The organism is Novosphingobium jiangmenense (assembly GCF_015694345.1).
In the GTDB taxonomy this organism is placed as follows: Bacteria; Pseudomonadota; Alphaproteobacteria; order Sphingomonadales; family Sphingomonadaceae; genus Novosphingobium; species Novosphingobium jiangmenense.
The window spans coordinates 1-54,808 of the sequence record NZ_JADQDC010000014.1 but is presented as its reverse complement, the minus strand read 5'-3'; the positions used below and the strand labels follow the sequence as shown (position 1 = coordinate 54,808).

58 protein-coding genes, 2 tRNA genes and 1 pseudogene (1 of these 61 cut by a window edge) are annotated in these 54,808 nt (G+C 64.0%); 33 read left to right on the top strand and 28 right to left on the bottom strand.

What is annotated here, in order from left to right:
• The 3 genes from mce to I2488_RS16915 form a co-directional block, all read left to right on the top strand.
• On the top strand, window positions 1–44 hold the final stretch of the coding sequence (gene mce, locus I2488_RS16925) for a methylmalonyl-CoA epimerase (protein WP_196276983.1). Its footprint begins 394 nt before the window's first position; only the last 44 of its 438 coding nucleotides appear in the window; its start codon lies beyond the left edge, outside the window; it ends in the stop codon at window positions 42–44.
• Window positions 45–195: 151 nt separating this feature from the next.
• Window positions 196–2,337: a methylmalonyl-CoA mutase gene (scpA, locus tag I2488_RS16920; protein ID WP_196276982.1), complete on the top strand. Its 2,142-nt coding sequence runs from the start codon at window positions 196–198 to the stop codon at window positions 2,335–2,337.
• A 32-nt stretch (window positions 2,338–2,369) separates the two neighbouring features.
• On the top strand, window positions 2,370–3,653 hold the full coding sequence (locus tag I2488_RS16915; RefSeq protein ID WP_196276981.1) for an O-acetylhomoserine aminocarboxypropyltransferase: 1,284 nt from the start codon (window positions 2,370–2,372) through the stop codon (window positions 3,651–3,653).
• Window positions 3,654–3,703: 50 nt separating this feature from the next.
• Here I2488_RS16915 and I2488_RS16910 read toward each other — a convergent pair whose 3' ends face one another.
• The gene (locus I2488_RS16910; protein ID WP_196276980.1) at window positions 3,704–4,039 is read right to left on the bottom strand and encodes a GIY-YIG nuclease family protein; all 336 of its coding nucleotides are present in this window, start codon (window positions 4,037–4,039) and stop codon (window positions 3,704–3,706) included.
• Window positions 4,040–4,242: 203 nt separating this feature from the next.
• On the opposite strand from I2488_RS16910, the gene I2488_RS16905 reads away from it, so the two are divergent.
• On the top strand, window positions 4,243–4,464 hold the full coding sequence (locus I2488_RS16905) for a hypothetical protein (RefSeq protein ID WP_196276979.1): 222 nt from the start codon (window positions 4,243–4,245) through the stop codon (window positions 4,462–4,464).
• Window positions 4,464–6,485 (top strand): ATP-binding protein, encoded by a 2,022-nt coding sequence (locus tag I2488_RS16900; RefSeq protein WP_196276978.1) that lies wholly within the window; start codon window positions 4,464–4,466, stop codon window positions 6,483–6,485. The genes I2488_RS16905 and I2488_RS16900 overlap by 1 nt, the downstream gene beginning before the upstream one ends.
• Window positions 6,486–6,552: 67 nt before the next feature.
• Here I2488_RS16900 and I2488_RS16895 read toward each other — a convergent pair whose 3' ends face one another.
• Window positions 6,553–7,953, bottom strand: a complete 1,401-nt coding sequence (locus tag I2488_RS16895) for an FAD-binding oxidoreductase (RefSeq protein ID WP_196276977.1) — start codon at window positions 7,951–7,953, stop codon at window positions 6,553–6,555.
• A 153-nt stretch (window positions 7,954–8,106) separates the two neighbouring features.
• Between I2488_RS16895 and I2488_RS16890 the strand changes: the two genes are divergently transcribed.
• Entirely contained in the window at window positions 8,107–8,496 is a 390-nt protein-coding gene (locus I2488_RS16890) for a c-type cytochrome (RefSeq protein ID WP_196276976.1), read from the top strand.
• Here the strand turns inward: I2488_RS16890 and I2488_RS16885 are convergent.
• The 3 genes from I2488_RS16885 to I2488_RS16875 form a co-directional block, all read right to left on the bottom strand.
• Entirely contained in the window at window positions 8,493–10,430 is a 1,938-nt protein-coding gene (locus I2488_RS16885) for an alkyl/aryl-sulfatase (protein ID WP_214652431.1), read from the bottom strand. The two genes, I2488_RS16890 and I2488_RS16885, sit on opposite strands and share 4 nt — an antisense overlap.
• Before the next feature lie 82 nt (window positions 10,431–10,512).
• Complete coding sequence (locus tag I2488_RS16880) at window positions 10,513–10,779, bottom strand: hypothetical protein (RefSeq protein WP_196276975.1); 267 nt, start codon at window positions 10,777–10,779, stop codon at window positions 10,513–10,515.
• 92 nt (window positions 10,780–10,871) lie between these two features.
• Entirely contained in the window at window positions 10,872–12,629 is a 1,758-nt protein-coding gene (locus I2488_RS16875; RefSeq protein WP_196276974.1) for a fatty acyl-AMP ligase, read from the bottom strand.
• Between the two features lie 230 nt (window positions 12,630–12,859).
• Between I2488_RS16875 and I2488_RS16870 the strand changes: the two genes are divergently transcribed.
• The 4 genes and pseudogenes from I2488_RS16870 to I2488_RS16855 form a co-directional block, all read left to right on the top strand.
• Window positions 12,860–13,348: a regulatory protein RecX gene (locus I2488_RS16870; protein WP_343071103.1), complete on the top strand. Its 489-nt coding sequence runs from the start codon at window positions 12,860–12,862 to the stop codon at window positions 13,346–13,348.
• On the top strand, window positions 13,332–13,829 hold the full coding sequence (locus tag I2488_RS16865) for a DUF192 domain-containing protein (protein ID WP_196276972.1): 498 nt from the start codon (window positions 13,332–13,334) through the stop codon (window positions 13,827–13,829). Before I2488_RS16870 ends, I2488_RS16865 begins: the two co-directional genes overlap by 17 nt.
• A gap of 94 nt (window positions 13,830–13,923) precedes the next feature.
• Window positions 13,924–14,337: an NADH:ubiquinone oxidoreductase subunit NDUFA12 gene (locus I2488_RS16860; RefSeq protein WP_196276971.1), complete on the top strand. Its 414-nt coding sequence runs from the start codon at window positions 13,924–13,926 to the stop codon at window positions 14,335–14,337.
• Window positions 14,337–14,753: pseudogene (locus tag I2488_RS16855) on the top strand (DUF2155 domain-containing protein); the annotation flags it as partial. The gene I2488_RS16860 and the pseudogene I2488_RS16855, both read left to right, overlap by 1 nt.
• Window positions 14,754–14,788: 35 nt before the next feature.
• On the opposite strand, the gene aat reads toward I2488_RS16855, so the two are convergent.
• On the bottom strand, window positions 14,789–15,565 hold the full coding sequence (gene aat, locus I2488_RS16850; RefSeq protein WP_196277004.1) for a leucyl/phenylalanyl-tRNA--protein transferase: 777 nt from the start codon (window positions 15,563–15,565) through the stop codon (window positions 14,789–14,791).
• A 69-nt stretch (window positions 15,566–15,634) separates the two neighbouring features.
• Here aat and I2488_RS16845 point away from each other — a divergent pair.
• A tRNA-Trp gene (locus I2488_RS16845) sits at window positions 15,635–15,710 on the top strand.
• A 152-nt stretch (window positions 15,711–15,862) separates the two neighbouring features.
• Here the strand turns inward: I2488_RS16845 and I2488_RS16840 are convergent.
• The 3 genes from I2488_RS16840 to I2488_RS16830 all read right to left on the bottom strand — a co-directional run bounded on the left by I2488_RS16840 (window position 15,863) and on the right by I2488_RS16830 (window position 18,320).
• Window positions 15,863–16,429, bottom strand: coding sequence for an outer membrane beta-barrel protein (locus I2488_RS16840; protein WP_196276970.1), 567 nt, complete (start codon window positions 16,427–16,429; stop codon window positions 15,863–15,865).
• Between the two features lie 328 nt (window positions 16,430–16,757).
• A complete protein-coding gene (locus I2488_RS16835) occupies window positions 16,758–17,573 on the bottom strand; it encodes a transporter (protein WP_196276969.1) in 816 nt (271 codons plus the stop codon).
• A gap of 69 nt (window positions 17,574–17,642) precedes the next feature.
• Window positions 17,643–18,320 (bottom strand): hypothetical protein, encoded by a 678-nt coding sequence (locus I2488_RS16830; protein WP_196276968.1) that lies wholly within the window; start codon window positions 18,318–18,320, stop codon window positions 17,643–17,645.
• Between the two features lie 321 nt (window positions 18,321–18,641).
• Here I2488_RS16830 and secE point away from each other — a divergent pair, with 321 nt between their 5' ends.
• Together secE and nusG are read left to right on the top strand one after the other, a co-directional pair.
• The gene (secE, locus tag I2488_RS16825) at window positions 18,642–18,836 is read left to right on the top strand and encodes a preprotein translocase subunit SecE (protein WP_039331848.1); all 195 of its coding nucleotides are present in this window, start codon (window positions 18,642–18,644) and stop codon (window positions 18,834–18,836) included.
• 26 nt (window positions 18,837–18,862) lie between these two features.
• A complete protein-coding gene (nusG, locus tag I2488_RS16820; protein WP_039331850.1) occupies window positions 18,863–19,402 on the top strand; it encodes a transcription termination/antitermination protein NusG in 540 nt (179 codons plus the stop codon).
• A 29-nt stretch (window positions 19,403–19,431) separates the two neighbouring features.
• Here the strand turns inward: nusG and I2488_RS19825 are convergent, their stop codons facing one another.
• Entirely contained in the window at window positions 19,432–20,895 is a 1,464-nt protein-coding gene (locus tag I2488_RS19825; RefSeq protein WP_196276967.1) for a S41 family peptidase, read from the bottom strand.
• Between the two features lie 215 nt (window positions 20,896–21,110).
• On the opposite strand from I2488_RS19825, the gene rplK reads away from it, so the two are divergent.
• The 3 genes from rplK to I2488_RS16800 all read left to right on the top strand — a co-directional run bounded on the left by rplK (window position 21,111) and on the right by I2488_RS16800 (window position 22,532).
• Window positions 21,111–21,542 (top strand): 50S ribosomal protein L11, encoded by a 432-nt coding sequence (rplK, locus tag I2488_RS16810; RefSeq protein ID WP_084280282.1) that lies wholly within the window; start codon window positions 21,111–21,113, stop codon window positions 21,540–21,542.
• 4 nt (window positions 21,543–21,546) lie between these two features.
• Window positions 21,547–22,248 carry a 50S ribosomal protein L1 gene (gene rplA, locus I2488_RS16805; protein ID WP_196276966.1) on the top strand — a complete coding sequence of 234 codons (702 nt, stop codon included), beginning with the start codon at window positions 21,547–21,549 and terminating at the stop codon, window positions 22,246–22,248.
• Window positions 22,249–22,337: 89 nt separating this feature from the next.
• The gene (locus I2488_RS16800) at window positions 22,338–22,532 is read left to right on the top strand and encodes a hypothetical protein (protein WP_196276965.1); all 195 of its coding nucleotides are present in this window, start codon (window positions 22,338–22,340) and stop codon (window positions 22,530–22,532) included.
• Here the strand turns inward: I2488_RS16800 and I2488_RS16795 are convergent.
• The 7 genes from I2488_RS16795 to I2488_RS16765 all read right to left on the bottom strand — a co-directional run bounded on the left by I2488_RS16795 (window position 22,507) and on the right by I2488_RS16765 (window position 29,078).
• Window positions 22,507–23,547 (bottom strand): sensor histidine kinase, encoded by a 1,041-nt coding sequence (locus tag I2488_RS16795; protein WP_196276964.1) that lies wholly within the window; start codon window positions 23,545–23,547, stop codon window positions 22,507–22,509. The genes I2488_RS16800 and I2488_RS16795 overlap by 26 nt on opposite strands.
• The gene (locus I2488_RS16790) at window positions 23,544–23,990 is read right to left on the bottom strand and encodes a response regulator (RefSeq protein WP_196276963.1); all 447 of its coding nucleotides are present in this window, start codon (window positions 23,988–23,990) and stop codon (window positions 23,544–23,546) included. Before I2488_RS16790 ends, I2488_RS16795 begins: the two co-directional genes overlap by 4 nt.
• Window positions 23,983–25,473 (bottom strand): sensor histidine kinase, encoded by a 1,491-nt coding sequence (locus I2488_RS16785; RefSeq protein WP_196276962.1) that lies wholly within the window; start codon window positions 25,471–25,473, stop codon window positions 23,983–23,985. The genes I2488_RS16790 and I2488_RS16785 overlap by 8 nt, the downstream gene beginning before the upstream one ends.
• An 83-nt stretch (window positions 25,474–25,556) precedes the next feature.
• Window positions 25,557–26,111 (bottom strand): chorismate--pyruvate lyase family protein, encoded by a 555-nt coding sequence (locus I2488_RS16780; protein ID WP_196276961.1) that lies wholly within the window; start codon window positions 26,109–26,111, stop codon window positions 25,557–25,559.
• Entirely contained in the window at window positions 26,092–26,796 is a 705-nt protein-coding gene (locus I2488_RS16775; RefSeq protein ID WP_196276960.1) for a peptidylprolyl isomerase, read from the bottom strand. The genes I2488_RS16780 and I2488_RS16775 overlap by 20 nt, the downstream gene beginning before the upstream one ends.
• A gap of 4 nt (window positions 26,797–26,800) precedes the next feature.
• Complete coding sequence (locus I2488_RS16770; protein ID WP_196276959.1) at window positions 26,801–27,562, bottom strand: competence/damage-inducible protein A; 762 nt, start codon at window positions 27,560–27,562, stop codon at window positions 26,801–26,803.
• Between the two features lie 40 nt (window positions 27,563–27,602).
• Window positions 27,603–29,078, bottom strand: coding sequence for a flavin-containing monooxygenase (locus I2488_RS16765; protein WP_343071102.1), 1,476 nt, complete (start codon window positions 29,076–29,078; stop codon window positions 27,603–27,605).
• 135 nt (window positions 29,079–29,213) lie between these two features.
• Between I2488_RS16765 and I2488_RS16760 the strand changes: the two genes are divergently transcribed.
• From I2488_RS16760 to I2488_RS16750, 3 genes are all read left to right on the top strand, one after another.
• Window positions 29,214–30,188 carry a magnesium and cobalt transport protein CorA gene (locus tag I2488_RS16760; protein ID WP_196276957.1) on the top strand — a complete coding sequence of 325 codons (975 nt, stop codon included), beginning with the start codon at window positions 29,214–29,216 and terminating at the stop codon, window positions 30,186–30,188.
• 130 nt (window positions 30,189–30,318) lie between these two features.
• Complete coding sequence (locus I2488_RS16755) at window positions 30,319–30,966, top strand: DUF47 domain-containing protein (RefSeq protein ID WP_196276956.1); 648 nt, start codon at window positions 30,319–30,321, stop codon at window positions 30,964–30,966.
• A gap of 24 nt (window positions 30,967–30,990) precedes the next feature.
• Complete coding sequence (locus I2488_RS16750) at window positions 30,991–31,989, top strand: inorganic phosphate transporter (RefSeq protein ID WP_196276955.1); 999 nt, start codon at window positions 30,991–30,993, stop codon at window positions 31,987–31,989.
• Here I2488_RS16750 and I2488_RS16745 read toward each other — a convergent pair whose 3' ends face one another.
• Together I2488_RS16745 and I2488_RS16740 are read right to left on the bottom strand one after the other, a co-directional pair.
• Window positions 31,990–32,751 carry a DUF1365 domain-containing protein gene (locus tag I2488_RS16745; RefSeq protein ID WP_196276954.1) on the bottom strand — a complete coding sequence of 254 codons (762 nt, stop codon included), beginning with the start codon at window positions 32,749–32,751 and terminating at the stop codon, window positions 31,990–31,992.
• Window positions 32,748–34,076 (bottom strand): NAD(P)/FAD-dependent oxidoreductase, encoded by a 1,329-nt coding sequence (locus I2488_RS16740; protein WP_196276953.1) that lies wholly within the window; start codon window positions 34,074–34,076, stop codon window positions 32,748–32,750. Before I2488_RS16740 ends, I2488_RS16745 begins: the two co-directional genes overlap by 4 nt.
• Before the next feature lie 127 nt (window positions 34,077–34,203).
• Between I2488_RS16740 and I2488_RS16735 the strand changes: the two genes are divergently transcribed.
• The 3 genes from I2488_RS16735 to I2488_RS16725 all read left to right on the top strand — a co-directional run bounded on the left by I2488_RS16735 (window position 34,204) and on the right by I2488_RS16725 (window position 38,287).
• Window positions 34,204–35,226 carry a class I SAM-dependent methyltransferase gene (locus I2488_RS16735; RefSeq protein ID WP_196276952.1) on the top strand — a complete coding sequence of 341 codons (1,023 nt, stop codon included), beginning with the start codon at window positions 34,204–34,206 and terminating at the stop codon, window positions 35,224–35,226.
• A 73-nt stretch (window positions 35,227–35,299) separates the two neighbouring features.
• Complete coding sequence (locus I2488_RS16730) at window positions 35,300–36,919, top strand: M20/M25/M40 family metallo-hydrolase (protein WP_196276951.1); 1,620 nt, start codon at window positions 35,300–35,302, stop codon at window positions 36,917–36,919.
• A 96-nt stretch (window positions 36,920–37,015) separates the two neighbouring features.
• Window positions 37,016–38,287 carry an HD-GYP domain-containing protein gene (locus I2488_RS16725; RefSeq protein ID WP_196276950.1) on the top strand — a complete coding sequence of 424 codons (1,272 nt, stop codon included), beginning with the start codon at window positions 37,016–37,018 and terminating at the stop codon, window positions 38,285–38,287.
• Between the two features lie 7 nt (window positions 38,288–38,294).
• Here I2488_RS16725 and rimO read toward each other — a convergent pair whose 3' ends face one another.
• The gene (gene rimO, locus I2488_RS16720) at window positions 38,295–39,701 is read right to left on the bottom strand and encodes a 30S ribosomal protein S12 methylthiotransferase RimO (protein ID WP_196276949.1); all 1,407 of its coding nucleotides are present in this window, start codon (window positions 39,699–39,701) and stop codon (window positions 38,295–38,297) included.
• 86 nt (window positions 39,702–39,787) lie between these two features.
• Between rimO and I2488_RS16715 the strand changes: the two genes are divergently transcribed.
• Entirely contained in the window at window positions 39,788–40,216 is a 429-nt protein-coding gene (locus I2488_RS16715) for a DUF1761 domain-containing protein (RefSeq protein ID WP_246465732.1), read from the top strand.
• Here I2488_RS16715 and I2488_RS16710 read toward each other — a convergent pair.
• The 6 genes from I2488_RS16710 to I2488_RS16685 form a co-directional block, all read right to left on the bottom strand.
• Entirely contained in the window at window positions 40,200–41,243 is a 1,044-nt protein-coding gene (locus I2488_RS16710; RefSeq protein WP_196276948.1) for a potassium channel family protein, read from the bottom strand. The genes I2488_RS16715 and I2488_RS16710 overlap by 17 nt on opposite strands.
• 5 nt (window positions 41,244–41,248) lie before the next feature.
• The gene (locus I2488_RS16705) at window positions 41,249–42,004 is read right to left on the bottom strand and encodes a peptidoglycan DD-metalloendopeptidase family protein (RefSeq protein ID WP_196276947.1); all 756 of its coding nucleotides are present in this window, start codon (window positions 42,002–42,004) and stop codon (window positions 41,249–41,251) included.
• Window positions 42,001–43,428 (bottom strand): serine--tRNA ligase, encoded by a 1,428-nt coding sequence (serS, locus tag I2488_RS19650; protein ID WP_196276946.1) that lies wholly within the window; start codon window positions 43,426–43,428, stop codon window positions 42,001–42,003. The genes I2488_RS16705 and serS overlap by 4 nt, the downstream gene beginning before the upstream one ends.
• A gap of 53 nt (window positions 43,429–43,481) precedes the next feature.
• The gene (locus I2488_RS16695; protein WP_196276945.1) at window positions 43,482–43,673 is read right to left on the bottom strand and encodes a YgaP family membrane protein; all 192 of its coding nucleotides are present in this window, start codon (window positions 43,671–43,673) and stop codon (window positions 43,482–43,484) included.
• Window positions 43,674–43,749: 76 nt separating this feature from the next.
• Window positions 43,750–44,001: a hypothetical protein gene (locus tag I2488_RS16690; protein WP_196276944.1), complete on the bottom strand. Its 252-nt coding sequence runs from the start codon at window positions 43,999–44,001 to the stop codon at window positions 43,750–43,752.
• Window positions 44,002–44,097: 96 nt separating this feature from the next.
• Window positions 44,098–44,172: transfer RNA gene (locus I2488_RS16685), tRNA-Val, on the bottom strand.
• Window positions 44,173–44,271: 99 nt separating this feature from the next.
• Here I2488_RS16685 and I2488_RS16680 point away from each other — a divergent pair.
• Complete coding sequence (locus tag I2488_RS16680) at window positions 44,272–44,571, top strand: DUF3297 family protein (protein ID WP_196276943.1); 300 nt, start codon at window positions 44,272–44,274, stop codon at window positions 44,569–44,571.
• A gap of 17 nt (window positions 44,572–44,588) precedes the next feature.
• Here I2488_RS16680 and I2488_RS16675 read toward each other — a convergent pair whose 3' ends face one another.
• The gene (locus tag I2488_RS16675) at window positions 44,589–45,485 is read right to left on the bottom strand and encodes a LysR family transcriptional regulator (protein ID WP_196276942.1); all 897 of its coding nucleotides are present in this window, start codon (window positions 45,483–45,485) and stop codon (window positions 44,589–44,591) included.
• Window positions 45,486–45,590: 105 nt separating this feature from the next.
• On the opposite strand from I2488_RS16675, the gene I2488_RS16670 reads away from it, so the two are divergent.
• The 7 genes from I2488_RS16670 to mmsB all read left to right on the top strand — a co-directional run bounded on the left by I2488_RS16670 (window position 45,591) and on the right by mmsB (window position 51,910).
• A complete protein-coding gene (locus I2488_RS16670; RefSeq protein WP_084280332.1) occupies window positions 45,591–47,087 on the top strand; it encodes a CoA-acylating methylmalonate-semialdehyde dehydrogenase in 1,497 nt (498 codons plus the stop codon).
• A 71-nt stretch (window positions 47,088–47,158) separates the two neighbouring features.
• Window positions 47,159–47,650, top strand: a complete 492-nt coding sequence (locus I2488_RS16665) for a hypothetical protein (RefSeq protein WP_196276941.1) — start codon at window positions 47,159–47,161, stop codon at window positions 47,648–47,650.
• Between the two features lie 11 nt (window positions 47,651–47,661).
• A complete protein-coding gene (locus I2488_RS16660) occupies window positions 47,662–47,961 on the top strand; it encodes an I78 family peptidase inhibitor (protein ID WP_196276940.1) in 300 nt (99 codons plus the stop codon).
• Window positions 47,962–48,048: 87 nt separating this feature from the next.
• On the top strand, window positions 48,049–49,191 hold the full coding sequence (locus I2488_RS16655; protein ID WP_196276939.1) for an acyl-CoA dehydrogenase family protein: 1,143 nt from the start codon (window positions 48,049–48,051) through the stop codon (window positions 49,189–49,191).
• Complete coding sequence (locus I2488_RS16650) at window positions 49,188–50,258, top strand: 3-hydroxyisobutyryl-CoA hydrolase (protein ID WP_196276938.1); 1,071 nt, start codon at window positions 49,188–49,190, stop codon at window positions 50,256–50,258. Before I2488_RS16655 ends, I2488_RS16650 begins: the two co-directional genes overlap by 4 nt.
• On the top strand, window positions 50,255–51,037 hold the full coding sequence (locus tag I2488_RS16645; RefSeq protein WP_196276937.1) for an enoyl-CoA hydratase-related protein: 783 nt from the start codon (window positions 50,255–50,257) through the stop codon (window positions 51,035–51,037). Before I2488_RS16650 ends, I2488_RS16645 begins: the two co-directional genes overlap by 4 nt.
• 3 nt (window positions 51,038–51,040) lie before the next feature.
• Window positions 51,041–51,910, top strand: a complete 870-nt coding sequence (mmsB, locus tag I2488_RS16640) for a 3-hydroxyisobutyrate dehydrogenase (protein ID WP_196276936.1) — start codon at window positions 51,041–51,043, stop codon at window positions 51,908–51,910.
• 3 nt (window positions 51,911–51,913) lie between these two features.
• Here mmsB and I2488_RS16635 read toward each other — a convergent pair whose 3' ends face one another.
• On the bottom strand, window positions 51,914–52,717 hold the full coding sequence (locus I2488_RS16635; protein WP_343071101.1) for a CHAP domain-containing protein: 804 nt from the start codon (window positions 52,715–52,717) through the stop codon (window positions 51,914–51,916).
• A 125-nt stretch (window positions 52,718–52,842) separates the two neighbouring features.
• On the opposite strand from I2488_RS16635, the gene der reads away from it, so the two are divergent.
• The gene (der, locus tag I2488_RS16630) at window positions 52,843–54,225 is read left to right on the top strand and encodes a ribosome biogenesis GTPase Der (protein WP_196276935.1); all 1,383 of its coding nucleotides are present in this window, start codon (window positions 52,843–52,845) and stop codon (window positions 54,223–54,225) included.
• A 6-nt stretch (window positions 54,226–54,231) separates the two neighbouring features.
• On the top strand, window positions 54,232–54,660 hold the full coding sequence (locus tag I2488_RS16625; protein WP_196276934.1) for a DUF983 domain-containing protein: 429 nt from the start codon (window positions 54,232–54,234) through the stop codon (window positions 54,658–54,660).
• The last annotated feature ends 148 nt before the right edge of the window (window positions 54,661–54,808 follow it).

The following is a 54,808-nucleotide window of genomic DNA, read 5'->3' as shown; positions in this document are numbered from 1 at the left end:
GGCAGCTTACCGAGATCATGGAGACGCCCAAGGGCGGGCATTGAATCATTAGCCCTCTCCCCGGCGGGGAGAGGGTTGGGTGAGGGGGTGCAGCGTCCGCGAGGACACAAGCCCCTCTCCAACTTCGGCTAGGCAGCAAGCTGCCAAGCCTTCGTATCCTCTCCCCGATCGGGGAGAGGGCATGGGGAACGGGATATGAGCGAGAAGACACTGGCCGACTGGCAGGCCGCCGCCGCCAAGGAAGTCAAAGGAAAGGACCTTACGTGGCAGACGCCGGAAGGCATTGCCGTCAAGCCGCTCTACACCGCCGAGGACGTGACTGCCGATCCCGGCCTTCCCGGTTTCGCGCCCTTCACGCGCGGCGTGCGCGCCTCGATGTATGCGGGCCGCCCCTGGACGATCCGTCAGTACGCCGGTTTCTCGACCGCCGAGGAATCGAACGCCTTCTATCGTCGCAACCTTGCCGCCGGGCAGAAGGGCCTCTCGGTCGCCTTCGACCTTGCGACGCACCGTGGCTATGACTCCGACCATCCGCGCGTGGTGGGCGATGTCGGCAAGGCGGGCGTGGCTATCGACAGCGTCGAGGACATGAAGATCCTGTTCGACGGCATTCCGCTCGACCAGATGTCGGTCTCGATGACCATGAACGGCGCGGTGATCCCGATCCTCGCGTTCTTCATCGTGGCGGGCGAGGAGCAGGGCGTCGATCGCAAGCTGCTCGACGGGACCATCCAGAACGACATCCTCAAGGAGTTCATGGTCCGCAACACCTATATCTACCCGCCCGAGCCCTCGATGCGGATCATCTCGGACATCTTCGGCTACACCAGCCGCGAGATGCCGAAGTTCAACTCGATCTCGATTTCCGGCTACCACATGCAGGAAGCCGGTGCGACGCAGGTGCAGGAACTGGCCTTCACCATTGCCGACGGCATGGAATACGTGAAGTACGGCGTGGCCTCGGGCCTCGACATCGACAAGTTCGCCGGGCGCCTCTCGTTCTTCTTCGCCATCGGCATGAACTTCTTCATGGAAGTCGCCAAGCTGCGCGCCGCACGCGTGCTGTGGCACCGCGTGATGACCAAGCTCGGCGCACAGGACGAACGTTCGAAGATGCTGCGCACGCACTGCCAGACTTCGGGTGTGTCGCTGCAGGAGCAGGACCCCTACAACAACGTCATCCGCACCACGATCGAGGCAATGGCGGCGATGCTGGGTGGCACGCAGTCGCTCCACACCAACGCGCTCGACGAAGCCATAGCGCTGCCGACCGACTTTTCCGCACGTATCGCGCGCAACACGCAGATCGTGATCCAGGAAGAGACCGGCATGTGCAACGTGGTCGATCCGCTCGGCGGGTCGTACTACATCGAGGCGCTGACGCAGGAACTGGTCGACAAGGCGTGGGAGATCATCGAGCGCGTCGAGGCCGATGGCGGCATGGCCAAGGCGGTTGCGGCTGGCTGGCCCAAGGCGATGATCGAGGAAGCCGCCGCCGGTCGTCAGGCCCGCGTCGACCGGGGCGAGGACGTGATCGTCGGCGTCAACAAGTACCGCCTTGCCAACGAAGACCAGATCGAGACGCTTGAAGTCGACAACCACGCGGTGCGCGAGGCGCAGATCGCCCGCCTCAAGCGTGTGCGTGAGACCCGCGACGAGACCAAGTGCCGCGCGGCTCTGAACGCGCTGACCGAAGGCGCCAAGACTGGCGGCAACCTGCTCGAACTCGCGGTGGAAGCCGCGCGCCACCGCGCGACGCTGGGCGAGATTTCGGACGCGATGGAAGTCGTGTTCGGCCGCCACGGCACCTTCCCGACCCCGGTGAAGGGCGTCTACGGTTCGGCCTATGCCGGGGACTCGCGCTACCAGCAGGTGCTCGACGGCGTCGAAGCCGTGACGCGCCGGCTGGGCCGCAAGCCGCGCATGCTCGTCGCCAAGATGGGCCAGGACGGGCACGATCGCGGCGCCAACGTGATCGCCTCCGCCTTTGGCGACATGGGCTTCGAGGTGACGTCCGGCCCGCTGTTCCAGACGCCCGAGGAAGCCGCGGCGCTGGCGCTTGAGAAGGACGTCGACGCGGTCGGCGCATCGTCGCTTGCCGCCGGGCACAAGACGCTGATCCCCGAACTGATCGGGCATCTCAAGGCTGCTGGCCGCGCGGACATCAAGGTCGTGGCCGGCGGCGTGATCCCGCCGCAGGACTACGATTACCTGCGCGAGGCGGGGGTGCAGGGCATCTATGGTCCCGGCTCGAACGTGGTCGAATGCGCCGCCGACATGCTGCGCCTGCTTGGCCACAACATGCCGCCGCTGGGTAGCGAGATCGACGCCGCCTGATAGTATCCGCGCCGTACAACGGGAGAGATGCGATGACACAGAAGCTTGAGACGCTGTCGGTCCACGCGGGTTGCGAGCCCGATCCGACCACCAAGGCGCGGATCACGCCGATCTACCAGACGGCCAGCTACGTGTTCGACAGTGCCGAGCATGCCGCGAACCTGTTCGCGCTCGCCGAGTTCGGCAACATCTACACGCGCATCATGAACCCGACCAACGCCGCGCTCGAAGCGAAGATCGCGGCGCTGGAAGGGGGCGTTGGCGCGCTGGGCGTGGCGTCGGGCCATGCCGCGCAGTTCATCGTGTTCCACACCCTGATGGAGCCGGGCTGCGAGATCGTCGCGGCCAAGAAGCTCTATGGCGGCACGCTCAACCAGTTCGCGCACAGCTTTGCCAAGTTCGGCTGGAAGGCCGTGTTCGTCGATGCCGATGATCCCGCTGCCGTTGCCGCCGCGATCACCGACAAGACGCGCGGCGTGTTCATCGAAAGCCTCGCCAACCCCGGTGGCGTGGTGCAGGACATCGCGGCGATTGCCGAGGTTGCCCATGCCGCTGGCGTGCCGCTGATCGTCGACAACACGATGGCCAGCCCCGCGCTTTGCCGCCCGATCGAACATGGCGCGGACATCGTCGTCCATTCCTGCACCAAGTTCCTCAACGGCCACGGCAATTCCATCGGTGGCCTGATCGTGGATTCGGGCAAGTTCGACTGGGCGGCGAGCGACAAGTTCCCTTCGCTTACCCAGCCCAACTCCAGCTATCACGGCGCGGTGCTGACCGAGGCGCTGAAGCCGGTCGGCCCGATTGCCTTCATCATCGGCTGCCGCGTGCTCGGCCTGCGCGACCTTGGGCCTGCCATGGCGCCGATGAACGCATTCCTGACGCTGACCGGCATGGAAACGCTGGCGCTGCGCATGGAGCGGCACTGCAGCAATGCGCTGCACCTGGCGCAGTGGTTGCAGAACCATCCCAAGGTGGCGTGGGTGTCCTACGCCGGCCTGCCCGAGGACCCCTACCACCAGCTGGCGAAGCAGTATCTCGGCGGCAAGGGCGGCGCGGTGTTCACCTTCGGCGTGAAGGGCGGCTACGAGGCTGGCGTGAAGCTGGTCCAGTCGGTCAAGCTGTTCAGCCACCTCGCCAACATCGGCGACACCCGCTCGCTGATCATCCACCCGGCCTCGACCACGCACAGCCAGCTTGGCGAAGAGGAACTGCAGGCCGCTGGCGCAGGCGCGGACACGGTGCGCGTGTCGGTCGGCATCGAACACATCGACGACATCGTGGCCGATCTGGCGCAGGCGCTGGAGCTGTTGTGATCCTGGCAGCCGCTCCTCGCCCAAAGGATGATCGTCACCCTGAACTTGGTTCAGGGTCCATCCTTCGGCGTGCGCGGAGCTATCGGGCCAAGGCCCAGCCCCGGGGCAAGGTCGTGCCAGTCAGGGTTTGTGCCCTCGATCAGGTTGATCTTCCACTGTCGGTGCCAGCGCTTGAGTTGCTTTTCGCGAGTGATGGCGGGGATCATCTCGTCGAACTGCTCGAAGTAAACGAGGTGGTGGACGGCGTATTGGCTGGTGAAGCCGGGAATCACGCTTTCGCGGTGCTGCCACAGCCTGCCGATGAGGTTGGAAGTGACGCCGATGTAGAGCGTGCCGCGCGGCTGGCTGGCGAGGATGTAGACACAAGGTTGCCGCTTATCGCGCATGGCTCCGTGTTTGCGGAAGGGTGGACCCTGAAACAAGTTCAGGGTGACGGAGATGGGGCCGTTGCGGAAGCATTTCTCACGAACCCAGAACCTCGTCATGCTGAACTTGTTTCAGCATCCATGTGTGGTCGGGCGATGTCCGTGCGGGCGGAGAGATGGACGCTGAAACAAGTTCAGCGTGACGCCATTTGCGAGGGGGAGCGATGAGCCTGCCCGCAAGGATTTTGTTTGTCGGGCTCGCCAGCATCGTCTGGTGGGGAGTGGCCCTTCTGATTCTCATCGACGTGCTTGTTGGCCCCTGTGGGATGGGGCCCGAAGCTACCTGCGCATCTGAATCCGCAATTCCTATCGTTGTGCCGATTGTCGCCGCCGTTGTCGGCTACATCGCGCTTTTGTTCCTGATTATTCGTCGCTGGAGCCGCTAGTGTTCAAGAAAATCCTCATCGCCAACCGTGGTGAAATTGCCTGCCGTGTGATCAAGACGGCGCGTCGGATGGGTATCCAGACGGTGGCGGTCTATTCCGATGCCGATGCGCGGGCGCCGTTCGTGCAGATGGCCGATGAAGCCGTGCATATCGGGCCGGCGCCGGCAGCGCAGTCGTACCTGATTGCCGACAAGATCATCGCGGCGTGCAAGCAGACGGGTGCCGAAGCGGTGCATCCGGGTTACGGCTTCCTGTCCGAGCGTACGTCGTTTGCCGAGGCGCTGGCGGCAGAGGGGATTGAGTTCATCGGCCCACCTGTCGGCGCGATTGCCGCGATGGGCGACAAGATCGAATCCAAGAAGCTGGCCAAGCAGGCAGGCGTCAATGTCGTCCCCGGCTTCGTCGGCGAGATCGAGGATACCGAACATGCCGTGCGCATCTCTGACGAGATCGGCTATCCGGTGATGATGAAGGCCTCGGCCGGCGGTGGCGGCAAGGGTATGCGCCTTGCCTACAACGAAAAGGACGTGCGCGAGGGCTTCGAAGCGGTGAAGCGCGAGGGCCTGAACTCGTTCGGCGATGACCGCGTGTTCATCGAGAAGTTCATTCTCAACCCGCGCCACATCGAGATCCAGATCCTCGGCGACAAGCACGGCAACATTCTCTACCTGAACGAACGTGAATGCTCGATCCAGCGCCGCCACCAGAAGGTGGTCGAAGAAGCGCCTTCGCCGTTCGTCACCCCGAAGATGCGCAAGGCGATGGGCGAACAGTGCGTCGCGCTGGCCCGCGCGGTGGGCTACTATTCGGCAGGCACGGTGGAACTGATCGTCTCGGGCGCGGACCCGAGCGGCGAGAGCTTCTACTTCCTCGAGATGAACACCCGCCTGCAGGTGGAGCACCCGGTGACCGAGTGCATCACCGGCGTCGACCTGGTCGAGCAGATGATCCGCGTTGCCTATGGCGAGAAGCTGGCGATGACGCAGGACGACGTGAAAATCGACGGCTGGGCCATCGAGAACCGCGTCTATGCCGAAGACCCCTATCGCGGCTTCTTGCCCTCCACCGGTCGCCTGATCCGCTACAACCCGCCGGTCGATGGCTGGACTGATGACGGTGCCGAGAACGGGCGTCGCGGCATCGATGGCGTGCGCGTCGACGACGGCGTCTATGAAGGCGGCGAAGTTTCGATGTTCTATGACCCGATGATCGCCAAGCTGATCACCTGGGGCAAGACTCGCGACGAGGCGGCGGACAAGCAGATCGAGGCGCTCGATGCGTTCGAGATCGAGGGGCTTGGCCACAACATCGACTTCGTCAACGCGATCATGCAGCACCCGCGCTTCCGCTCGGGCGAACTGACCACTGGCTTCATCGCCGAGGAATACCCCGACGGCTTCACCGGCGCGGCGACCTCGGACGAGCTGAAGCAGACGCTGGCGGCACTGGCGGCATTCCTCGCCACGGCCCGGTCCGACCGTGCGCGGCAGGTCGACAACCAGCTTGGCCATGAGCTCGATCCGCCGTCGGAATGGGCGGTCAAGATCGGCGGTTCGACCTATTCGGTGGAGCTTACCGAGGACGAGATCAGCGTTGACGGCAAGGCCATCGACATCGCGCTGGAATACACACCGGGCGACCGGATGGTTCACTGCGAGGTTGATGACAAGCCGCTGTCGGTAAAGGTCGAAACCACGCGCGCCGGCTTCAAGCTGACGACGCGGGGCGCGATCCATGACGTGCAGGTGCTTCCGGCGCGCATTGCGCACCTGACCAAGCACATGATCGAAAAGATTCCGCCCGATCTTTCGAAGTTCCTGATCTGCCCTATGCCGGGTCTGCTCGTTTCGCTCAACGTGGGTGAGGGCGATACGGTGGAGGCGGGCCAGCCGCTTGCCGTGGTGGAAGCGATGAAGATGGAAAACATCCTGCGCGCCGAAAAGGCGGGCAAGGTGAAGTCGGTCAACGCCAAGGCAGGCGACAGCCTCGCGGTGGACGCGATCATCCTCGAGATGGAGTGAGGCTTGGCGCGGTTGCGCCTTGTCTTCACCACCCCCAACCCCCTCCTCTGAAGAGGAGGGGGCTTTTTTACACCCTGAAGATTTTCCCCGGATTGAACAGGTTGTCCGGGTCCAGCGCCTGCTTGAGTGTGCGCATCACGTCCACCGCGTCTTCGCCAAGTTCATCGATCAGGCACTGCTGCTTGCCGATGCCAACGCCGTGTTCTCCGGTGCAGGTGCCATCCATGGCGAGCGCGCGGGCGACCATGCGGTGGTTGATTGCTTCCACTTCGGCCATCTCGTACGGGGCGTTGGGGTCGATCGAGAAGATCAGGTGGAAGTTGCCATCGCCGACGTGGCCGACAATCGTGGCAGGCACTGAGCACTCGTCCAGCTCGGCGCGGGTGGCGAGGATGCATTCGGCAAGGCGGCTCATCGGCACGCAGACGTCTGTTGTGAAACCGATGGCGTTCGGCCTCAGGTTGACCGCAGCATAATAGGCCTCATGCCGCGCGCGCCACAGGCGGTTGCGGTCTTCGGCCAGGGTGGCCCACCGGAATTCGCCGCCGCCATTTGCCGCCGCGAGCGCCTTTACCGTCTCGACCTGTTCGGCAACGCTGGAGGGCGTACCGTGGAATTCGAAGAACAGCGTGGGCACTTCGGCAAGGCCAAGCTTGCTGCGCAAGTTGACCGCGCGGACCTGCATGGCATCGAGCAGTTCGATCCGCGCCATCGGCACGCCGCAGTGGAAGGCCTGCACCACGGTCTCGACTGCGCCTGCCAGCGTTTCGAACGCGCACGTGGCCGCCATGATTGCCTCGGGGACGGGGTGCAGGCGCAGCGTTATCCCGGTGATGACGCCAAGCGTGCCTTCGGAGCCGATGTAGAGGCGCGTAAGATCGTATCCCGCTGCGGACTTTTTTGCGCGCTTGCCGGTGCGGATGACCTTGCCCTGCGGCGTCACCACCTCCAGCCCCAGAACCGCCTCGCGCATCGTGCCGTAGCGCACGGCATTGGTGCCTGACGCGCGGGTCGAAGCCATGCCGCCAATCGTCGCATTCGCGCCGGGATCGATCGGGAAAAACAATCCGCTGTCGCGCAAGTGGGCGTTCAAGGCCTCGCGCCTGATACCGGGCTGGACGGTGCAGTCGAAATCAGCGTGGTTGACGGATAGCACCGCGTCCATTCGGGACAGGTCGAGGCTGATGCCGCCTTCAAGCGGGAGCGTGTGCCCCTCCAGTGAGGTTCCTGCGCCATAGGGGACGATGGCTGTCTTCGCCTCGCGGCACAGGTTCACGCAATCGACCACGTCCTGCGTCGAGGATGCGAAGATGACGGCGTCCGGCAGGACGGTGGGGTATTGCGATTCGCTGGCGCCGTGCTGTTGGCGGATAGCGTCGCCCGTCTGGCAGGCGGTGCCGAAGCGGGTGGCGAGGCATTCCATGAAGCCTGCGGGCAGAGGACGGGCATTGAGGGCAAGGGATTCCATCCGCCGACCCTAGCCCATCGCCACCTTTTTTGAAGCATTGCGCAAATGATATGGCCATTGCGTGTTCAGGCAGGATAAAGCGCCGGTGCGAAATTCTCTCCGTGCGTTCGGGCGTGGGGCTCTGGCGGCATTTGAACAGGACAGGGTGAACTGATGAAGAAGATTACGGGTGCGTTGATCGTGGCAGGTCTGGCGGCTTCGGCAGTGGCGGGTGGAACTGCCTTCGCCCAGGCCAAGGGAGATCCGGTCGCCGGGAAGAAGGTTTTCATGCGTTGCATCGCCTGCCACGCTGTCCAGCCGGGCGCGGGTGCCAAGATGGGGCCGAACCTTGCCGGCGTCGTCGGCCGCAAGTCGGGCTCGGCAGCGGGCTTCAAGTATTCGGCTGCCATGCAGAAGGCCAAGCTGACCTGGAACGAAGCGACGCTCGACAAGTGGCTGACCAAGCCTTCGGCCGTGGTTCCGGGCACCTCGATGGCGTTCCCCGGCCTGCCGAACCCGGCAGACCGTGCGAACGTGATCGCTTACCTCAAGAAGCCCAACTAAGGCGTCACGATATTGAAGGCGGGATCCGGCTTGTCGAGCCAGCTGACAAGGCGGGCGAAGGCAGCCGGGTCCCCCTCGATTTTCGCCTCGCCCGAGGCGACTTTGGCTGAGAGCGGTTGGCCTGCGAACAAGGCCGACAGCAGGTCGGTATAGCGCACCGTCAGTGTAGCCTGCCGCCCGTCGCGCAGTCCCTTGCGGTGCACGAGCACGCCGTTGGCGATCGTTACAGTCCAGTCCTGAGCCTTGTCGGGGAAGACAAACCCTAGCGAGGCTGACCCGTCTCCAGCCTTGGCGGGATCGAGCCGCACGGCAAGCACTTCGAACAGATCTGAGGGCGGCAACTGGCTGATCAGGCCTGCGCCGCCCGTGGGGTCGGTCGCGGCGACGCCCTTTTCCAGCTCTCCTGCTCCAGTCAGGTACATGTTGCGCCAAAGGGCGTTCTCGCTCTGGTAGGCGAGCTGGCGGTAGGTTCGCGCCAGCAGCCCCTTGGCGGCGGTATCGGTCGTGTCGGCAAAGATCGCCTTGTCGAGCAGTTCCGCAGCCCAGGTATAGTCGCCCTTTGCAAAGGCTTCCTCGGCCAGCGCCCGTACCCGCGCCGCGCCGCCGAGTGCTTCGACATAGCGCGCTGCGCCCTGTTCCGGCGGCAGGGGCGCAAGGTGCACCGGGTTGCCATCGTACCAGCCCATGTAGAACTGATAGACCGCGCGAGAATTGAAGCTGTACGAGCCGTAGTAGGGGCGGTCGTACCACTTCGCCGCAAGCGTCGGGGGCAGGGTGAGCTTTGCAGCGATCTCCGGGCCGGTCAGGCCTTTGTTCATCAGTCGCACCGTCTGGTCATGCAGGTAGGCATAGGCGTCGCGGTGCTTGGCGAGGTAGTCGGTGATCTCGCCAGCGCCGAAGCGGGGCCAGCCGTGGCTGGTGATCAGCACTTCTGAGCCCGCGAAGAAGTCCATCGCCTCGGTCAGGCCCTGTGCCCATGCCTTGGCATCGCGGATTACCGCGCCGCGCGGGGTGAGGATATTGTGCTGGCTTACGTTGGCGTTCTCGGCGAGGTCCGCGACCTTCCAGTCGGGGAAGCCGAAGTTCATCTCGGCGGGTGCTTCGGTCCCCGGGGTGATCTGGAAGCGTACGCGTACGCCATCGAGCACGAGTTCGGTGCCGGTTTCGCCGATCTCGCGCGTCGGCGGGATCAGGCTGCGGCCGCCTGCTGCCACGCCCATGCCGATCCCGGATCCCATCGAGCCTTCAGGGCCCTTGGGCAGGGTGAGGCCGAACTGGTACCCTGCCCGACGCCCCATGGCGGGGCCGGCGATCACGTTTTCACTGACGGCAGCGCGGGTGAAGCCAGCCGGTGCGAGGATCGGCGCGTCCTTGACCATCACCGAGGTGAGGGCGCCTGCACCGCCGAAATGGTCCACGTGGCTGTGGGTGTAGATCATCGCGGTAACCGGAAGCTTCGCCACCTTTTCCGAGATCAGCGCATAAGCAGCGGCGGCTGTTTCGGTAGCGGTCAGCGGATCAATGACGATCCAGCCTTTGTCCCCGCGCACGAAGGTGATGTTGGAGACGTCAAATCCGCGCACTTGCCAGATGCGGTCGGTGACCTTGAACAGGCCGGCCTTCCCGAGGACTTGCGCATGGCGCCAAAGGCTGGGGTTGACCGTCGCCGGGGCAGGCCCGGTTGCAAAGGCAAAGGCGGCCGTGTCCCACACCGGCTTGCCCGCCGCATCGCGGATAACCGGGTCCTTGAGAGTGGCAACGAACCCGCGTGTGGCGAAATCGAAGTCCTGCCGGTCGGCCATCGGCAGGTCGGCAAGGGCAGCGGCGTTCGCTTCGCGGGTGGCTGCGGTAGGCGCATCGGCCATGGCTGGAGTGGCAACAAGCAGCAAGGATGCGCCAGTGGCAAGCGCCTGGCGGAAGGTGGTGAAACGCATGTCCTCTCCCGGCTCCGTTCTGTGTGGAGTTCCGGAAGCGAGAGTGACCTTAATCGTGCGATTAGGGAAGCGGCAAAATCCCTCAGCCGAACAGCCGCTGCCAGAATGTGCGCTTGCGCGGCGGCAGTTCCTGACCGGTCGCCCGCATCAGGTAGTTGGCAAGGAGCATCGCCTGGTTTCGCGTCATCAGCAGGTGATGCGTATCGACCGCTTCCGGAGTGGGGCGCGATTTGCTGGTTGATTGCACCGTCAAATGGATGTTGCGGGCAAACGCACGATGTTTCCAGCCGATCACCACGCCGGAAAGCTCGTGCGGTGCTTCTTCGCCCGGCAGGTTTGCCCTTGCCATGCGCTCTCTCCCAATTCCCCGGTGGCCTAGGAATCGGAATATTAAGAATTCGTCAACCTATTTGACGGGCCGCGCGTGCCGTTCCGGAACGGCTACGCCGCCAGCTGGTAGGGTGCGATCTCTCCGGCGAGGTAGAGCTTCTTGGCCTTGGCGCGGCTGAGCTTGCCCGAGCTCGTGCGCGGCAGGGTGCGCGGCGGGACCAGTTCGACGACGCAATTCATGCCGGTGATAGAGCGGACCTTGTCGCGGATCTGGTCGCGCAGCTTCACGCGTTCGACCGGGTCGGAGACGCGGCAATGGACCAGCACGGCAGGGGCTTCCTCGCCGTTCTCGGTTTCTACCGAGAAGGCGGCGATATCGCCCTGGTGGAAGCCGGGGAGCTGTTCCACGGCCCATTCGATGTCCTGCGGCCAGTGGTTCTTGCCGTTGATGATAATCATGTCCTTGGCGCGGCCGACGATGAACAGGTAACCGTTCTCGTCGACGTAACCCATGTCGCCGGTGTCGAGCCAGCCGTCGACCATGCAGGCGTCGGTCGCTTCCGCATCACGGAAATAGGAGTGCATGACCGACGAACCACGGCACCAGACCTTGCCGATGTGGTGGTGAGCCAGAACGTTGCCGTTCTCTCCACGGATTGCCACTTCCATGCCGAGCACAGGTACGCCGCAGTTTACCATCGCACGGTAGCGGGCGGGGCGGGACAGGTCGCGCGGAGTTCCGGACAGGCGTTCTTCCTCGACCAGTTCGACGCGGATGCCTTCGCCCGGAGGCATGATGGTGACGGCGAGCGTCGCTTCGGCAAGGCCGTAGCTGGGTAGGAAGGCTTCGGCCTTGAAGCCGGCTTCGGCGAAGGCGTTGACGAAGTTCTGCATCACGTCGGGGCGGATCATGTCGGCGCCGTTGCCGGCGACGCGCCAGCGCGACAGGTCGAACCGGTCCGAGACGTGGGTCTGGCTCGAAATGCGGCGCGCGCAGATGTCGTAGCCGAAAGTGGGCGAGTAGGAGAGCGTCGTGCCCTTGTTGCGGCTGATCAGATCAAGCCAGGCGAGCGGGCGGCGGGCAAAGTCCTCGGTCTTAAGGTAGTCGACCGAGACGCCGTTGGCGATCGGCGAGAGGAAGCAGCCGACCAGACCCATATCGTGATACCACGGCAGCCATGAAATCGCGCGGTCAGGATCGGCGATCTTCATGCCGTGCGAATGGCCGGCGAGATTGGCCAGCAACGCGCGGTGCGTGACCGCCACGCCATGCGGGAAGCGCGTCGAGCCGCTGGAATACTGCAGGTAGCTGATCGCCTCGGGATCGGGCTTGGGCAGCGGCGCGTCAGACACTTCGCCCGCGTGGAATTCATCCCACGAAAGGCCCGAGCAGCGCTGACGCGCGGCGGCAGCGCCTGCCATCTCGGCGATTTCGCCCGGATAGACCAGCATCTTCGGGTCCGAGCTGGAAAGCTGGACGGCGAGCTGGTCGATATAGCTTTCCTTGCCGCCGAAGCTGGTCGGTAGAGGCAGCGGGACAGGCCATGCGCCGGCGTACATGGCGCCGCAGAAGATAGCTGCGAAATCTGGGCCTGTTTCGGCCACCAGAGCAACGCGATCGCCGGGCATGACGCCCATTGCCATCAGGCGGCGAGCGGCGACCAGCGCGTCTTCACGCAGTTCGGAATAGGGATAGACCCGCGAGAGCGTGCCGCGGGGATCATGGAAATTGAAGCCGAGAGCGCCCTTGGCGGCATAGTCCAGCGCATCGCAGAAGGTGTCGAAGTCCGCATACCGACGTGGCTGCACGTCGAGATTGGGTGTGGGAACGAGAGCCGCCTTGTCAGCGACAGCGTCCGAAACAGTCATGCGATACCCCGATGTTCTCTTCATTCGTCCTGCGGGCCAATGTCAGCCCACTCGTGAACGGCCCATTACTGGTCCGTGACGCGAAAACAACGCCACCACGGTACGGACGTTCTCATTTAGCGGGGACTGTGGCACGAATGTGGCGCATGGACCGCAATTCCCCTGATGATCGTGGCAAGCGCCGCGAAAGGAAGCCGCCTCGGCCACTTGATGGCGCTCGGCTCGAGGAGATGGCACTGGCTTACGTGGCGCGCTTTGCGACGAGCGCGGGCAAGCTGTCCGATTACCTGCGGCGCAAGCTGCGCGAGCGGGGATGGGAAGGGGAAGGCGAGGCGGATACGGGCGCGATTGTCGCGCGCTTTGTCGAGCTTGGCTACGTTGACGATGCGGGCTTTGCCCGGGGCAAGGCGCAGAGCCTGCTGCGGCGGGGCTATGGAGCGCGGCGCATCGATCAGGCGCTGGGCGCGGCGGGTATCGCCGAATCGCTGCGCGAGGATGTGCGTGGCAGCGAGGTCGAGCGGCGGCGCGCTGCTCTGGTCATGGCACGCAAGCGCCGCTTCGGCCCGTTCGGTGGCGGGGGCAGGCTTGACCCGGCGGTGCGGGAAAAGCAGGTCGCAGCCATGCTCAGGGCAGGACACCCCCTTGCACATGCGCGCGAGGTGGTGAATGCCATGAGTGCCGAGGCTCTGGATGAGTGGATCGATGAAGCAGCTGACTAGACTTGTTGCAATTTCTGCCCTTGCGCTGGTCGCAGGCTGTTCTCCGGGGGCTGCCGATGCTGGTGCGAAGACCGCGACGCAGGCGGCAGTACCTGCGGTTCATCCCGTCTCGGGGCTGCAGATCACGCCCGTGACCGTGACGAGCGGCAGCACGCCGCACGTGTTCAAGTCGGAAGTTGCGCGCACTTCGGCAGAACAGGCCAAGGGCCTGATGTTCCGCACCGAGATCGGCGACGATGAAGGCATGATCTTCCTGCGCAATCCGCCAGACGTTGCCACTTTCTGGATGCGCAACACGGTGATCCCGCTCGACATCATCTTCGTCGGGCTTGACCGGCGAATCATCAACATTGCCGCCAATGCCAAGCCCTATGACGAGACGCCGCTGCCTGCGGCGGGACCGACGCTTGCCGTGCTCGAGATCAACGGCGGTTTGGCGGCAAAGCTCGGGATCAAGCCCGGCGACAAGCTCGACTGGTAGGGCGATCGGCAATCCGGGGAGGGCAGGGGCATCAACGCGCTTGCCGACTCCCCCCATCAGCGGCTAAGCGCGCCCAATATCCAAGGCAGGTACCATGAGCATCCTCGGCAAGATCTTCACCTGGTGGAATGGCGCCACCGTCACGACTATGCTGTTCAGCGCGCTGAACGGCGAGCAGGTGGGCACGGACGCGCAAGGAAACAAGTATTTCCGCGCGAAGAAGCCCTATCCCAAGGGGCACCCCTTTGCTGGACGTGAGCGTCGCTGGGTGATCTACAACGGCGCCAACGATGCCAGTCGTGTACCTTCTGAGTGGCATGGCTGGTTGCACGGCTCGTTCGATGGTGTGCCTGAAAGCAACCTGCCGCCGCCGCGCATATGGGAAGCCGAGTACACCCCTAACGCTACGGGTACGGTCACCGCGTATCGTCCGCAGGGTGCGCTGGAGCGTGGTGGCAAGCGCGCCGCTGCCACTGGCGACTACGAAGCCTGGGTTCCGGAAGCCTGATGCCATCTGTCGCATCGCCGGCAATGCGCGCACTCGCAATGGCGGGTTTGCTGGCGCTTGCCGGATGTGGCGACAAGGCTGCCCCGCCGCCGCCTGAGGCGACAGAGACCGGAGCGGCAATCGCCAGCGCATCGGGTGCGGCGGTGGAAAGCGAGTTCGGCACGCCGATCAAGGATCGCGTGGCGACGATCGGTTTCCTCAACAAGCGCAACAACATCACGCAGGATGTCGTGCTCAGAAGCGGCGAATCGCGTCGCATCGGCAATGCCATCGTCAAGCTCGCGACGTGCGAGAAGACCGCGCCTTGGGAAGACCCGCCCGAAACCGGTGCCTTCGTGCAGCTTTTCGTCGAGGAACGCGCGAGCACCGATCAGCCGCTGGCGTGGCGCAAGGTGTTCTCGGGCTGGCTGTTCAAGAACGCGCCGTCGCTAAACGTGGTCGAGCACGCGGTCTACGACGTGTGGATCAAGGACTGCGCGATGACGTTCCCCGGCGAGGAAGAGCCGCTCGCCTCTGCCCGCAGCGAGGCAAAGCCCAAGGGCAGTGCCAGCGAGGCGGCCTCTGCCGCTCCGGCGCCAAGCCCGTCGCCGACAGCTTCGGCGAGCGCGCGGCCGGCTGCCGCTTCTGCCGGAGAGTAGGGGCGCTGCGCCTGTGACAGCAGTTGCAGGTATTGGCTTTGCGGAATCTCGACGGCGCCCAGCGAGGTGAGATGCGTGGTGCTGAACTGGCAATCGAGCAGTTCGACACCGACACGGCGAAGCGCGGCAACGAGCCAGGCCAGCGCTACTTTCGAGGCGTCGGTCTGGCGGCTGAACATCGATTCGCCGCAGAAGACCCGGGCGAATCCAACCCCGTAAAGCCCGCCGACCAACCGGCCCTCGCTCCAGCATTCGATCGAATGAGCATGGCCATGTTCGTGAAGACCGATGTAGCTTTCGCGAATCCGGGCACTGATCCAGCTTTCCTCGGCGCCGGGGCGGGGAGCGGCGCAGGCATCGATCACGGCTTCGAACGCAGCATTGCAAGTGACTGTGAACTTGCCCCGGCGCAGTGTGCGGGCGAGAGATTTCGAGAGATGGAAGCCATCGAGGGGGAGAATCGCCCGCATTCGGGGCTCGACCCAGAACACTTCCGGATCGTCGCGACTATCCGCCATCGGGAAGATCCCGGCGCGATAGGCCTTGAGCAGAAGCTCCGGCGGAATGGCGTGTGGATCGTTGCGGGCCATAATCTTCAATAATGTGTTTCGGTCGGTTGCGCTCCCGCCGTCAAGTCTTTAAGGGGCCGCTCAGAGCACAGGAGTGTAGCTCAGTTGGTAGAGCATCGGTCTCCAAAACCGAGGGCCGTGGGTTCGAGTCCCTCCACTCCTGCCACTCGCCACAGGGCGAGGTTTGGCGCTGCTTCCGGCCCGAAGGCCAATTCCCCGCATCCGCACTTCGCACCGCTCGTCGCCCGATTCGGGTTCGCGAACAAAAAAGGGGAGGGCAGCCGAGGCCACCCTCCCCGAGGCGTCACCTAGGAGTGATCAGAAGCGCAGGCCGAGCCCTGCGAGAACCTGATTGCGCGAGAAGCCGGCTTCGTAGTTCGAGTAGCGGTATTCGACGAGGCCATAGGAGTTGCCGCCGAGGCCGAGCTGCGCACCGAGGCCGAGGCGCACGCCATCGCCGTTCGCCGCATCCTTGAAGCCGTTGAGTTCGCCCTTGATCCGCGCGTTGGTGTAACCGACCTTGCCGTAGAGGTTCAGCTTCGGGTTGACAGCGGCGGTGACGCGCGCACCGACGTAAAGGTCGCGGCCGGTTGAGATCACGGCGCGATCCACGCCATCATCATAAACGGTCTTGGTCGACGAATCGGAGATCTCGGCATCGACACCGAAGGCGACAGAGCCGGTGGTGGGAATGTCGTAACCGACAGCCAGGCCGAAACCGACGCCATCTTCGCTGTAGGTTCCCAGGCCGTAGTCATTGAGGTCGAGCGAGGCGCGGTCCCAGCCGACCAGCACTTCGGTGCGGACGCCCGAGGGCGCTTCGGCGAAGGCGGGCGTGGCGGACGCAGCGGCGAGGACCGCAAAAGCGGTCCAAAGCTTCTTCATGTGGTGTTCCCCTTGTTACCAGATTGCGGTTTTCATTGAGTTTTTCTGAAACCGCAGGCCGCCCAAATGCTGGTCGCCGCAACAAGCTGCAATTCATAACTTACGTTTACTGTTTCAAGCTTTTCAACGTGTTGCATCGCTGCCACAGAATTCGCGTGATTGCGGGGTTCGCCAGACAACCGTGCAATAAAAGTGCTTCGAGAATGGTGAGATGTGTCGCACGTCACTTGACCCAAACCCGGCGCAAGATGGCAGCATAAAAAATGGGGCAGCGAGACTTGCCCGCCGCCCCAAGTTCCGTCCCATGCGTCTGGTTCGCGTGAGAACGTCAGAACCTTACGGTGATCATGCCGCCAACGCCATAGTCCGGTGCGCCATCGCTGAGGCCGGCTGACCCGTAAAAGGTGAAGTTCAGCGCATCGCTCACCGGCGTGCTGAACGCGCCGAACAGTTCATGGCTGTCGTCGGCCAACCGGCTCGTGGCCTGACGGTAATCATACGAGGCGATCAGGGCCGACTTGCCCATGCCGACACTTGCCCCGGCGGAAGCGGTCCAGGCATTGCGCAGGTCAATGCCGTCAGGATCGCCGGGCATGCGATAACCCACGCTGGCGAACGGGGTGACGGTCCCGAACGTTTTCGAAAGTTCCGCGCCCACCGTAACGTCGGTCTTGCCGGTTCCGAGACCCTTGCTGCGCGAGGCGGTGGGCAGTTTGACCCGGGCCGAGAGGTCCAGCACGAAGCCCAGCTTGTCCTCCGGGATCATGTAGGCCGCGCCCAGCGTCAGATCGCCCAGTCCGCTGCGGGTGGTGCGGGGCGCATTGGGATCGATGATCACGCCGCCAGGGCCGTTGCCGACAATCGCCGACGAGCCATCGATTCGCAGCCACGGCTGGGTGACAGAAATGCGCAGGTTCCCGGTCTTGTAGCGTAGAGCCAGCGGCACCACGAGAATGTTGGTGTCCGAACCTGTGCCATAGTCGCCGCTTGACCAGTCGACGCCGGTGGTAACGGAAAGGCTGGTGTCATTGCTGGCGCGCTCCTCGCTGCCGCGCGTGTCCTGCGCCATAGCCGGACCTGCGATTGCGGCACCTGCCAGCAGCGCGCCGAACCAGATGGCGCGTGTCTTCCCCGAGATAGTCATCTTCGCACCCCTTATGCGAACAAGGGCGGATCCTCGCGGATCCGCCCTCGCGTTGGTCATCACGTTGCGTCAGTTCCGGGTCGGCATTGCCGATTTGACGGTGTCCTTTACCGCCGTGGCTGTGTCGCGAACCGATGTGGCATTCGCACGAGCGTCCTGGGCCGCCGCACGTACATCCGTGGCAGACGAGCGTGCCGCGCTTGCGGTCACGCGCGCATCGGTTGCCGTGTCACGTGCGGCACTCCCGGTCGCGCGCAGATCACCCGCAGCCGAAACGCTGTCACGCAAACTGGCTACCGCACCGGTGCCATCCTTGATGGCGCTGTTGGTCCCGCGGGCGGCTGCCACGGCTGCGGCATCGACTGCTGCCGATCCGGCTGCCGCATGGTCACGGCCGGTCACGCTGCCGCTCACCGCACCGTCGGCGCGGGTTGCGCTGCTGATCGCGCCTGAGGTTGCCACCTTGTCGAGATCGGTTTGGTCGCCGTCATCGTCGCTCGCATCGGTGCGGGTCTGGGCCTTGGTGGCGTTGCGCGCGTGGGCCCTGGCCGAAACGTCGGCGCCGATGCCCTTGTCCTCGCTGTCCTTCTGCGCCTTGGCCATCACGCGCACGTCGGCGCCGATACCGTTGGATGACGTCGTCTTGGTGGTGGTGGTGCTGGTGCTTGTGCTTGCGCTCTGCGCCTGTGCCGGGGCTACCAGCGCGACCGCGGCGATCGAAGCTAGCGGAATCATATACTTGTTCATGGCATTTGACCTTTCTTTTCCCATCCGGTCCCCCTGTTTGTTGCCAAACTGTTGCCGAGGGATAACCGGCGGGAAGCGAGGGCGTTCCACCTGCAAGTCACCTCTGGACGAAGAGCCGGGGCGGCTGGGCGCAGCACCGGCTATCCCGCCACACCTTGCGCGCGCCCTTGCCAATTGGCTGGCGGCAGACTAAATGAGCGGAACTTCCGACATCGGAAAATCGCCAGCCCCTCCCGGACCTGTCCGGGGCGGCGATGACCCCTAGGCGGAAGAGACGAGTTTTCCCGCGGCCCCGGCCGCAGCAAGCAAGGCACCAGAGCAATGGCCAAGACCAGCCCCGGCGAGTTCTTCAACCAGGTGAAGGCGGAAGCGCGCAAGGTCGTCTGGCCGACGCGTCAGGAAACCACCACCACCGCGATCTTCGTCGGCATCATGATGTTGATCCTGGCAGTGTTCTTCCTTGGCATCGACTCGCTGTTCAGCGCGGTCGTCCGCTTCCTGCTCTCGCTCGCCTGATCACCTAAAGGACCAAGAGAAAACATATGGCCCGCTGGTACATCATTCACGCCTATTCCGGTTTCGAGAACAAGGTGAAGGAAGCGATCATTTCCGAAGCCGAGCGCATCGGCCTTTCGCAGCTGGTCGAAGCGGTCGAAGTGCCGACCGAGACCGTAACCGAAGTGAAGCGCGGCAAGAAGGTCCAGGTCGAGCGCAAGTTCATGCCGGGCTACGTGCTCGCCAAGCTGGCGATGAACGACGACATCTACCACCTCGTCAAGAACACCCCGAAGGTGACGGGCTTCCTCGGCACCAACAACAAGCCGCAGCCGATTTCCGACAAGGAAGCCGCCCGCTACTTCGGCGCGCGCGAGCAGGCCGCTGCCGAACCGCGCAAGAACGTCTCGGTCGATTACGAGATCGGCGATCAGGTCAAGGTCAACGCCGGCCCGTTCGCTTCGTTCAACGGCGTGGTCGAGGAACTGGACTTCGACAAGAGCCGCGTGAAGGTCTCGGTCTCGATCTTCGGCCGCGCAACGCCGGTGGAACTGGGCTTCGAGGAAGTCGAACTGGTTCGGGGCTGATCGTTCCGCACATCATGAAGGAAGGCGCGTCAGTTCACCAACTGGCGCGCCTTTTTCATTGCGGGGTCGCGGCCTGATGCAATGTCTTCAGCGCTGGTCCTGACCGGTACGTCGGGAGTAACTCCGGCGTCTGGCTGAGGCGATGACGGGAAAAAGCCAATCAGCGGCAAATCCACTTCTAGCCCGGTCTCGGGCAGTCGAAGGAAATAGAAGGCGCCGCCGTTGATGCCGCGCAGGCTTCCCCCGGTCGGATCGCCCACCAGCGTGGCAACACCACTGCGTTTGACCGTCTCGGCGAACTGGAATGTGGCTGACGAGCAGGTCGGCCCGATCAGTACGGCAACCTTTCCGGCAAAGCGTCGGCCCGATGGATCAATCCGGGCACCGGGCAGGTCGAAGTCTCCGCGCACCAGCCGGAGCATGTCGCTGCGGGAGGACGGTTTTGCTGCGTCGTCCCAATCGTCGAAGCTGCGGTCCCATGTGTCGAGCACCGGCCGCAAGGCATCGGGAATGCGCCTGTAGCGCACATATCGCTCCATCACCGCCTGCGGGAGCGGGCGCTCGATCAGGCGGGCAAGCACCGCGTCTCCGCAATCGATCCCGCCTTCATTGGCGCGGATGTCGATGACCAGACCGCGGGCCTTCTCCTCGATCATCCGGTCGAACGCAGCATCGAGCCAGGCCTTCCAGTCCCATGGGCTGTCGTACAATCCCCAGTTGTCCATGCGCAGCGTTGCCACGCCATCGCTGATCGCGAAGCTCCAGCCGTTGCTTGTTGCATCGGCGCGCTCTTCGCCGCGAGCACGTGGGGGGCGGGAGAACGTCGGCAGATCGAGCGTTCGGCCGTCGGCCATGGTCAAACCGACGCGGTCGGCCGGGCCGTGCGGAGCAACCAGCGGCCGGTAGATGTCGAAAGGATTGGGCGAGTTCTGGTCCTCGACGCCGAGCAACGCGAGCCGCTTGGCGTCGTTGCTGCCGTCCGCGCGGGCAAGTGGCATGAGCCGGCGCAACAAGGTCGCTGTCGGAACGCCGTCTACCGCCATGATCACCGCGCCGGGCCTGAGCGGTATTTCCGGACGCAATGTCCCGGTGACGACCATCTGACCGCCGATCCAGCGGAACGAGAAAGGCACAGCAGCGCTGCCGCCCACGATCTGCGTCATCACCGTTTTCGACTGGTTCGCCGGGTTGGGGTAACTGTGGCCGCAACACACGGCCGCGGTCAGGCGAGCCAGCGACAGGAACTGGTCGCCCAACGCCCTCGGCCCAGAGGCGAGCCGCCGCGATTCTTCCGCCACGATCGCCCGGAACCGATCGCGCCCGAGATAACGGTCCAGTCCCGGGTGCAGGCGATCGTACGCCTCCAACAGCACCGCGAAATCACGCCGTACGGCAGCGGCTGTCGTATTGCCGACAGCCGCAGATGCCGCCCAAGTGCGTGTGACAAAGGCTGCGGGTGCAGCGGCGAGCAGTGTACGGCGGTCGATCCTCACCCAAGCGAGGCTATCATGAAAGTGCCCGATTGCAGTGCGCTTTCGAGGCTGGGCAACTGCTGGGGCTTGGCTTTCCGGTCCGCTGCCGCTAAGGGCGCGCACTCTTGCGGACGAATCTTCCGGGATTCGTGCGGGAGTCTCGTTTTCGGGACGTTTGACCGCTCACTCTGAGGCTTGCTGCAAGCGGCGGGCCGACAGGAAGAAAGGAGGCCATCGTGGCCAAGAAGATTGAAGGCTATATCAAGCTGCAGGTATCGGCTGGTGAAGCCAAGCCTGCTCCGCCGATCGGTCCGGCGCTGGGTCAGCGCGGCGTCAACATCATGGAATTCTGCAAGCAGTTCAACGCTGCCACGCAGGAAGTCGAAAAGGGCACCCCGCTGCCGACCGTGATCACGGTTTATGCGGACCGCTCGTTCACCTTCGTGACCAAGACCCCGCCCGCCACCTTCTTCATCAAGAAGGCCGCCGGCATCAAGTCGGGTTCGAAGACCCCGGGCAAGGCTTCGGCCGGTTCGATCAAGCGTTCGCAGCTGGCGGAAATCGCCCAGGCCAAGATGAAGGACCTGAACGCGAACGACATCGACGCCGCAACGAAGATCATCGAAGGCTCCGCTCGCGCGATGGGCCTCACCGTGGTGGAGGGCTGATTCCATGGCCAAGCAGACCAAGAAGCAGAAGGCCCTCGTCTCGAAGCTGGGCGACAACCAGAAGCTCTATGCAGTCGATGAAGCCATCGCGCTGCTCAAGGACCTCAAGTCCGCCAAGTTCGACGAGAGCCTCGAAGTTTCGCTGAACCTCGGCGTCGATCCGCGTCACGCCGACCAGATGGTACGTGGCATGGTCGTGCTGCCCTCGGGCACCGGCAAGGATGTCAAGGTTGCCGTGTTCGCCCGTGGCGACAAGGCTGAAGCCGCGCTCGCCGCCGGTGCCGATAAGGTTGGCGCCGAAGACCTGCTTGAGGACATGCAGAACGGCAACCTCGACTATGGCCGCGTGATCGCGACGCCCGACATGATGGGCATCGTCGGTCGCCTCGGCAAGGTGCTGGGTCCCAAGGGCCTGATGCCGAACCCGAAGCTCGGCACCGTCACCCCGAACGTCGCCGAAGCGGTCAAGGCTGCAAAGGGCGGTCAGATCGAATTCCGCGTCGAAAAGGCCGGCATCATCCACGGCGGCATCGGCAAGCTTTCGTTCTCGGACGAAGCGCTGCGCGCCAACTTCGACGCTTTCGTCGATGCGATCGTCAAGGCCAAGCCGTCGGGCGCCAAGGGCAAGTACCTGCGCAAGGTCGGCCTGTCCTCGTCGATGGGCCCCGGCCTCAAGATCGACGTTGCCCAGGTTCACGGCGGCTAAGGCCACCGGTTCAAGGAAAACGAAAAGGGCCGGGGAGGGAAACCTCTCCGGCCCTTTTTCTGTCCGCGTCGCTCGTATAGGAGCGGGGAATGTCAGATCCCCAGACTTCGAAAAACCCGGTGACCGTCGCCCGCCTGCAGGTCGAGGCGGTCATTCCGCCCGAAAAGCGCGGCCCGGGCTGGGATCGGCACTGGCGTGAACTCGAAGCCTATGCCGATGCCGCGCTGGAAGGTGCGGTCGGCGACTGGACGGTGAACCTTACCTCGGGTCGAACTCAAGGGTGACGCGAAACCCGGGGCTGGTGCTCTGCGCGCAGATCGAGGCACCAAGGCCGCGCGCCATGGCCTTGACCAGCCGCTGGCCTAGCCCGGTGCCTTTGGCCTCGGCGCTGTCGCCGATCCCCACGCCGTCGTCCTCGACTGTCAGGCGCATGTGATTCTCGCGGCTGGATGACAGGACGATCCGGACTTCGCCGGCGCAATCGCCGGCATAGGCATACTTGCAGGCGTTGGCGACAAGCTCGCAGATGACGATGCCGAGCGTCACGGCCTTGTCCGTCGGCAGTTCCACCGCCTCTGCCGTGGAAACCACCGAGCGCGGCCCGTGGGGCGAAGTCCAGGTCTCGGTGAGGTCGCGGGCGAGGTTGGCGAGATACTCGTCCATGGCCACGCTTTCGACGTTGCCGGTGGCATAGAGGTGGCGGTTTACGTGAGCGATTGCGCCGATGCGCTGCTGTGATGCGAGCAGGGCGTTGCGTGCTTCTCCTTCCGGCAGGACCGAGGCCTGCATGTTGATGAAGCTCATCGTCATCTGCAGGTTGTTGGCAACGCGGTGGTTCACCTCGCGCAGAAGGGCACCCAGCCTTTCATTGCTGGCAATCAGTTCGCGTTCGGCCTGCTCCTTTGCCCGCCGAAGCCGCACGCGTTCGAGCGATTGGGAGAATGCCGAGCGCAGCAGTTCGATGAAGTCCTCGCCGATGGTCTTGACGACATAGTCGTCTGCGCCCGCGCGCAATGCCGCTGCCGCAAGGCGACCGTCGTCGGCCCCGGTCACATAGACCACTGGCGGACAGGCAGGCAGCGCCAGCAGTTGTTCCAGTGTCTGCAGCCCGTCCATGCCGGGCATATGGTGGTCCACGGCAATGACATCGAATTCGCTTTCCCGTGCGAGCGCACAGCCCTCATGCCCGTCTGCAGCCAGCGTGATGGCAAACTCCGGTCCGCCGAGGCGGCGCTGAACCAGCCGTCTCAGCCCGGGGTCGTCGTCGATGTAGAGAAGGCGGACCGGTTCTTCAGTCAAGGTGCCCCCTCGGCGTCCGGCACCTGGATGACCGACAGGAACAGGCCCAACTGGCGGATCGCCTCGGCGAAGTTCTCGTAGTTGACGGGCTTGGTGATGTAGACGTTGCAGCCCATGTCGTAGCAACGCTGTATCTCCACCTTGTCGTCGGTGGTCGTCAGGACCACCACCGGCGTACGCCGCAGATGCGCGTCGCCCTTGATCTTCGAAAGAATGTCGAGCCCGCTCATGTCCGGCAGGTTGAGATCGAGCAGTACGAGGGCCGGGCCGTTGTGTGCGGGGCCGTGCGGATCGTTCCACAGATAGTCGAGCGCGCTAGTCCCGTCGGTGAAATGATGGATCGCGTTCGATATACCCGCGCGCCGGATGTTCTTCTCGATCAGCCGGGCATGGCCTTCGTCATCCTCGACCATGACGATGTTAACGGCGAGTTGATCAGGCATCGGCTACTCCGGATTGAAACTTGAGCGGGAGGCTGACCGTGAAGGTCGAACCCTGCCCCTCCTCTGACGAGACTTCGACGAGACCGCCGAGGCGATAGGCAAGTGCGCGAACATGGGCGAGGCCGATCCCTTCGCCGGGCTGGTCCTGCATCCCCGAGCGGCGGAACAGGTCGAAGATGCGCTCGTGATCGCGCGGGGAAATGCCGCGTCCGTTGTCGCGGACGGTGATGTTGACGCGGCCGTGTGCGACTTTGCTAGCGATACGGATCTCTCCGGGCCGCCCGGGGTGCAGGTACTTCAGAGCGTTCTCGATGAGGTTCGAAAGGATCTGTTCGATTGCCAGCCTGTCGGTTTCGATCACGGCAAGTTCGCCGAGTTCCACCCGGGTGCCCGTCTCGTCGATTCGGTGCTGGAGGGAATCGACGATCGACTGCACCACGTCTGCGAGGCTGACCCTGGTTGGCGCCAAGGTGCGTCGACCTTCGCGAGACAGCCGGAGGATGGCGTTGATCAGCCGATCCATCTTCTGCGTGGAGGAGCGGATGAATCCGATGGACTCCGGCAGGTCCTCTTCGACCGCGAGGCGTACCGTCTGCGGCACGTCGTCGCCATCCTTCAGCACGTGTTCGCCGATCACCTTGCGTGCAGCGTCGAGTTCGGAGGTGAAGCCCATGACGTTGACCAGTGGCGAGCGCAGGTCGTGGCTTACGATATAGGCGAAGCGCTGGATTTCGGCATTTGCCCGTTGCAGCTCTGCCGTGCGTTCATCGACCAACGATTCCAGTTCCTGATTCAGCACGTGCAACTCGCGCCGGTTGGCATCTATCTCGCGAATGTTGCGGCGGATGATCAGGATTGCGGCAGTTGCCACGCCGACGATGAGTGCGCCACACAGGGCCAGCATTGCCGACAGCAGACTGCGGGTGCGGTCCTGCGCCTGGTTGCGCTGCCGCAGGAGAGCGTCTTCGCGCCTGAGCATCTCGTCGGCGTAAGTCCGGATATGGCGGATCGCGCTGACGGTTGCGTCGCTGTCGAGCGAGCCGACCTTGAGGATGCCAAGCTTGGCTTCAGCTTCCGTGGTGCGCGCCTGCCGGGCGTAGCCATCGAATGCCAGTCGCAGACCTTCGACCGAGCGGACCTGCGAGGGGTTGTCGCGAACCAGCGTCTCGAGCCCGGCGAGTTCGCGACTGGCATCGGCGATGGCCTTTTCCGCTATAGCCACGAAGTTGGTCTCGGTCGGGGCGATGATGATTCCTCGCCTGGCCGTCTCGGTCCGCTCGGCATGACGCACGAAGCGGTTCAGGGCAGCTTCGACATCCAGCGTGTGTTCGACCCAATAGGCATCACGCTCGGCCTGCTTCTGCACGACGACCACGGCCACGACAGCCGCAACGACGGCAGCGAAACCGATCGACAGCAGCAGCAGTATGAGCCGGTTGTTTCCCGCATCGCGCGAGAAAGCGTAGGTCGGCGTAGTCGGCATCGCTGGAAAGCACCCCCGTTGACGCACGAAATCCGTCAACCGGCGATGCGTTCCCGGTAGAGGTAAAGAAATGTTACACTGACCTATAAGTTCCCGGGCGTGTAACACTCTATGACGAGGCTGATGGCCTTGCCGTCAGGTGTCCGCAGCACTGCTTCGTGGGACAGGATGGTATCTGCTGGGCATTGCGGCATCGCACCTTGCTTTTGGGCGAGCCGGTCACGGCGGAAGGCGAGCGGTGCGACGACCTTGCCAAACGGCTTATCCGAGGTGGTCAGGGTTCGGTTCATCTCTGTCGTCAGGCGTGAAGGCACGTACCAGTTGTGCGCTACCGAGAGGATTTGGTCGCCGCACGCCAACTGCACATGGCGATAGGCGATCGGCTCTTCGGCGGAAACGCCCAAGCGCTTGCGGATTGCAGGCGAGGCCGGGATTAAGGCGCTCCGGTCTGCCAGTGCCCGGATCACGGGCGGAGCGGCGAGTGCCCGCTTGGCGCACCATTGGCCAAGCGCCGCCGTGGCGCTGTCATTCGAAGCGAGCGTTTTCTCGAAGTCCTTGATGCCGCCTATGCCGCAACCTGTCAGCGCCAGCGTCGCAAACGTCGCCAGCGCGACTGCTTCAGGGCGCAGGCGACGCATCGGGTGCGGGATCGGGCAGGCGACAGGCGGTGATGATCTTCACCGGCTTTGCAAGGATCTGTCCGCGCATGATCCCTTCGCCTTCGGTCTCGGAAATGGGTGCTGCGAAGATCGCCTTCACCACGTCCATGCCTTCGACAACTTGCCCGAACGCCGCATAGCCCGCCTTGGCTTCCGGATCGGCCGAGTCTGGCTGCGCGTCGAGTCCTGGCTGGTCCGAGACCATGATCGAGAAGTCGCCCGTCGCGGTGCCCGGGGCATACCGGGCCATAGACAGGGTGCCTGCCTTGTGCAGGATGCCGGTCACGTTTGTCGGCTCATGCGCGATAGGTGGGAGGTTTCGCCTCGGATCACCTCGCGTTCCTGCCTGGATCAGTCCATTGGGCTGCTCGCCCCAGTTGAGATGCATGGCGCGGTAGAATGCGGTGCCATCGAACCGCTTCGTTTCGGCATAGCGCACGAAGTTCGTGGCCGAAGCCGGCGCGTGCTTCACATCGACTTCGACAATGATACGTCCTGCCTCCGTCTCCAGAGCAACGCGGACCTTGTCGGGCAGGGGCGTCGTCGAAGGGACCGGGTAGGTCGGCGCAACCGGGCGGGGAGGGGCAACCCGCTTCTTGACCGGCGCTGCCGCAATGAGAGCAAAGGCTACCGGTGCCAGCAGGGCAAGGCGACGCGTCAGCATGGGGTCAGATGCCCCCTGCGACGGGGAAGCGGCCTAGCGAGGCAAGCCCTTCTTCAAGAGCATGGGCACAAGCCTTCAACTGGGCTTCGCTGACCGAGCGGATCACGAAGTTGGCTCCAGTCCTGCCTTCGCGAAAGAACGGGTAGCTACCGATTTGAACGCCGTCGAAGGCATGTTCGGTCTCGCGCAGCAGGTCGGCAATCTCGCTCTCGGCGACCCAGCAGCCGACCGTGGTCGAGAGCAGCGGCAATCCGCCTTCGAGCTGGCCGGTCAAGCCATCGAGCATCTGGGCGGTGATTCCGGGGACGCCGGCCATGAGAAACACGTTGCCGACGCGAATGCCCGGCGCGCCAGAGACGCGGTTCTCGATAAGGTCCGCACCATCAGGGACGCGAGCCATGCGCAGGCGCGCGTCGTTGAGGCCCCCGCGCGTGGCGTAGTAGCTTTCGAGAATAGCCCGTGCCTTGGGGTGGATCACGACGTCCACGCCAAGCGCCTCGGCCACTGCATCGACGGTGATGTCGTCGTGCGTCGGGCCGATGCCGCCGGTGGTAAACAGGTAATCGTTGCGTGCGCGCAGCGTGTTCACCGCTTCGACGATCGCTTCCATGACATCGGGTACGACCCGCACTTCGCGGAGGCGAATGCCCTGAACGCCAAGCCATGCCGCCACTTGGGCGATGTTCTTGTCCTGCGTGCGGCCGGACAGGATTTCGTCGCCCACGACAATCAGCGCGGCGGTCCAGATACGGGATTCGTCAGTCATCGCGCGAGTGGTATCGCATGGGACCTTCCCGCAAAAGGGCTTATTCGGCGGCTTCCATGTGCTCCTTGTGCACGGTTGCCGGACGTGCGTGGCCGAATTGCAGCACGCCGTCCTCGATCGGGTCCTCCCGCATCCAAGCCACGTCTCGCACGTAGTCCTGATTCAGCCGCCAGCGCATGTCGCTTGCCGACTTGGGCAGGAGATGGCGCGCCCGTTCGATATAGCCGGACGAGAAGTCGTAGATGTTGTCCTCGTCGAGCTGGTGGTTCGGCGCGAGCTTCGGCACTGCCACTTCGACGCCGCGTGCCTTCATCGCGTTGAGCATGTCGCAAATGTAGCGGGCGTTGATGTCCGCCCGCAGCGTCCACGAGGCGTTGAGGTAGCCGAACACTGCTGCAAGGTTCGGCACGTTCGAGAACATCACGCCCTTGTAGTAATAGCGGTCGGCAAAATCGACCGGCACACCATCGACGCTGATCGCGATCTTTCCGGCCATGACCATCTTGAGGCCGGTTGCCGTGACGATCACGTCTGCATCGAGGTGCTTGCCCGACTTGAGCTTGATGCCGGTGGCATCGAATCGATCAATGTGGTCGGTCACCACGCTCGCCTTGCCCGCCTTGATCGCCTCGAACAGGTCGGCATCGGGCACCAGGCAGAGGCGCTGTTCCCAAGGATTATAGGGCGGGGTGAATGCCTTCTCGTCGTATTTGTCGCCAAGCGCCGCCTTGATCCGCTTGGTCAGGAACTTCTTGACCTTTTCGGGCTGGGTGCGGGCACGTTTGAACACCAGGTTCTGCAGGCGAACGTTCTTGAAGCGTGTAATGCGATAGGCCAGTTCCTCGGGCAGGAACTTGCGCAGGAAATTGGCGATCGCATCGCGCGCCGGGCGGATGCCGTACCAAGTCGGCGTGCGCTGGAGCATGGTGACGTGCGCAGCCTTGTCGGCCATCGAGGGCACGATCGTAACCGCCGTTGCCCCGGATCCGATCACCACCACACGCTTTCCGGCATAATCGAGGTTTTCCGGCCAGAACTGCGGGTGGACGATCTCGCCCTGGAAATCCTGGCGGCCTTCGAACTTTGCCTCGTAGGGCGTGTCGTAGTCGTAATAGCCGGAACCGAGATAGAGCCAGCCCGCGGTCACTCGGCTGCGCTGACCGTCGCTGCCTTCAAGGGTGACGACCCAGTGTGCGGCCTCCCCGTCGAAGTCGGCGCTGAGCACCTTGCTGTCGAAGCGGATGTGGCGGCGAATGTCGCGCTCGTCGGCGATGCGGTTCAGATAGTCGAGGATCGAGGGGCCATCGGCGATCGACTTCTCGTGCTTCCATGGTTCGAACACGAAGCCGAGCGTGTGCATGTCCGAATCGGAACGCACGCCGGGGTAACGGAACAGGTCCCACGTACCGCCGATCTGCGCGCGCCGCTCGACAATGGTGAAAGAGCGGTCCGGGCAGAGCATTTTCATGTGCGCTGCCATGCCGATGCCTGAAATGCCGGCTCCAACGATCAGCACGTCAACGTCTGGTTTCGCTGCCGCAAAAGTGGACTGCTCTGCACCCACGATCTCTCTCCATCGGTTCTATTTACAGGGATGTTAGCACACTCGCGGGCGATTGCCAGTGGCCCTTGAGTTTGCCACTCAATGGCCATGACCGTGATCGCCGCCCGCCGCTACAGCAACGGTATTGCACATGACGAAACGCTTGAGCTGAACGGCGCTTGCGTTGCGGAACTGCCGCCGCACAGCTTCGACTGGATTGGCTTGTGCGAGCCTGATGCTGCTGAAATGGACCTGCTGCGCCGCCAGTACGGGTTGCATCCTCTTGCCGTCGAGGATGCGCTCAACCCGAGGCAATTGCCCAAGGTCGAAGTCTACGGGAAAACCCTGTTCGTGGTTGCCCGCACGGCCGAACTGCAGGCGGGCGAGGAGATCGGCTACGGGCAGACTGCGTTCTTTGTCGGCCCGCACTTCCTGATCAGCGTCCGCTTCGGAAGCACGCGGCCTCACCTGACGTTGCGGGCCGAGCTCGAGGCACAGGGGGACCGGTTGTCGGAAGGGCCGGACTATATCCTCCACGCCGTGCTCGATTTCATAGTCGACGGTTATCTGCCGTTGCTCGAACGGCTTGAGGAAGTGGCGCAGGAGATGGAGGAAGCGGCAATCGACGTCTTTCCGGAGCAATCCGTGATCCGCCGCATCTTCCGCCTGCGCCGTCAGTTGCGCCGGTTCGAGCGGGTTATCGGACCGATGGAAGAAGTTTGCGAACGACTGGTCGTGGCTGATCTACCGTGTATCGATCCCGCCGCTCGCATCTGGTTCCGCGATGTGCTCGATCACGTACGTCGCGCCATGGCGCGAATGCGAGGCTTGAAGGAAACGCTCGCTGCGATTGTCGAAACCGCCAGCCTGCTCGAGCAGCACCGGCAGGGCGAGATGACCCGGCAGCTTGCGGCATGGGCGGCGATTCTGGCGGTGCCCACTGCCATTGCCGGCATCTACGGCATGAACTTCGAATATCTGCCTGAGTTGAAGTGGCATTATGGCTACTTCGCGGTGTGGGGCGTGATCGTGACGATCTGCGGGGGACTGTGGCTTCGGTTCCGCAAGATCGGGTGGCTGTGATCCGGCGGCTGTGATCGTGTGGACAAGCCGAGTGTTTCCGATTGTGACAGTTGCGCCTGTCGCCTAGTGCGCAATCAGGCGGAGACGAGTCGTTTCCCCTTGGCGTGACGGTAATTCGGGAAGCTTATCGATGTTCGGCTGGTTCCAGCGTCTTCTGCCCAAGTCGGGCGATTTCTTCGGCATGTTCGAGCGCCATGCGGCTGCCTGCGTCGATGCTGCCGATGCCCTCGCCAAGCTGACGCGCGCGCAAGGCGATGCGGCGCAGTGGGTCGGCAAGATCCGCGACCGCGAACACGCCGCAGACGACGTGATCCGTGAAGTGCTGTTCACCGTGCGTCGGACGTTCCTCACGCCGTTCGACCGCGGCGCGATCACCTCGCTGATCGGCGCGATGGACGACACCATCGACGAGATGCAGGCTGCGGCTTCGGCCATCGAACTCTACGAGATCGCGCATTTCGAGCCCGAGATGCAGGCGATGGCCGACAAGATCGTCGAAGCCGTGGGCCTGATCGCCGAAGCCATGCCGCTTCTGCGCGACATCGAGCGCAATGGTGGCCGCCTTCACGCGCTCACCGAGCGCATCGTCAAGCTGGAAGGCGAGGTGGACCTCGTTCACCAGGCGGGTCTCAAGGCCAACTTCCATCGGCATCGCACCGATGGCGACCAGGTCGCGTTCATCGTTGCGCGCGAGATATTCAAGCATCTCGAGAAGATCGCCGACGCCTTCGAAGACGTCGCGAACGAGATCGACGCGCTGGTCATCGACCACGCCTGACGGCGCGGGACAGGAGCTGATCCGATGCACGAGCTCGCCTTTCCGCTGCTGGTCGGCCTGATCGCGCTGGCACTGGCGTTCGACTTCCTCAACGGGTTGCACGACGCCGCCAATTCGATCGCCACGGTTGTCTCGACGCGCCTGCTTTCGCCCGTTGCTGCGGTGGTATTCGCAGCTGCCGGCAACTTCGCCGCCTACTGGCTGGTGGGGCTGCACGTGGCAGACACCATCGGCAAGGGCATCATCGACAAGGACATCGTCACCCCTGCGGTCGTGTTCGGCGCGCTGATCGGGGCGATGTTCTGGAACGTGGTGACCTGGGTGAAGGGCATTCCCTCCTCTTCAAGCCATGCCCTGATCGGCGGTCTGCTCGGCGCGGGCGTGATGCACGGAGGCTTTGACGCGATCGAATCCAAGAAGACGATCGAGACCTTCATCGCCATCTTCATGTCGCCGATGATCGGCATGGCCTTGGCAATGTTCTTCGTCCTGCTGACGAGCTGGCTGTTCAAGGGCTTCCAGCCACGCCGCGCAGAGAACGTCTTCAAGGGCCTGCACCTGCTGTCCTCGGCGGCCTATTCGATCAGCCACGGCGGCAACGATGCCCAGAAGACAATGGGCATCATCACGGTGCTGCTCTATTCCACCGGCTACCTGAAGGGCGAGTTCCACATCCCCGAATGGGTCGTGCTCTCGTGCTATGCCGCCATTTCGCTGGGCACCATGTCGGGCGGGTGGAAGATCATCAAGACGATGGGCACCAAGATCACCAAGCTGAACCACCACACCGGCTTCTGCGCCTCTTCGGCGGGCTCGATCGTGGTGTTCGGGGCAAGCGCGCTGGGCATTCCGGTATCGACCACCCACGCCATTACCGGCAGCGTGATCGGCACTGGCGCAGCCCGCCGTGCCAGCGCAGTGCGCTGGGGCGTGGCGCAACGCGTGGTCATGGCGTGGTTCATCACCATCCCGGCCAGCGCTACCGTGGGCGCGGCATTCTACATGCTGACCAAGCTGTTCTGATCACTGGCCTACGGTGATGACCTCTGCCGGCGGTTGAGGCTTGCGGAATACCGGCACGCGCTTGATCCAGAGCTTCAGGGCCTCCCAGTGGATGCCCGCAGTGACCTTGAGAGTAACCAGCGGATAGGCGAGGGCGGCGCGGAACAGGGCGCGATCGCTCAGGCTTTCGCGCATGGCGGTGTGGACCGCAGCAAGTATCGGACCCTGCTCATCCGACACCACGATGCCTATGCCGAGCCGTTCGCCGGGCGGCTGGATTCGAAATGCATAGGCGAGGTCCATCGGCAGGAACGGCGAAACATGAAACCGCTTCCCGGCACTCTGATGCAGTGTCACAGCGCCCGGCCTTGCCTCGATGACATAGTTGTGCCGCTCTCCGAACGTGTTTGAGACTTCGTAGATCACCGCCCGCAGTGCCCCGTCCTGGCCATGGCAGAACCACGTGCTGAGCGGGTTGAAGGCATAGCCCAGCATGCGCGGCATGGTCAGCAGCAGGATGCGGCCGCCATCGGACTCCAGTCCAGCCTCGCGCAGCAGTCGTTCGACATGTGGGCGCATGGCCTTGCCATCACCGACATCGGAATCGTGGAAGGAAAACAGGTTGAATCGCCCACGGGAGAACAGGCGCAGGCGAAGGGCAAGTGCATCGATACGGTCGATGTCTAGCAGTAAGTGCAGCACGCGATAGCGCAGGACATGGACGGCAGGTCGCAGGCGGCGGTGCAGGACGTGACCGTGATAGAGCGCCGCGCCGTCGGTCATGCCGGTTCGAGGACCTGCGCCTGATGCGTGACATGGATACGCCCGGATTCGTCTGCCACTGTCCACGGCCTGCGTACCCCGCCCAACTGCTCGGCGACGGCAAGGCCGGATTGCAGCCCGTCTTCATGGAAGCCGGCGCCAAACCAAGCGCCGCAGAACCATGTGCGCTTACGTCCTTGCAAGGACCAAAGCCGCTTCTGCGCTGCGCCCGCCGCCACGTCGAACACCGGATGGTCATAGCTCTCACGGCGGATCACCAGCGCCGGGTCCGGCTCCTCCAGAGGGTTGAGCGTGACGAAGAGGTCCTTCTCGGTCGGCAGGTGCTGGAGCCGGTTCATCCAGTAGGTGACCGACAGCCGGTGCGCATCCTGACCGCGCCGCGCGGCATAGTTCCATGCCGACCAGACCTTGCGCCGCTTGGGCATCAGGCGCGTGTCCGAATGCAGTACCGCCTCGTTATGGCGATAGGGGAAGGCTCCGAGCAGTTCGCGCTCCAGCGGGTCGGCATCGGCCAGGATCGCGAGGGACTGATCGGCATGGGACGCCATGACGACGTGATCGAACCGCTCCCAGCCGCGCCCAGCATCGATTTCAACGCCTTCGGGATGGCGACGAACCTGACGCACCGGCGAGGACAGCCGCACGTTGTCGATAAACGGCGCGCTGATCCGCTTCACGTACTCCCGGCTACCACCCTCGACCGTACGCCAGCGCGGACGCTCGCGGAACTGGAGCAGCCCGTGGTTCTCGAAGAAGCGGATGAAGGCGGCGGCGGGGTGGTGTGGAATGTCGTGAACCGGTGTCGACCAGATCGCTGCCGCCATCGGATAGAGGTGGTCGTCACGGAAAGCCGGACCGCAGCCGAGACCGTCGAGGTAGGCACCGAGGCCGAGTTCGCCCATGTCAGGCAGGTCGCGCGGTGCCGCCTTGTAGAAGCGCACCAGATCGCGGAGCATCGACCAGAAGCGGGGTGACACGAGATTGCGCCGCTGCGCGAACAGTCCGCGCAAGTCCCCGGAATACTCAAGCTTTCCCTGGTCGAGCGTCACCGCAAAGCTCATCACGGTCTCGCGCGTTGGCACGCCAAGGTGCACGAACAGCGCGCTTAGGTTGGGATATGTGCGTTCGTTGTAGACGATAAAACCGGTGTCGACCGGCACGCCATCAGCGTCGACCGTGTTGCTGTGCCCGCCCAGCCGGTCTGCCGCTTCGAACAGCGTGACGCGATGGCGCTGCGAGAGCAGCCACGCAGCGGAAAGTCCGGAGATTCCGCTCCCGACCACGGCAATATCGAGCGTGCCCCCCGGCACGCCATCACGGCTCATCACGATCCCAACACCCCCGTCGGCCACGCTACGCATTCCCCGGCGTCTTACCGCCTGTCACGCGTTATAGAGCGCTCCCGTCGTGACAGGTTGACACATGTCACACCCGGATGGCTAGTTCTCCTTCGTGAGCTTCCTTGCCCCTGTCATCGCGCTGGTCGAACGCGCGCCGCTGCCTGACGCACTGACCCGTGCAGGCGTGTCCTTCATGTGTGAGAAGCGGCTTCGCGAAATACGCCGCGACCAGCCGACCGAGGCTGCATTTGCCGCATGGATGGCGCAGCGCCCGGTGGCAGAGCATACCGATGCCGCCAACGAGCAGCACTACGAATTGCCGCCGCGCTTCTTCGAGTTGAGCCTTGGGCCAAACGCCAAATATTCGTGTTGCCTCTATCCCACCGGCACCGAAAACCTGGAGCAGGCGGAACTTGCGGCGCTCTCTGCCACGGTCGAGCACGCCGCGCTAAAGGACGGGCAGGACATCCTCGAACTCGGCTGTGGCTGGGGTTCGCTCAGCCTGTTCATGGCAGCGAGGTTCCCCAATGCTCGCATTACCGCCGTCTCCAACTCGCGCCCGCAAGGCGAGCACATCCGTGCCAAGGCAGCGGCGCGCGGCATCACGAACCTGACCGTCTTGACCGCCGACATGAATGGATTTGCGCCCGAAGGGCAATTCGATCGCGTCGTCTCGGTCGAGATGTTCGAGCACATGGCCAACTGGCGCGAACTGCTGGGCCGGGTCAAGGGGTGGCTCAAACCCGATGGCCGCCTTTTCCTCCATGTGTTCAGTCATCGTCAGTATCCCTATCGTTTCGACACGGCGGACAAGTCGAGCTGGATCGCGCAGTACTTCTTCACGGGCGGCATCATGCCCAGCCATGATCTGATCGGGCAGTTCGCCGACCTGTTTGCACTTGAGCAGGACTGGTGGTGGGACGGAACCCATTACCAGAGGACCGCGCTTGACTGGCTGGCGCTGTTCGACGCCAAAGCGTTGGAGATCGAGCCGGTGCTGCGCGAAGTCTATGCACCGCAAACTCCGCTGTGGATGCGGCGCTGGCGGCTGTTCTACCTCGCGACCGCTGGGCTGTTCGGCCATCGCGGCGGCACGGAATGGGGCGTCAGCCACTGGCTGCTGAAACCGGTGTAAAAAGCACTTGGCAATCGGGGCCATAGCGGCAAGACTGGTTGCGATAGAAACTTGCCCAGGGAGTTTTCCAGACATGACCGTCCGTTCGCGCATCGCCACCGGCGTTGCGGCCATCGCGTTTTGCGCCATCGCCACCCCCGTCCTCGCCGGTCCCGCCGAAGACAAGCTGATTGCCCAGTTGCTCGACGAAGGGCTCAACCGGTCGGATGCGATGGAGATTGCCTCCGAACTGATGGACCGCATCGGGCCGCGTCTGACCAACTCCGAAAACCACCGCAAGGCCGAGGACTGGGCCGCGGCCAAGTTCGCCGCATTCGGTCTCAAGAACATTCATCGCGAGCCATTCGAGTTTGGCCTTGGCTGGAACCTCAAGTCCTACTCGGCGACGATGACTTCGCCGCGCACCCTGCCGCTTACCGTCCTGCCAGTGGCGTGGTCGCCCGCGACCGGCGGCCCGATCACAGCGCCGGTCATCGTCGCGCCGATGAGCAAGGTCGAGAATTTCGATGCCTGGAAGGGCAAGCTCGCCGGCAAGATCGTGCTCGTCAGCCTGCCTGGCGAGACCAGCGAGTCGAAGGACCCCGTGTTCGAACGCCTGTCGGGCGAAGACATGGGCAAGCTCGACAAGTACACCCTGCCGCGCCACGATCCCGAAGGCCTCGCGATGCAGGTCGCGCGTCGCGGCTTCGCACGCAAGCTTTCCGAGTTTCTCAAGGCTGAAGGCGCACTGGCGATGGTCAAGATGACCTACCGCGATGGCAAGCTCGTCCACGGTGAAGGCTACGATTTCATTCCCGGCCAGACACTGGCGGTGCCGACCATGGACATGGCGCAGGAAGACTACCGCCGGCTCGTCCGCCTCGCCAAGACCGGCGCCGCGCCGCAGCTCTCGCTGTCGATCGACGCCAGCTTCGATGACAAGGACCTGATGGCCGACAACGTCATCGCCGAGATTCCCGGCACCGATCCCAAGGCGGGTTACGTCATGGCCGGCGCCCACTTCGACAGCTGGATTGCCGGCGATGGCGCATCAGACAACGGTGCGGGCAGCGTCGCGGTGATCGAGGCAGCGCGGCTCCTGTCGAAGATGGGCGTAAAGCCCAAGCGCACGATCCGCTTTGCCTTGTGGAGCGGCGAAGAGCAGGGGCTGCTCGGCTCGAAGGCCTATATCGAACAGCACCTCGCCACCCGTCCGGTTGATCCCAGCCTCAAGGGCATCGACAGCTATGCCGCGTGGCGCAATGCCTATCCGATCACGCCGAAGCCGGAGTATTCGCAGCTCAAGGCCTATTTCAACATGGACAACGGCTCGGGCAAGTTCCGCGGCATCTATGCCGAAGGCAATGTCGGTGCGGCGCCGTTGCTGCGCGAATGGCTCAGCCCCTTCAATTCGCTCGGTGCAGATCGCGTCGTGATGAGCAAGACTGGTGGCACCGACCACGTCTATCTGCAGGCGATCGGCCTTCCCGGCTACCAGTTCATCCAGGACCCGCTCGACTATGAGAGCCGCGTCCATCATTCGAGCCTCGACACGCTGGACCACATGCGCGCTGACGACATGCGCCAGGCTTCGGTCATCCTTGCCGGCATGCTCCTGCAGGCGGCGATGAGCGACAAGGAACTGCCGCGTTCGCCGCTGCCGACCCAGCCCGATGCCACCGATCCGTTCAAGGTTCAGGACCCCAACCAGTAACTCGCAGGTTCCTACGCATTTGTCCTGATGGTCCCTGCTGGAAAAGACATACGGCCTATAACCTAGGTTAGTATCCGTCACTCCAGCAGGCGGGCCATGCTCAAGCGTATCTCCACGCACGAAGTCGAACTCGGGATGTTCATCCACAAGCTGGAGGGGAGCTGGTTCAGCCATCCCTTCTGGAAGCGGCGATTCCTGCTCGTCGATGCCGGCATGCTGGAGCGCCTGCGGGAGAGCCATATCGACGGGGTGGTGATCGACACGTCGAAGGGCAAGTCGGTTGCCGTTGCACCCGTCACGCAGCCCGAGATCATCTCGGGCCCGCGCCACGCCGGAATGACCTTGCCCCATCGCCGTCAGCGCCTTGAACCGGTGCCGCAGAAGAACGGCTTCGCACGCGTCGCCGCGCCGATGCATATGGCGCGCGAATTCGGCCGCGCGAAACGGGCCGCCGGCGATGCTTTGCGCGTAGTCAGCAAGGCCTTCATCGAAGTGCGCCTTGGCAAGGCGATCCGGACCAAGGACGTCGAACCGGTGCTGGATGCGGTCTATGCCTCGGTCCAGCGCAACCTCTACGCATTCAACGGACTGCTCCGCTGCCAGACCGACAACGAGCCCGTCTATCGTCACTCGCTGGCGGTCAGCGCGTTGATGATTGCACTGGCCCGGCACATGAAGTTTTCCCCCATCGACATTCGCGATGCGGGCATGGCCGGTCTGCTGATGGATATCGGCGTTGCCCAGCTGCCGGTGGATCTGGCGACGGTGGGCGGCGACTACATGTTGCTGCGCCCCGACCTGCGCGAACAGCACGTGGTGCTTGGCTACACTTTCCTGAAAGCCGCGGGCGACATCCCCGATCCCGTGTTGCGGGTCATCCTCGAGCATCATGAGCGGCTGGACGGTGGCGGCTATCCGCAGGGCCTCAGCGGAGCCGCAATCAGTGCCATGAGCCGGATGGCGGCGATCTGCGATACCTACGACACGCTCATCTCGGGCGCCGACCAGCTTGATCCCGCTGATGCGATCCGCAAGCTACGCGAAGCGCCGGAAAGGTTCGATCCGGCCATCCTCGAACGCTTCGTCGAGACGGTGGGTGTCTACCCCATCGGCTCCTTTATCCGCCTGCGCTCGGCCCGTCTCGCCATGGTTGTTGACGAGGACCCCGCCGATCCGGCGCTGCCAGTGGTGCGGACGTTTTGGTCTTTGCCTCTGGCCAAGCGGCTAAAGGGCGAGACTATCGCCCTCGCGCACTGCTATGGCGAGGATGCGATCGAAGGCATTGCCGACCTTTCGGGCTTGGAACTCCCCGAGATCGGTGCCTTGCGGGCGAGTTTGCTGTCCGCCGCCTGCAAGGACGCGGCCTGAGCCGGGATCAGCCTTCGATCACGCCATAAAGATCGTGTGCATCGGCGTCTTCGATCAGGACTTCTGCAAAGTCCCCGGCTTTCAGGCTGCTCGGCACATTGCGCAGATAGACCGCACCGTCGATTTCGGGCGCGTCGGCCTGTGAGCGTGCCGTTGCGCCAATGTCGCCATCCTCGTCCGGTTCGCCAACTTCGTCGACGATGACCTTGATTGTGCGTCCAATCTTGGCCACCAGCTTGGCCGAGCTAATCCGCTCGGTCGTTTCCATCAGCCGCGCATAGCGCTCTTCCTTGACGGCTTCGGGTACCGGGTTCGGCAGATCGTTCGCCGCAGCGCCCGCCACCGGTTCGAAGCGGAAGCCGCCGACACGGTCGAGCTGTGCTTCTTCCAGCCATTCCAGCAGGTATTCGAAGTCCGCCTCGGTCTCTCCAGGGAAGCCGACGACGAAGCTCGAGCGGATGGCGATGTCCGGGCAGATCTCGCGCCAGGCCTTGATGCGGTCGAGGACCTTGGCCTCGTTCGCAGGCCGCTTCATCGCGCGCAGCACATTGGGGCTGGCATGCTGGAACGGGATGTCGAGATAGGGCGTCACCAGCCCCTCGGCCATCAGCGGGATCACTGCATCGACGTGGGGGTAAGGGTAGACGTAGTGCAGCCGCACCCAAGGCGTATCGCCCTCCGGCGTCCGCAGCTGGCCAAGCTCGCGCGCCAGATCGGTCATGTGGGTGCGTACCGGACGGCCCTTCCACATCCGCTCCTCATGGCGCACGTCGACGCCATAGGCCGAAGTGTCCTGGCTGATGACCAGCAGTTCCTTTGTGCCCGCCGCTACCAGCTTCTCCGCCTCGCGCAGCACCGCATCGATGCGGCGGCTGGCGAGCTTGCCGCGCAGGGAGGGGATGATGCAGAAGGCGCAGGCGTGATTGCAGCCCTCCGAGATCTTCAGGTAGCTGTAATGGCGCGGGGTCAGCTTGATGTCGCCCGGCTCTGCCTGCGGGATCAGGTCGATGTAGGGACCCATGCTCGGAGGTGCCGCTTCATGCACCGCTTCCACCACTGCCTCATACTGGTGGGCACCGGTCACGGCGAGAACCTGCGGGAACTTTGCCCGGATTACGTCCGCCTCGTTGCCCATGCAGCCAGTGACGATCACGCGCCCGTTCTCGGCAATCGCCTCGCCGATCGCGGAAAGGCTTTCTTCCTTGGCGGAATCAAGGAAGCCGCAGGTATTGACCAGCACCACGTCGGCGCCCGCATAGTCCGCGCTCATCGCATAGCCATCGGCGCGCAGGCGGGTGAGGATCCGTTCGGAATCGACCAGCGCCTTTGGGCAGCCGAGGCTGACCATGCCGACCTTGGGGGCTTCGGGAATTTCGAGAGGGGGAATCTGGCTTGCCATCGTGGCGCGGCCCATAGTCCAAAAAGCACGCCACGTCACCATTGGGCCGCGAGGCGTTGCCTTCCGTGTCCGGCAGGCGTAGCACTTGCCGCAGCGGGGGCTTGGCAAAGAAGGAAAAGATGGGCCCGGTCAACTGGATAGCGGTCATTGTTGCAACGCTGTTTGCGCTTGGCGTCTCAACCCTCTGGTACGGGCCACTGTTCGGTCGCGCCCGGCTGGAAGAGGTCGGCCCCGGCAAGCTGGGCATCCGCCGCTCGCCCGCGCGCACGGCTGCGATCACTGCCGCGCTGCTGCTGATAACGTCCACGATGATGGGCCATATGTTCGCCCGCGTCGGCAGTGCCACGCTGGACGTGAAGTGGTGGCTCTATTTCATGATGTCGGGCGGCCTTGCCATTGCTTTCGTGATCCCCTCGTTGTGGATCAGCTACAGCCACCAGCGCATCAGCACGCGTCTTGCGCTGATCGATGGTGGCTTCTGGCTTGCCGCCTACCTCTCGATGGGGCTCGCGTTCAAGCTCTTGGGGTAGGGGCGATCTCGACGATCTCGTCGCCTTCTTCCAGCCGGTTGGCAGCCTCTTCCCAGAAGCCGATCACTATTCCGCGGCGATAGATTCGCAAGCCCCGTCCACCACTCGCCAGCACCGACAGCGAGCCACCGACTTCCTCGGGCCGAACCTTGCGTTCGACGAGTTGCACGCGTCCTTCAACCGAGGCGAGGTCGGTCAGGTATTCGGCGACATGTTTGCCATGCGCCGATCCGGCCATGAGCAGCCCGGTGAACCGCACCGGGTTGATCACCGTGCTCGCCCCGGCCTGCTGGGCGAGATCCTCGTTGTCCGCCGCGCGTACCACCGTGCTGATCGGCACGCCCGGAGCGAGATGGCGCGCCGTCAGGGTGATGAGGATCGAGGTATCGTCGCGCCCGGCGGAGACAAGGATGGCGCAGGCCTTGTCGATGCGCACGTCCACCAGCGTCGCATCACGCGTGGCATCGCCGGCCATGACATTGCAGCCAAGATCGGCCGCCGCCGCCAGGGCGCTTTCCGAAGGGTCGATCACCACGATGCAGCCCGGATCGGTGCCGCGCGCGATCAGTTCGGCCACGGCTTCTGCACCCGAGACGCCGAACCCCAGAACGACGATGTGATCGGTCAGGTTCTTCTGGATCTGCGCCATGCGAAATCGCTCCCAGGTCCGCTTGATGATGAAGTTGTAGGCGGTGCCGACGAAGATGAAGATCACCGCCACCCGGATCGGCGTCACGATCACCGCCTCGATCAGCCGCGAACGGTCGCTTACCGGAGCGATGTCGCCAAAGCCGGTCGTGGTGATCGAGATCATCGTGAAATAGACGACGTCCAGAAAGCTGATCGTCCCGTCGTGGCTGTCCTTCAGCCCGGCGCGGTCGATCCAGTGCACCGCCACGACGATAGCCACCAGCGCGAATGCTGCGCCCAGCCGAAGGCCGAGGTCCGCCCAGACCGACACCTTCAGCGTTCGCCGCAACACGTTCACCGGCTTGCGCCCGCCGCGACGGAGAAGGTGGAGGTCCATCAGCGCTACAATCGCGGTGGCAGATAAAGTTCCGGATCGCGCGGCACGTTGTTGCGGCGCAGCTCGAAATGCACAGTCGGCCGTTTGGCCTCGCCGCTCTGGCCGACCAGCGCGATGCGCTCGCCCTTGATCACGGACTGACCTTCCTTGACCGTCATTGTCCCGAGATAGGCGTAGGCGGTGACGAACCCGCCGCCGTGATCGATCAGGATCAGTTGGCCGAAACGCTCTGGCTCCTTGCCAGCATAGAGCACGGTGCCCGCAGCCGCTGCCCGCACTTTCTGGCCGGGATGGGCGATCAGGTCGATCCCGTTCGAGGGAATGCCTGAAACCTTGTCACGGAAATGGCTGACCACTGCGCCTTCGGTCGGCCAGCCAATCTTCGGGGCATCGGATTCGCGCGGGGCCAGCGGGGCACGGGGTGGTGGGGCAGGACGCGGCGTCGGAGCGGGGCGGGGCACCGCCTTCGGGGTCTCGACCGGTGCAGCAGGGACTGGCGCGGCTGGCTTGACCGCCGGCTTGGGCGCACCCGGCAGTTCGGGCCGCTTCAGCACTTGTCCGATGCGGATCACGTAGGGGCTGGGGATTCCGTTGGCTTCACCCAGCGCCGCCATGTCCACACCCCAGCGGCGCGCGATTGCCGAAAAGGTATCGCCCGCTTGCACGGTGTAGGTCCACGCCACGATCGGCGCGCGCGCCTCTTGCGCAGCCGCAGGAGCCGCTGCCAGCAGCGCGAGCCCTGCCGCCAGCGCGCGGATCACGCCAGTGGCACGAGGCGGGTCAGGCCGCCCATGTAGGGGCGCAGCACTTCAGGCACGTCCACCGATCCATCCTCCCGCTGGTAGTTCTCCAAGACTGCCACCAGCGTACGGCCGACGGCAAGGCCCGAACCATTAAGAGTGTGAACGAACTCGGTGCCTTTCGCACCTTCCGGGCGATAACGCGCATTCATCCGCCGCGCCTGGAAATCACCGCAGTTCGAACACGAAGAAATCTCGCGATAGGCACCTTGGCCAGGCAACCAGACCTCGAGGTCATAAGTTTTCCGTGCGGTAAAGCCCATGTCGCCGGTGCACAGCAGCACCTTGCGGTAGGGCAGCCCCAGCGCCTGCAGCACGCCCTCGGCGCAGGCGGTCATGCGCTCGTGCTCGGCCTCGGAATCCTCGGGCTTGGTAATCGAAACCAGCTCCACCTTCTCGAACTGGTGCTGGCGGATGAACCCCCGCGTATCGCGCCCCGCCGCACCGGCCTCCGAGCGGAAGCACGGCGTCAGGGCCGTCATGCGCAGGGGAAGCTGGGCCTCGCCCAGAATCTGGCCCTGCACCGCGTTGGTCAGGCTGACCTCCGCGGTCGGGATCAGCCAGCGCCGAGCTTCTGGACTCTTAGCTTGGCGAGCCTTTAGTCGGTCAATGAGCTGTTTGACGGTAGAAATTTGCTTTTGTGTTGCCGTTTCAACAATTACGGCGTCCTCGCCTAGCTCTTTCAAAACATCCTTAAAGAACTCGTTGAAGCTAATGTAGGTTTGAAAAAGATCCTCTGAGAATTTGGGGAGCTGACCCGTGCCGTACACTGCTTCGTCTTTGACGAGCAATGGAGGGATGCACTCAACGTAACCATTTTTTTCGGTCTGGCGGTCAAGCATGAACTGGGCCAACGCCCTGTGTAGGCGCGCCATACCACCTTTGAGGAACGTGAACCGCGAACCAGAAATCAGCGCGCCGGTCTCGAAATCAAGTCCCAACGCAGGGCCGAGATCAGCGTGCTCCGCTGGCGTGAACTCGTATGATCGCGGTGTCCCCCAACGCAAAAGTTCCACATTTTGGCTCTCATCCATTCCATCAGGAACTTCTGGAGCAGGCGTATTAGGAACGCCTTCGAGAAGCGTGCTAACATCGGCGCTCTCAGCTTGGAGCTTCTCAATCTGAGACAACGATTGGGCAATTTTGATTGATTGATCTTTGAATTCTAGCGCGTCGGGCGTGTTGCCTTCACCACGCGCCGCGAGTTGCCCATAGATTCCAGAAAGCCGCTTCCGCTCCGCTCGAAGCACATCGGCCTTTGTCTGTAACTCACGACGGACTCTGTCGTGTTCAACTATGAGGTGAGAAATCGGCTCTACCCCGCGGCGGGCGAGGGCGGCGTCGAAAGCGGCGGGGTTTTCGCGGATCAGGCGGATATCGTGCATGGCGCAGCGCTATGCCGCCTCGCGTCTCCCGGCGCAACCCGCCCTCAGCGCTCTTACATGCGGGGGCAGGTATTCATGCCCAGCAGCGAATAGAGCGGGCAGGTTCGCATCAGGCCGGTCAGCAGCGGCACCACGCCGATCCATCCGAAGGGTGTCTGCGGCCCGAAGAATACGAGCGCGATCAGCACAAGGCCAAGCACGATGCGAGCCGCGCGGTCGATCCCGCCAACATTGGTCTTGAACATGGGTCTGGTCCTCCTTGCGAACCAGCCCATGATGCCTCGTTATATTAGAAGTTCCTTGATTTCGCGCAAACCGCACTCACTCCTCTCGCTCACCCTCGCTGGGCTCCTCGCTCGAATGGGAAAGGCGCGATGCATCCTGCGTCCTGTCCTTGCGCACCCCTTCGCTGGGCTCCTGCGAGGAAATCGCCTGCATCCGCCGCTGCTCTTCAGGATACTGCTCGGGCGTGACGTTCGAATTGATCTTCGTGGTCGCGTGGACTTCGCTGTTGAGGCTGGCGTTGTCGCTCTTTGGCTCGAGCGGCGGGGTGCGTTCGTCCTTGTTTTGCATGGAAATTCTCCGTCAGCGGGAGAAAGACCAATCCTTCGGGACACGCCGTGGTTCCGCCAGATACAGAAAAGCCCGCGATCGCTCGCGGGCCGTTTCTGGTGGGCGCGACAGGGATTGAACCTGTGACCCCACCCGTGTGAAGGGTGTGCTCTACCGCTGAGCTACGCGCCCGTCAGAGAAGGTCGGGGTTCCGACCGCTTGACAGGGGCGGGCCTCTACGATGCTCCGCGTCGATTGACAAGTGGGGCAATCAAGATATTTGCGCGGTCCATGAGCGACGAAACCATTCAGCCCGAAACCGCAGGTCCAGACGTGCCGCCGGACCGTCTCGCGATCAATCCGCGCAGCCCCTATTTCAATGCGGACAAGCTGCGCCGCGGCGTCGGCATCCGCTTCAAGGGCGTGGTGCGCAACAATGTCGAGGAATACTCGATCTCCGAAGGCTGGGTCCGCGTGCAGGCCGGCAAGAGCATGGATCGCAAGGGTAATCCGCTGACGATCAAGCTCAACGGCCCGGTCGAAGCCTGGTACGAAGACCTCGGCGAAGGCGCGCCTGTCGCCAAGGCCTGAGGCTATCGCGGGCGCTGCTACCTCGGCAGCAGCCGCCCGCGTTCCCGCGCCACCAGCGCCGTCAGCCAGTCCTTGAAGGCCCGGACGCGCGCCAGATTGTGCGTGTCCTTGTGCGTTACCAGCCAGAATGAGCGGGTTATGCGCCGTTCGGGCAGGACCGGGACCAGCCATTTGTCCGAATCGCCGATGAAGCAGGGGAGGACGCCGATGCCGGCGCCGGCGGCGATCATGCGGTGTTGCGCGATGATCGAGGATGAGCGCAGGTTGGCAGTCAGATCCGGTTCGATTTCAGCCAGATAGCGCAGTTCCGGGGCGTAGAGCAGGTCGGGGATGTAGCCGACAAGGCGATGCCCCTGCGCAAGTTCTGAAGGCCTTTCCGGCAAACCCTTCTGCGAAAGATAGCCTCGCGTGGCGTAGAGCCGCAGGGTGTAGTCCGACAGCTTTCCGGCGATCACCGGCCCTGCGCGAGGGCGTGAAAGCGTCACTGCAAGGTCGGCTTCACGCTTGGAAGGACTGAGAAATCCTGACGAAGCAACGAGATCGACCATCAGGCGGGGGTTGGCCTCGACGAAGCTGCGCAGGGCCGGGGCAACAATCCAACTCCCGAGGCCTTCGGACAGACTCACCCGCAAGTTACCGGCAACTCCCCCCACACTCAGGGCATTCTCGGCGATGCGGCTGGCGGCCTGATCCATCGCCTCGACCTCGGCCAGCATCGCCTCGCCAGCCTCGGTGAGGACCTGTCCCTCGCGCGTCTGTTCGAACAGCGTAGCGCCGACGCGAGTCTCCAGCCTGCGCAATCGCCGCCCGATGGTGGTGGCGTCGACCCCCATGTTCGCGGCCGCCCGCGCCAGTTGTCCGGCGCGGGCCACGGCGAGGAAGGCCTGAAAATCGTTCCAGTCGCTAGACTGCATAAAGTCACCTGCAAATTTGCAGGTAGACCTCGCATATTCGCTTGTTGCCTGCAATCGCGGGCAGGCGCATCACGTGCCCCAAGTTCTGGTGCAAGAGGAAATTCCATGCGTCTCGTAGACCACTTCATCGTCGGCGGCCCCGGCGGCGCGCCCGCCCGCAAGAGCCCGATCTTCGATCCCAACAATGGCGGCGTGCAGGCCGAAGTCGCGCTCGGCACCGCCGAGACGCTCGAGCGCGCCGTGCAGGCCGCGCTCAAGGCGCAGCCCGCCTGGGCCGCGACCAACCCGCAGCGCCGCGCCCGCGTCATGTTCCGCTTCAAGGAACTGGTCGAAGCCAACATGGACAGCCTCGCCCACATGCTCTCGTCCGAGCATGGCAAGGTCATCGCTGACTCCAAGGGCGACATCCAGCGTGGCCTCGAAGTGGTCGAGTTCGCCTGCGGCATCCCGCATGTACTGAAGGGCGAATACACCCAAGGCGCAGGCCCCGGCATCGACGTCTATTCGATGCGCCAGCCGATCGGCATCGGCGCGGGCATCACGCCGTTCAACTTCCCCGGCATGATCCCGCTGTGGATGTCGGCCATCGCCATCGCCACCGGCAACGCCTTCATCATCAAGCCTTCCGAGCGTGACCCCTCGGTGCCAGTGCGCCTGGCCGAACTGTTCATCGAGGCAGGCCTGCCCGAGGGCATCTGCCAGGTCGTCCATGGCGACAAGGAAATGGTCGACGCGATTCTCGATCACCCGGCCATCGGCGCGGTCAGCTTCGTTGGCTCGTCGGACATTGCCCACTACGTCTACAACCGTGGCGTTGCCGCCGGTAAGCGCGTGCAGGCCATGGGCGGTGCCAAGAACCACGGCATCGTCATGCCCGACGCTGACTTGGATCAGGTCGTCAACGACCTGTGCGGCGCGGCCTTCGGTTCAGCAGGCGAGCGCTGCATGGCGCTCCCCGTCGTTGTGCCGGTGGGCGAGGACACGGCAAACAAGCTGCGCGCCAAGCTGATCCCGGCGATCGAGGCCCTGCGCGTCGGCGTCTCGACCGATCCCGAAGCCCACTACGGTCCGGTCGTGACCCAAGCGCACAAGGAGAAGGTCGAAGGCTGGATCGGCAAGTGCATCGAGGAGGGCGGCGAACTCGTCGTCGACGGCCGCGGCTTCACGCTGCAGGGGCATGAGGAAGGCTTCTTCGTCGGCCCGACGCTGATCGACCACGTCACCCCCGATATGGACAGCTACCACAACGAGATCTTCGGCCCGGTGCTGCAGATCGTTCGCGCCAAGGACTTCGAGGAAGCGCTCGCGCTGCCTTCGAAGCACCAGTACGGCAACGGCGTTGCCATCTTCACCCGCAACGGCCACGCCGCGCGCGAATTTGCCGCGCGTGTCAACGTCGGCATGGTCGGCATCAACGTGCCGATCCCGGTGCCGGTGGCCTATCACACCTTCGGCGGCTGGAAGCGGTCTGCCTTCGGCGACACCAACCAGCACGGCATGGAAGGCGTGAAGTTCTGGACCAAGGTCAAGACCATCACGCAGCGCTGGCCGGACGGCTCGCCCGACGGCGGCAATGCCTTCGTCATTCCGACGATGGGTTGACCTGAGGCCTCATGGAAAGGATCGCTCCGGTGTGCGTTGGTTATGCCATCAACCACACCGGAGCATTCACGATGAAGCATCTCGTCCTCCCCCTTCTTGTCCTCCCGCTGGCGCTGAGCGCCTGTTCGGACCCGTCGCCCGAGCCCAGTGCTTCGGCGACGCCAAGCCTTGCGCCGATGGTCACCGAGAGCGAGGCGATGGCCTCTCCGGTCGCGCCCGGTGCGAGCGAAGCGGTTTCGGTCACTACAGCCGTGTTCCCCGAAGCGATGCGGGGGAAATGGGCAATGAGCCCGGCTGACTGTGATCCGACGACCGGGGCCGACAAGGGCGCCGTGACCATCGGCGAGAAGTCGGCCAAGTTCTACGAATCCGTCGCTGACCTCACCAACGCCAAGATCGCCACCCCCACCGAAGTCCGCGCCGTCTTCGATTACGAGGGCGAGGGCATGAAGTGGCAGCGCGAGGCCAGCTACAAGCTCGAGGACGGCGGCAAGACGCTGGTGCTGACCGAGTTTGCCGAAGACGCGCCAGAAGGTCCGCGTCGCCACAGCCGGTGCAAGTGATGGCGCCGGGGATGAGATTGCAACTCCTGGCCCTGCCCGTGCTGATCGGTCTTTCGGCCTGCACGCAAGGTACGCCGCCGCTGGAGGACCTGCCCGCCATGCCGCAAGGAATCTGCAACGCCGAGGCCGCGCAGTCGCTGGTCGGGACCAAGGCAACTGCCGAGGTCGGTGCGCAACTCCTCAAGCTGACCGGCGCGCGCACCTTGCGCTGGGTACCGCCGCGCTCGGCGGTGACGATGGACTATCGCGCCGACCGGCTGACGGTGTCCTACGACGATGACTACACGATTGTCCGCATTTCCTGCGGATAGGTCTGGACAGCATGGGTGGCGGACCATATCCGCCGCCCATGCTTCAGTTTAAGGGCACGGTTAACTCCGTGTGACGGGAAAAGAGAGATGACTGACCAGTTCGCGCTGACCGAAGACCAGATCGCCATCCAGGACATGGCGCGCCGCTTCACTGCCGATGCGATCACCCCGTTCGCCGCGCAGTGGGACGAGGAACACACGTTCCCGCGCGAGACGATCAAGGCTGCCGCCGAACTGGGCTTCGCCGCGATCTACGTCAGCGAGGAATCGGGCGGCATCGGCCTCGGTCGGCTTGAGGCGGCGCTGATCATGGAAGCCATGGCCTATGGCTGCCCGGCCACCAGCGCCTTCATCTCGATCCACAACATGGCGGCCTGGATGATCGACTGCTTTGGTGGTGACGAGATCAAGGGCCGTTATCTGCCCGACCTCGTCACCATGGACAAGATGGCGAGCTACTGTCTGACCGAGCCCGGGTCTGGTTCTGACGCCGCCGCGCTCAAGACCACCGCGCGTCTCGACGGCGATCATTACGTGGTCAACGGCACCAAGCAGTTCATCTCGGGCGGCGGGGTGAACGATGTCTACGTGACCATGGTCCGCACCGGCGACGATGGCGCGCGTGGCATTTCCTGCCTCGTGATCGACAAGGACATGGAGGGCGTGAGCTTTGGCGCGCCGGAGAAGAAGCTTGGCTGGAACGCCTCGCCCACCGCACAGGTCATCTTCGACAACGTCCGCGTGCCCGTCGCCAACCGCGTTGGCGCCGAGGGCGATGGCTTCAAGTTCGCCATGGCGGGGCTCGATGGCGGCCGCCTCAACATCGGTGCCTGCTCGCTGGGCGGTGCGCAGCGCTGCCTCGATGAGGCGATCGGCTACGTCAAGGATCGCAAGCAGTTCGGCAAGGCCATTGCCGAATTCCAGAACACCCAGTTCGTGCTGGCCGACATGGCAACTGACCTCGAATGCGCCCGCGCGCTGCTCTATATGGCCGCGGCCAAGGTCACCTCGGGAGCGCCGGACAAGACCCGCTTTTCGGCAATGGCCAAGAAGCTGGCGACCGACAACGGTTCCTCGATCGTCGACCGTGCTCTGCAGATGTTCGGCGGCTACGGCTACTTGCGCGATTATCCGATCGAGCGCTTCTGGCGCGACCTGCGCGTCCACCGCATCCTCGAAGGGACCAATGAAGTCATGCGCATGATCGTGGGAAGGGACCTGCTGAAGTGACCGATGAAGTTCTTGGCCGGCGTGAAGGCGCGGCCGGCATCCTTTCGCTCAACCGCCCGCGCGCGATCCATGCGCTGACGCTCGACATGGTCCACGCCATGACGAACTCGCTGATCGAGTGGCGGGGTGACGAAGGCGTTGCTGTCGTCATGATCGATCACCAGCTTCCCGCTGACGGCGATCCCAAGCTGTCGCGCGGGTTCTGCGCGGGCGGTGACATCGCCTTCCTGCGCAATTCGGCGCTGAACGATGGCGGTGCATCGGGCCGCAAGTTCTTCCACGACGAGTACCAGCTCAACCACTTGCTGATGACCTATGGCAAGCCGGTGGTCGCGTTCATGGATGGTATTACAATGGGCGGTGGCGTCGGCATCGCCGGGCCCGCAACCTACCGCGTCGCCACCGAGAACACCAAGCTGGCCATGCCCGAAACCGGCATCGGCCTGTTCCCGGACGTGGGCGGCGGCTGGTTCCTGTCGCGTCTCAAGGGGCGGCTTGGGCAGTATCTGGCGCTGACCGGCGCGCGGCTCGATGGGGCGGAATGCCTCTGGGCCGGGCTTGCCACGCATTACCTGCCCTCGGCCAATCTTGCCGAGGCCAAGGCGCGCATCGCGGCAGACCCGGCCAATATCCCTACGATCCTGCGCGAGCTTTCGGCGGTGCCGCCTGAGCCGAAGATTGCGGCCCATGCGGCAGACATCGCCCGCCTGTTCGCCTCGGACCGTTACGAGGACATTCTTGCCGCGCTCGAAGCCGATGGCTCGGACTTTGCCGCCGAAACGCTCAAGACGCTGCACACCAAGAGCCCGCAGACCTGCAAGGTCGCCTTGCGCCAGCTCGCCACCAGCCTGACGTTGCCGGACTTTGCCGCCAACATGGCGATGGAATACCGCATCGGTGCCCGCGTTCTGGTCCTGCCGGACTTTGCCGAAGGTGTGCGCGCCGTCATCGTCGACAAGGACCACGCTCCGAAGTGGTCGCCCGCTGCGGCTGAGGGCGTCACCGACGACTTGCTCGACCAGATTTTCGCGCCGCTGGGCGCTGCTGACGAATGGAAACCGCTATGACTTACGAAACCATCCTCGTCGAACAGAAGGGTGCCGTCACCCTCATTACGCTGAACCGCCCGCAGGCGCTGAACGCGCTCAATTCGCAGGTCCTGGCCGAACTGATCGAAGCCTTTGCCGCCTACGAGGCTGACGCCTCTCAGCGTTGCGCCGTGCTGACTGGCTCGGGCGAGAAGGCTTTCGCCGCCGGCGCCGACATCAAGGAAATGGCCGACAAGCCTGCCGCCGACTTCTACAACGAGGACTTCTTCTCGAAGTGGACCAGCCACCTCGTCAAGACCACGCGCAAGCCTTGGATCGCGGCGGTCAACGGCTTCGCGCTGGGCGGCGGTTGCGAGCTCGCGATGATGGCCGATTTCATCATCGCTTCGGACAACGCCAAGTTCGGCCAGCCCGAGATCAAGCTCGGCGTCGCCCCCGGCATGGGCGGTTCGCAGCGCCTGACCCGCGCGGTGGGCAAGGCCAAGGCGATGGACATGTGCCTCACCGGCCGCATGATGGACGCAGCCGAGGCTGAGCGTTCGGGCCTCGTCACCCGGGTCGTGCCGCTGGCAGACCTGCTCGCCGATGCGCTCAAGACCGCCGAGACCATCGCCGCGATGCCGCCGATGGCCGCTGTCGCCAACAAGGAAATGGTGAACGCTGCGTTCGAGACCACTCTCGACCAGGGCCTCCTGTTCGAACGCCGCGTCTTCCAGATCCTCACCGCCAGCGAGGACAAGGCCGAAGGCATGAAAGCCTTCATCGAAAAGCGCCCCGGCGTGTGGAAGGGGCGTTAATCCATGAAGATCGCATTCATCGGCCTCGGCAACATGGGCGGCGGCATGGCCGCGAACCTCGTCAAGGCGGGGCATGACGTTCACGCCTTCGACCTTGCCGAAGCGGCGCTCGAACGCGCGAAGGAAAACGGCTGCACCACCTACACCTCGGTCAAGGAAGCGGTGCAGGGCGCGGATGCGGTCGTCTCGATGCTGCCCAACGGCGCCATCGTGAAGTCGGTCTACAGCGCCGACGTGATCGGACAGGCCCCGACGACGGCGCTGCTACTCGATTGCTCGACCATTGACGTCGCCACCGCGCGCGAAGTTGCCTCGGCGGCGGATGCTGCGGGCTATGTCATGGTCGACGCGCCGGTCTCGGGCGGCATTGCCGCGGCCAATGGCGGCACTCTCACCTTCATGGTCGGCGGCAGCGACGAGGCTTTCGCCCGCGCCGAACCGATCCTTGCCGCCATGGGCAAGGCGGTGATCCATGCCGGGGCCAGCGGGGCAGGGCAGGCGGCCAAGATCTGCAACAACATGCTTCTGGGCGCCTCGATGGTCGCCACCTGCGAGACCTTCGCCATGGCCGAGAAACTCGGGCTCGACCTGCAGACCTTCTATGACATCTCGTCCAAGGCCTCGGGCCAATGCTGGTCGATGACCTCGTATTGTCCGGTCCCCGGCGTCGGTCCGCAGACTCCTGCCGACAACGGCTATCAGGGCGGCTTCGCCACTGCGCTGATGCTCAAGGATCTGAAGCTGGCGATGGCTGCCGCCAAGGATGCGGGAGCTGATGTGCCGATGGGCCAGCGCGCCGAGGAACTTTATTCGGCGTTCGCGGACGCCGGCAACGCGGGCCTCGATTTCTCGGCCATCATCAAGTCGCTGTAAGGTTCAGCGCGTCTTCGCGGCGATGATCCGGCCAATCGGGTCATCGCCGAGCGAAGGCTTGCGCGAAGACGGGGCACTGGTCACCGGCTTTGCCGACGCGGTCTTGGGGGCATCGTAGCGATAGGAAAGCTCACGCCGCACTGGCGACGGCTTCACGGTGACTTCCGGCTTGATCCCCTTGAGGAAGTCCGCGCCGATTGCCGAACGCGGTGCTTCGGTGGCCTTGGGCTTGCTTGCCGAGGCCAGTACGGTCAGCCGTTCCTTCTTGCCCGGCTTCTCGGGATAGATGAACCCGTTGACGGGCCAGGCGGTCGTTCCGAGGTTGCCGATCGGCGCGTACCATACGCGGACTTCGGACCAGTCGTTCGCTTCCGACACATCGACCGCGCGAACGTTGTCCTCGATCTGGCCGCGCCGTCCGTCGATGGGAGACCAGTTGGCATGGCGCAGCAGGACCGTGCGCGAATCGATCACCCGGCTGACTGCGGCAACATGGCCCAGTTCCATGCGTCCATGCGGGGCGAAGCTCATCACTGCGCCCGGCTTGGGGCGATGGCCACGCGCATAGCGACCCTCGGCCTGGTCCCACCAGGTTAACGCGTCGCCATAGATCTGGATGCCGCTGACCGAGCGCGCATAGGGTACGCATTGCAGATAGGGGAGGGGGGTGTCATCCTCGGCAGCGCTGCCCGACGAGTTGGAAAAACCCCTGTCCGCGCGCATTTCCGGCATGTCCACGGCCTCGGCCATGGCCGTGCCGCACGGCAGCGCAACGGCAATCGCGACAATGATCCGAAACCCTCTCATCGTGCCTACGATTAGAAATTTCAGGTAAATTTCATATGGGGGCATTTGGTTAACGGCAGACTAAACAAAAGCTGTACCTGCGCGCCGCCCTTGCCTTTCGCCGCACAAACAGCCACGGGAGGCCCATGCGCCCTCAGGTCATCATTATCGGACGCCCGAACGTCGGCAAATCGACGCTGTTCAACCGCCTTGTTGGCAAGAAGCTGGCGCTGGTGGACGATCAGCCCGGCGTGACGCGTGACCGTCGCTTCGGCGATGCGACGCTGCTCGGGCTGGATTTCACCATCGTCGACACCGCGGGCTGGGAAGATCTCGATCCCGACACGCTGCCCGGCCGCATGCGCCAGCAGACCGAAGCCTCGCTGGTCGGCGCAGACGTCGCGCTGTTCGTGATCGACGCGCGCGCGGGCGTCACCCCGCTCGACGAGGAAATCGCCCGCTACTTGCGCCAGAGCCGCGTGCCCATCGTGCTGATGGCCAACAAGGCAGAGGGCCGCCAGGGTGATCCCGGCATCTACGACGCCTTCGCGCTGGGCTTTGGCGAACCGGTCGCCTTTTCCGCCGAGCACGGCCAGGGCCTTGCCGACCTGTTCGAAGCGCTGCGCCCGCACCTCGAACCCAAGCAGGTCGAAGAGGAAGAAGCCGCCGAAGCCGAAGGCGACGAGGAAGAGTTCGATCCCGAATCCGTCCTCAAGCTGGCCATCGTCGGCCGCCCCAATGCGGGCAAGTCCACGCTGATCAACAAGCTGCTCGGCGAAAACCGCCTGCTTACCGGGCCCGAGGCAGGCATTACCCGCGATTCGATCGCCATTGATTGGCAGTGGTTTGATCCCGAGCGCGAGGGCTATCGCCCGGTCCGCCTGATCGACACGGCGGGCATGCGCAAGAAGGCCAACGTCACCGAAAAGCTCGAGAAGATGTCTGTCGCCGATGCGCGCCACGCCATCGACTTCGCCGAGGTCGTCGTGCTCACGCTCGATGCCACGCGCGGGCTGGAGCATCAGGACCTCAAGATCGCCTCGATGGTGCTCGAAGAGGGCCGCGCGCTGATGATCGCGATCAACAAGTGGGACGTCGCCGAAGACCCGTCAGGCCTGTTCCAGGGTATCCGCAAGGCGCTGGACGAAGGCCTCGCGCAAGTGCGCGGCGTGCCGCTGCTCGCCATCTCGGGCCGCACGGGCAAGGGCCTCGACGAACTGCTCAAGGCCGCGTTCGAAATCCGCGCCGCCTGGTCGAAGCGCGTCGCCACCGCCGCGCTCAACCGCTGGTTCGACGACGCGCTCGCCGCCAATCCGCCGCCCGCGCCCGGCGGTCGCCGCATCAAGCTGCGCTACATCACCCAGGCCAAGACCCGCCCGCCCGGCTTCGTCCTGTTCGGCACCCGGCTCGACCAGTTGCCCGAAAGCTACCGCCGTTATCTGGTCAACGGCATCCGCCGCGAACTCGGCTTCGACGCCGTGCCGATCCGCCTGACCCTGCGCAGCCCCAAGAACCCCTTCGCGAAGTAGGTGCACATGCCCAACGCCGCACTCCCGCTCGACCGCACCTCGCTCCCGCAAGGGCTGGGCGGGGCGCTTTGGCGCGGCATTCGGGGCAAGTGCCCGCGCTGCGGGGGCACGCATCTGTTCACGCGCTTCCTCAAGCCGGTCGAGCGCTGCCGCCTGTGCGGCCAGAACTGGACACTCCACGCCGCAGACGACTTCCCGCCCTACATCTCGATCCTGCTGACCGGGCACATCATGGCCCCGGTGATCATCGAACTCGGCCTTCACACCGGCCTTCCCGGCTGGGCGATGATGGTGATCGTCGCGGTGATGGCGCTGGTGCTGCTCGTCGGCCTGGTCCAGCCCGCCAAGGGCGGCGTGATCGCGCTGCAGTGGTGGCTTGGAATGCATGGCTTTGCGGGGCATGCGGGGAAGGTTGAGGCTGGAGTATCACCCTGATCCTCCCTGTTTTCGCTGAAAGTGCAAATGGGGAGCAACCGTCTTGTTATGCGGTCCATGGTTGGTTGTTTTTGACCATGGCGTTGAGAGCGCAGATGAGTTTGCGCATGATGGCGATGAGGATGACCTTTGGCGGTTTTCCGGCGTC

Coding starts and splice junctions, on each gene's coding strand:
- I2488_RS16875 (WP_196276974.1), bottom strand. CDS start 12,629: ATGACTGTTTCGGACGCTGTCGCTGACAAGGCGGCTCTCGTTCCCACA.
- I2488_RS16755 (WP_196276956.1), top strand. CDS start 30,319: ATGTTCGGCTGGTTCCAGCGTCTTCTGCCCAAGTCGGGCGATTTCTTC.
- I2488_RS16775 (WP_196276960.1), bottom strand. CDS start 26,796: ATGCTGACGCGTCGCCTTGCCCTGCTGGCACCGGTAGCCTTTGCTCTC.
- I2488_RS16905 (WP_196276979.1), top strand. CDS start 4,243: ATGAGCCTGCCCGCAAGGATTTTGTTTGTCGGGCTCGCCAGCATCGTC.
- I2488_RS16690 (WP_196276944.1), bottom strand. CDS start 44,001: ATGCAAAACAAGGACGAACGCACCCCGCCGCTCGAGCCAAAGAGCGAC.
- I2488_RS16880 (WP_196276975.1), bottom strand. CDS start 10,779: ATGGCAAGGGCAAACCTGCCGGGCGAAGAAGCACCGCACGAGCTTTCC.
- serS (WP_196276946.1), bottom strand. CDS start 43,428: ATGCACGATATCCGCCTGATCCGCGAAAACCCCGCCGCTTTCGACGCC.
- I2488_RS16785 (WP_196276962.1), bottom strand. CDS start 25,473: ATGCCGACTACGCCGACCTACGCTTTCTCGCGCGATGCGGGAAACAAC.
- rimO (WP_196276949.1), bottom strand. CDS start 39,701: ATGGGCCGCGCCACGATGGCAAGCCAGATTCCCCCTCTCGAAATTCCC.
- I2488_RS16770 (WP_196276959.1), bottom strand. CDS start 27,562: ATGACTGACGAATCCCGTATCTGGACCGCCGCGCTGATTGTCGTGGGC.
- I2488_RS16790 (WP_196276963.1), bottom strand. CDS start 23,990: ATGCCTGATCAACTCGCCGTTAACATCGTCATGGTCGAGGATGACGAA.
- I2488_RS16665 (WP_196276941.1), top strand. CDS start 47,159: ATGAAGCATCTCGTCCTCCCCCTTCTTGTCCTCCCGCTGGCGCTGAGC.
- I2488_RS16670 (WP_084280332.1), top strand. CDS start 45,591: ATGCGTCTCGTAGACCACTTCATCGTCGGCGGCCCCGGCGGCGCGCCC.
- I2488_RS16750 (WP_196276955.1), top strand. CDS start 30,991: ATGCACGAGCTCGCCTTTCCGCTGCTGGTCGGCCTGATCGCGCTGGCA.
- secE (WP_039331848.1), top strand. CDS start 18,642: ATGGCCAAGACCAGCCCCGGCGAGTTCTTCAACCAGGTGAAGGCGGAA.
- I2488_RS16710 (WP_196276948.1), bottom strand. CDS start 41,243: ATGGACCTCCACCTTCTCCGTCGCGGCGGGCGCAAGCCGGTGAACGTG.
- der (WP_196276935.1), top strand. CDS start 52,843: ATGCGCCCTCAGGTCATCATTATCGGACGCCCGAACGTCGGCAAATCG.
- I2488_RS16830 (WP_196276968.1), bottom strand. CDS start 18,320: ATGAACAAGTATATGATTCCGCTAGCTTCGATCGCCGCGGTCGCGCTG.
- I2488_RS16635 (WP_343071101.1), bottom strand. CDS start 52,717: ATGAGAGGGTTTCGGATCATTGTCGCGATTGCCGTTGCGCTGCCGTGC.
- mmsB (WP_196276936.1), top strand. CDS start 51,041: ATGAAGATCGCATTCATCGGCCTCGGCAACATGGGCGGCGGCATGGCC.
- I2488_RS16740 (WP_196276953.1), bottom strand. CDS start 34,076: ATGAGCCGTGATGGCGTGCCGGGGGGCACGCTCGATATTGCCGTGGTC.
- I2488_RS16860 (WP_196276971.1), top strand. CDS start 13,924: ATGAGCATCCTCGGCAAGATCTTCACCTGGTGGAATGGCGCCACCGTC.
- I2488_RS16675 (WP_196276942.1), bottom strand. CDS start 45,485: ATGCAGTCTAGCGACTGGAACGATTTTCAGGCCTTCCTCGCCGTGGCC.
- I2488_RS16890 (WP_196276976.1), top strand. CDS start 8,107: ATGAAGAAGATTACGGGTGCGTTGATCGTGGCAGGTCTGGCGGCTTCG.
- I2488_RS16680 (WP_196276943.1), top strand. CDS start 44,272: ATGAGCGACGAAACCATTCAGCCCGAAACCGCAGGTCCAGACGTGCCG.
- I2488_RS16625 (WP_196276934.1), top strand. CDS start 54,232: ATGCCCAACGCCGCACTCCCGCTCGACCGCACCTCGCTCCCGCAAGGG.
- I2488_RS16655 (WP_196276939.1), top strand. CDS start 48,049: ATGACTGACCAGTTCGCGCTGACCGAAGACCAGATCGCCATCCAGGAC.
- I2488_RS16745 (WP_196276954.1), bottom strand. CDS start 32,751: ATGACCGACGGCGCGGCGCTCTATCACGGTCACGTCCTGCACCGCCGC.
- I2488_RS16780 (WP_196276961.1), bottom strand. CDS start 26,111: ATGCGTCGCCTGCGCCCTGAAGCAGTCGCGCTGGCGACGTTTGCGACG.
- I2488_RS16725 (WP_196276950.1), top strand. CDS start 37,016: ATGCTCAAGCGTATCTCCACGCACGAAGTCGAACTCGGGATGTTCATC.
- I2488_RS16870 (WP_343071103.1), top strand. CDS start 12,860: ATGGCACTGGCTTACGTGGCGCGCTTTGCGACGAGCGCGGGCAAGCTG.
- I2488_RS16695 (WP_196276945.1), bottom strand. CDS start 43,673: ATGTTCAAGACCAATGTTGGCGGGATCGACCGCGCGGCTCGCATCGTG.
- I2488_RS16760 (WP_196276957.1), top strand. CDS start 29,214: ATGACCGTGATCGCCGCCCGCCGCTACAGCAACGGTATTGCACATGAC.
- I2488_RS16895 (WP_196276977.1), bottom strand. CDS start 7,953: ATGGAATCCCTTGCCCTCAATGCCCGTCCTCTGCCCGCAGGCTTCATG.
- rplA (WP_196276966.1), top strand. CDS start 21,547: ATGGCCAAGCAGACCAAGAAGCAGAAGGCCCTCGTCTCGAAGCTGGGC.
- I2488_RS16835 (WP_196276969.1), bottom strand. CDS start 17,573: ATGACTATCTCGGGGAAGACACGCGCCATCTGGTTCGGCGCGCTGCTG.
- I2488_RS16910 (WP_196276980.1), bottom strand. CDS start 4,039: ATGCGCGATAAGCGGCAACCTTGTGTCTACATCCTCGCCAGCCAGCCG.
- I2488_RS16915 (WP_196276981.1), top strand. CDS start 2,370: ATGACACAGAAGCTTGAGACGCTGTCGGTCCACGCGGGTTGCGAGCCC.
- aat (WP_196277004.1), bottom strand. CDS start 15,565: ATGGCCCGCAACGATCCACACGCCATTCCGCCGGAGCTTCTGCTCAAG.
- I2488_RS16800 (WP_196276965.1), top strand. CDS start 22,338: ATGTCAGATCCCCAGACTTCGAAAAACCCGGTGACCGTCGCCCGCCTG.
- I2488_RS16730 (WP_196276951.1), top strand. CDS start 35,300: ATGACCGTCCGTTCGCGCATCGCCACCGGCGTTGCGGCCATCGCGTTT.
- I2488_RS16865 (WP_196276972.1), top strand. CDS start 13,332: ATGAAGCAGCTGACTAGACTTGTTGCAATTTCTGCCCTTGCGCTGGTC.
- I2488_RS16660 (WP_196276940.1), top strand. CDS start 47,662: ATGAGATTGCAACTCCTGGCCCTGCCCGTGCTGATCGGTCTTTCGGCC.
- I2488_RS16645 (WP_196276937.1), top strand. CDS start 50,255: ATGACTTACGAAACCATCCTCGTCGAACAGAAGGGTGCCGTCACCCTC.
- I2488_RS16840 (WP_196276970.1), bottom strand. CDS start 16,429: ATGAAGAAGCTTTGGACCGCTTTTGCGGTCCTCGCCGCTGCGTCCGCC.
- I2488_RS16885 (WP_214652431.1), bottom strand. CDS start 10,430: ATGCGTTTCACCACCTTCCGCCAGGCGCTTGCCACTGGCGCATCCTTG.
- nusG (WP_039331850.1), top strand. CDS start 18,863: ATGGCCCGCTGGTACATCATTCACGCCTATTCCGGTTTCGAGAACAAG.
- scpA (WP_196276982.1), top strand. CDS start 196: ATGAGCGAGAAGACACTGGCCGACTGGCAGGCCGCCGCCGCCAAGGAA.